This is a genomic window from Streptomyces sp. NPDC050636, assembly GCF_040654775.1.
GTDB lineage: Bacteria > Actinomycetota > Actinomycetes > Streptomycetales > Streptomycetaceae > Streptomyces.
The window spans coordinates 1-57,671 of sequence record NZ_JBFAIP010000041.1 but is presented as its reverse complement, the minus strand read 5'-3'; the positions used below and the strand labels follow the sequence as shown (position 1 = coordinate 57,671).

Here is a 57,671-nt window from a genome sequence, read left to right as displayed (position 1 = left end):
CGCCGCCTCGCAGCCCACCCTCAAGTTCCCGCCGAACCCACGGACACACCTGGCTGATGCACACGGACCGACCCGCGAGTTCCTGCTGAAGAGGCTTCAGTTTCCCTGAACCCACGGGGCTCTACGGCCCCGGGACTGGTGAGCTCGCATGTTGAGGTGTCGCGTATTCCGGACGGATGCGGGCCGCCGTCACTCAGCGTCAACCGCGGATGGGTGCTCACCAGTCCTGAGACCGTAGTAGAAGGGCGAGGGCCCGCCGATCCCCGCCCGCTCCAGGAACAGCCCCTCGTAGTGCTGTAGCAACTCCATGCCGAAGTCGACCTCCGGGGCCGTCCCGTCCTCCTTAAAACTGCCGAGAAGAAGCTCCGTCCAGCGCTGCTCGACAGCCGACCACACCACCAGGTGCGAGGGCGCGAAGAACACCCACATGGCGTCGACCTCGTCTGGCAGCGTCGGGGCAGTCAACGTGTGTGCGATCACCGAGTCGAGACATTCCACGTAGGGCCGGTCGAAAAAGTGGGACACGATGAACACCACCCGCGCCCTGTCGGGCGAGGACTTATCCCGCAACTGCTTCGCGGCCTTGGCGATCATCGACTGGGCCGCCTCGACGACATCGTTCGCTGACACGAACGTCGACCAATGAGTGCCTGGCTCTTCACCTCGCTTCAGTGCCCGCGAGGCCGTTGCGTCGTGCTCGCGGAAGTCACCGGGTATCGACTTCACCTCGAAGTCGGCGAACTCGACACCGTTGCGACCGAGCAGCGACGACAGTGCGTCGCTGTCCGCGTCCGCAACGCGGTAGACGAGATCCACGCCGCCGTGGACGTCTATGGCGACCGGCACGATGCCGAGATAGGCGGTCGTCAGCATCGCCGCGAGATGCTCGCCCGCGGCCAGCTTCAGCTTCTTCAGGTCGCCCGCCGATACGTGCGCCGACAGCGCCTCCGTCGCCCGGTCCATCAGTTCGTAGGTGATGGCGATGACGTGGGTGCCGATGGCTCTGTCGAGGCTCTTGGCGCTGTCGTCTGTCATGGGCGCGAGTGTGGCAGCACCGTGACGCGGTCGCGACGGGTTTCGGGGCCAACCGGTAGGCGCGCATGTTAAGGCGTCGCGCGTTCCTCCGGGGTGACGGAAGCCCTGTCACCGGCTGTGGTCGCCGGGGGCGTATCGGCTCCAGGTTCCGCCGGCTTCGGTAACAAGCCGTGTGGCGGTCTTTTCGTGGTAGCCGAGTGCCTTCGCGATGACGGGGGCCGGGGCCTGGAGGACGAGTTGGCGGATCGCGGAGGTCCTGCCGCGCTGTGGCGGGACACCGATCTCGCGTAGGTGGGCCTGAAGGCTGCCTGGGTTCATCGGCTGCCCCGGTTGGCGGCCGGGGAAGAGCCATCGGGAGCTTCTGGAGCTGGCGTAGGGCAGGTCCTGGCGGGAGCGGACGTAGGCCCGCATCAGGTCGGTGACGGGCTCCGGGAGCGGAGACGGTGGATGTCCCAGGCTGACGGTGATGGTGGTGCCGTCGTCGGTGACGTCGTCGATGGTGAGGCGAACGATGCGGCTGACGGGCTGAGCATAGAGGAGAACGAACGCCGCAACGACCCGGCTCCGCAGCGGCAGGGAGTCGTCGTTGAGGGTCCGCCGGAGCATGGCGAGTCGGCGGTGCTGGTACAGCGGCGCCTGATCCTGGGCGATGACCTGGGGTGGAAGGGTGAGGCGGGGCATCCGGCCGGTCCTCATGCACCAGCGCAGGAACGTCTGGGCCGGGCGCCGGGTGGCCGGCTTCTCGGTGTGCCAGGCGTCGAGGTCGGCCTGCTGGCAGTGCTCGACGGTGCGGCCTCGGTCGGCGAGCCAGGTGAGGAAGGCGCCGGCCTGGGTGGTCTCCTGCTTGGCCTGGTGGGTCTGGGAGCGTCCCAGCGGCCCCTTCTCCGCCGCGGCCCGCAGGCGGCGCATCTGGTGCCAGGTGGTGAAGTGCCGGAGAAGCCGGTGGTGCTCGGGGTCATCGATGGTGGCGAGCCGTTCGGTCAGCCAGCGCTGATAGAGCAGGATTTGACGGTCGATGCGTGGGAGGACACCGCTGTCCATGAGCAGGTCGCGAACGTGGTGGACGGTTCGCCAGGGTGCTTCCTGGTCCAGCCCCTCGTGGGTGAGCGGGATGGTGCCGGCGGCCAGGCCGCGTAGCAGTCGGACGACGTTGGGATTGCGGAGCCAGATCAGGCGACTCTTGGGCCGATCCGTCTCCAGCAGGGCGGTCTTCAGTGGGTGCAGTGGAGGGGCGACACGACCGGTGCCGTCGTCAAGGAAGCGGGCGAGGGAGTCGGTGAGGGTGCAGCGCTCGCAGAGGCGCCTACCGAGCAGGAGCCCCTCGAAGCCGCAGCGGTCGCAGAAGAAGTCCCGGGTGATGCCCGCGCAGTCTCGGCAGATCGGCGTGCCAGTGTCCAGTCCGGGCAGCAGCCGGTCGGCTCCGCAGCCGGGGCAGCAGCCGCGGACGCGCATCGCGCGTTCGTAGCAGGTCCGGCAGATCGGGCCGTCCGACCAGTCTGCTGACTTCGCCGCCCGCCGGCCGCAGCGTGCGCAGTTACGGACGTGCCACCGCTCGTACTCCTCCGGTGTCATCGCTCACGCCTCGGGTGTCAGCCGGACGCGCTTGGGCCGGCGGGCGGCGAGGTTGATCGGCGCCTCCTCGCCAGCCGCGCGGCGGGCCGGAAGGTTCTGGGCCGAGGTGGTGATCAAATCGGCGGGTGTGCAGTCGAGGATGTCGCAGAGGGTGGCCAGCACCGGCAGGGACAGCCGCTCGGGGGTGCCGGAGACCAGGCGGTGGACCTGGGAGGAGGACAGCGTGATGCCCCGCTCGGCCAGATGCGGCATGAGCTCGGCGACGGTGAACATGCCGCGGGCGGCCATCAGCTCGCGCAGGCGCCACCGGTAGCTGATCTGGCGGGGCATCACGAGGTCCTTCCCGGCCGCAGGGCGGCCTCGATGGTGGCGTCCAGGACGCGCCGCAGGGAGCGGGTGCGGAAGTCGGAGGAGACGCAGGTGTAGATCGCGGTGGTGGAGGCGTGATCGTGGCCGACCTGCTGCTGGACAAACAGCGGGTCGTGGCCGTCCTCGATCAGGTGGGTGATGTAGGACCTGCGCAGTGAGTGGAACTCCAGCGCGGAGTCCAGGCCGAGGGCGTCGCGGTGGGCGGCGAAGCGGGAATCCAGGCGCTGCAGCCCGACCCGCGGGCCGCGCTCGGACGGCCAGAGGGCAGGGCCGGTAGCGTGCCGCATCCCGGGCCGCACCTCGCTGATCCACTCCTCGACGGTGCCGGGCGTCCAGGTCCAGACGGTCAGCACGCTGCGTCGTTTGGGCGGCGAGCCCTTCTTGGCCTTGCCGTAGCGGACCAGCAATGTGCCGTACTCGCCGAACTCCCACCCCTGCGGGTTGCGGCCGAAGTCGGTGAGGTCGAGCATCCGGGTCTCGTTGCGGCGCAGGCCGTAGGCGTACGCGACCTTGAACAAGGCGGCATCCCGGAAGGCCGGCAGCCAGCCCTTGCGCCCTCGGCCGCGAACGCTCAGGACCTCCTCGTCTGCGTGGTCGAAGAACGCCTCCAGCTCGGGGCGGGTGAAGGCCCGGCGCTCCGGCTCGCCCTCGGCCTCGTCCGCGTGCACAGCCGCGTTCCAGTCGTAGACCACCTGCACCGGGTGGGTACCGAAGTGCCGCAGGCACTCGTCGCTCCAGCCGTAGGCAGGGTTGGTCAGGAAGTCGCAGAACTGGCGTACGGAGCCCTGGTAGTTGCGCAGAGTGGAGCGGACACAGCCGTGCACGGCTCGCAGATCGGCCGACCACTCGTCGATGTGCTGCGGCGTCCACTGCCACGGCATCGCATCCGCGTGCCGGGTGAACGAGCGGACCGTGCGCTCCTGGTCATCCACGTACCCCGGCGACAGGTTCCGGGCAAGCTGCTGGTTGCGCCAACCCTTCAACATCGCCTCGAAGACCTGCTCGTCCGGCCGCAGCAGCGGAAGACCGTCTACCAGGTGCAGCCCAGCAGACCCCGGCGCGAGTCCGTCCCCAGCCATCCACGATCACTCTCCGTCTATCGCATCTGACGCGAGAATTTCGCATCAGATGCGACCCGGGGGCGTCTTTGCAGTTCAATCGCTCGATGGAGTGAGGCCCACGCACCAGCCCAGCCTCGGCGGCTACCGTGGCTCCGTACGATGCAGGGCTCAACTGTGCTGGTGGGAAGGCTCATCCTCAGCCTCGCCCCGGCATCCAGGACAGGTGTCGCCTATTCGCATCCAATGCAATTGGCGTCGGTAGGATCAATGGAACCGTGGTTGGCGCTGAGATCGATCTTGTAGCGGCTATTCGGCTTCGGCGAGTGCCCGGTACAGCGAGGCGACCGACGGGGACTTGCCCGCGATCTTGCCGGTCTCGATGGTGAGCTTCTTGGCGATCTCGGGGACGGGGGCGCCCTTGAGCGCGAGGGCGAAGGTGAGCATGTCGTCGTTGATGACCTTGGGCCGTCCGCCGTGGTTGCCCTTCTTCGCGGCGCTGACCTGCCCTTCGAGGGTCTTCTCCCGGATGTAGTTGCGCTCGATCTGTCCAGCGACCGCGAGGACGGCGAAGAACATGGCGCCCATGCCGTTGGGGTCATAGATGCCGGTGAGCGGGCCGGTGAGGAGTACGAGCTAGATGCCGCCGGCCTGGAGTTCGGCGGACAGCGTCATCGGCTCGGCGGCGTTGCGCGCCAGGCGCTTGAGCTCGTGGACGGCGAGGATGACCGGGGTGTCCGGGGCGGCCTCCTTGAACTGGTGGGCGAGCTTGAGCGCGGCCTCCACCTTCTCCCGGCCCCGCTGCTGGCTGAGATGCGCAAGCAAGCCGCACCCGAAGATGGGCTACAGCCTCGGGTTGTTCGTGCAGGACGGCACCTCACCGTCTCCCTTTCCGCAGCCAAGCTGCGGCGTCACCATCGTCACCCACAACGGCGGCGTCAACGGCTACGGGTCCCTGATGTACAGCACGCCTGACGGCAGGAAGACCCTGACCGCCTCGGTGACCAGCGGGGACGCCGCATTCGACCCGGCAAAGGAGCTCCCGAAGGTGCAGCAGAGGCTCGTCAACCTGGTGTTCTGCGGCAGGCAGGCCGGGTCGGCTGACTGGGCCAAGCCAGCTCAGCCGAACAGCTGAGCACCGCGGACCCACACGCCTTGAGGGTGCACTCCCTGCGATCGCGCATCAGGTAGAGCGCGAACCGGACCAGGCCGAGCAGGCAGAACTGGTCGACGATCCCGTCGGGGATGAAGTCGGCTGAGGGTTGCCCGCTCGGCCGTCGTGTGCGTAGTCGTAGCGCTCGCAGCCGGGGCCGGGATGGCGGCTTCGAGTGTGCAGGGCAAGGTCGAGCCCCTGCCGCGGCGTCTGCGCATCAACGAACCCGTCCGTCCATCTGCTCAGCTTTGGCCATGCCGGTATGGGACAGCAGCCGCGCCGGACAGGAAGACAGTCACTCGCCCGGATCGGCAGTCAGCTTGTGTCCTGCTCGGGTGTACGTCACCGACGAAGCGACATACGTGATGCCTCCGACTGCGCTCAACCACGTGAATGTGCCTCCGAATTCACCGCGAACGAGCTCGTAGAAGGTTCCGCATACGAGAGCGAGCATCAGCACATTCCCGGTCATCGCTCCCGCCCGCATATTGATCACACCGCGGCGCTCGTCTTCCTCGTGCCCGCTGAGCTGGGCAGCAACGTCACTACGTCCCGCGGACAGGGTCACAGTCAGCCCATACCCGATGATGATCAGCGGCAATGCGATGGCCAATGCGGTCTCCCCACGCACTGCCATGACCACCCCCATCACCACGCCACCGACCACGGTCAGCCCCAAGACGGCCCACCGGGTCATCGCGCGGCCGGAGTTACGCGTCGTCGACATGGAAGATCTCCTCAACGGTGAGCCCGAAGTGCCGGGCGATTCGTATGGCCAGCGGTAGCGAAGGGTCGTAGCGCCCCTGCTCGATGGCGTTCACCGTCTGCCGGGAAACCCCCAGCACCGCACCCAGTGCTTGCTGGGAGAGATCCTGGGCGCCGCGCAGCCGGCGAACCTCATTTCGCATGGATGGAAAGTAAGCTTTACATCGCCACCTGTCAAAGGTGCGTTGCACCTTCAAGGCCATCCGTCACACGTCCGAGGGCTGGCGGAATCCCCTCCTGGCGCGACTTAGGCCGGCCGTTGGCTCGGCGCAAGGGACGGGGGCGTGTGGACCCCGTACTTACGGCGCAGCACCGACAGAGCAGCGAGGTAGCCGGACATGCCGTGAACACTGGGGCCGGGCGGCGTGGATGCCGAGCACAGATACACGTCCGGCAGAGGGGTGCGATACGGGTCGATCTGGGGCACCGGGCGCAGGATGCTCTGGGTTAGTGTCATGGCGCCGGATGCGATGTCCCCTCCCACGTAGTTCGGGTTGTAAGCCTCGTAAGCAGAGGCAGAGATCCCCCGTTGGGCGAGGATGGTGTCAGTGAAGCCGGGGGCGTAGCGCTCGATGCGGCTGCGTACGATCTCGACCGGGTCCCGCGTGTCCCCATTCGGTACGTGTGCGTACGCCCATACCGGCCGCTTGTCGGGCAAGCCTCGTGTGAAGTCGACTGTCATGGGGTCGACCACGAGCACGAAGGGCTCGGCTGTGGCAATGCCCCTTGAGGTAAGGGTTTCTTGGCGGAAGGTTTCACGTTGCGTGCCGCCGAGATGTACCGTCCCCGCCTTGCTGACCTCGGGGTCAGCCCAGGGGATCGGGTCGGAGACCAGGAAGTCCACCTTGGCGGCGGCCGGCCCGTAGCGGAAGCGCGCGAGGCGGCGGGTGTAGCGGACGGGCAGCCTGGCACCGGCGATCTGCACGAAGCCCTTCGGGCTGGTGTCGAGCAACACCGTTCCTGCGTGGTCGAGTTCCCTGAGATCGGTGATGTGTCGCCCGGTGTGAATCTTGCCGCCGTGCGCCGTGATGTCGTCCGCCATTGCCTGGGCGATACGAACACTGCCGCCTCGCGGAATCGGCCAACCCGTGCCATGCGCGAGGTGTCCCAGTAGCAGGGCGACCGCACCGGCGGCGAGGCTGGGCAATCTCCCAACGGCATGCGCGGCGACACCGGTGAGCAACGACCGCGCCCGCTCAGTACGGAACAGCCCAGGGACGAGAGGGCTTCCGTGGGCAAGAAGTCTCGGCGCCAGCACGAAAGGAGCGAGGAGGTCACGGGGAATTCCGCGCTGGCCGGAGAGGAACAGGTCTACGACACCGGAGCTGTGACGGAGCAGAGGCTCCATCGTTGCCCGCCAGCGAGCCCCGTCGTGGCCGAGATGCTCGCAGGTGGCATCCAGACCGCGAAATGCGAGGCCGGCGGGACTGCCGTCCAGAGGATGGGCGTAGCTGATCTCGGGGTGCAGGAGTTCCACTCCGCGGGCAGCGAGGTCGAACTCACGGAAGAACCGTGAAGCCGCAGCCATTGGGTGCACAGCTGCGCAGATGTCATGGACGACATCGCTGTCGAAAAGGGGTTTGCTGCGCAGTCCTCCGCCGATGTCCTCTGCGGCCTCGTATAGCTCAACGCTGAGTCCGGCGCGAGCCAATGTGGCTGCGGCGGCCAGGCCGTTGGGACCTGTGCCCACAACCGCTACGTCGGTGCGGCTCATGGATGCCTCGCATTTTCCCTCAGAGCTCGGCCAAGATGACGAGCAGGAGCAACGACAGAAGAGATAGTCCGTACCGGGCTGCCAGTAGAATAGTTCTGATATTTGGCGGCTGATCGCGGTCTGGTTTGGGACATCGGCGGATGCCAAACAAGAAGCTAGCAGAAAGGAGCGCACTACCCAGAGCCCACACTATTGGCGGTACAGAGAGCCAGTCACCTATACGCCTCAAGAGAATGAGGAGAACTACCCCAAAAGCGATGCCGGCGCCGAAACATATAGGGTAGATCTTCCTGGGAAATCTGCGCCAGGCTACGTAGAGAACTGGACCTGACGCTCCTGCACTGCACAGTACTGTCAGCGCTATTTGAGTCAGGTCGTGCTCAGGGTGTGGCCTTTCGGGAGTGAGACCCAGCAAGCGTTTCCCGATAGCGCCGACAGGCTGATTGGTGTTGGAGAGGACAACTACGCCCTGACGGCTGGACCTGTCGAAACCCATGTAGGAGGTGAATCCACCTGTATCGCCGTCGTGCCACGTGATCTCTCGACCTTGCACCCGGGTCGTGTACCAGCCCAGCCCGATCCGACCGGCCCCACCGGCGTCGAACCGTGGCACGACTGCTTCGGTACCTGGTGCCGTGCCACGGAGCTCGGCCAGCAATAGGCGCGCAAGGTCTTCGCTTGTCGACCAGACGTCGCCGGCGGGCGAATAGCCTGACGCCAGCCAGTGCTGCATGACAGCACCATTGGACCTATATCCCGTCGCACTGTTACGAGGTACGGAAATTTCGGAGCGCACCGTTCGAGTGTTTCGCATTTTCAACGGCGCAATCACGTACTGCTGCAAGAGCTCTTCATATGGCTTGCCCACGACGCGAGCGGCTGACTGCCCGGCAAGCGCCATACCAAGATTTGAGTACCGAAATCTCCCCGTTCCACCGGAAGACGCATTCTGTCCGGCAGTAAGCACGTCCTCTTCGGATATCCCTCGGTAGGGATCCCTGCCCAGGATTCGCAGCTCCACGCCACGCACAAACATATGGAGATTTGATGGCATCAGGTCGAGTCCGGCCCGGTGGCTGGCCAGATCCCGGAGAGTGGCCGAGCCCAGCGCCGGATCACTGAAGCGCCTATCGGGCAAAAGCTTCTGCAGGGATATGTCGAGTTGCAGACTGTTCCGGGAGGAAAGTTCAGCGAGAAGCATGCCCGTCATCGGCTTGCCGAGCGAACCGGCCTCAAAAACTGTGGACTTGTCGACTCTGGGTCGCTCGGGATTGTCTGATTCACCAATTCCTGCAAAACGAATCCGGTCGTGATTGATCACGGCTACGGCGAGCCCGCGATATCCGCGTGTGTCGCCCGCCGCCGCGCGAACCTGATCGGCAAGCGCGACGTCCCCTGTCGTCGCGCTGCTGAGAGTTGCCGGACACGGTAGGAAGAACATCCAGGAGGCGACCACGATCACGACTGTGATGCAGAGCAGGACGAGGCAGCGGCGTTGGTGTCGCCATATATGCGTCAGCCTCACGCGAGTCGTCCTGGATCCGTGCGCCATGCCTACCTCAGCTGGCATGAGCCGCCGGTTCGAGACTGCGGCGCTTATTGAATAGCTTCTGCGCCTTGCAGGCAAGGCGGCGGTAGTGCTCGTCTCCCATGATGAGCAATTCCAATGCAATCATGGTCGAGGAGAAGGTAAGGAGTCCGCTCATGTAAACGGCTATTCCCAGGTGCAGGAGAACGCCGCAGGTTACGGCGAAAGGCCGCAGGGAGCGCTTCAGGAGGAGGAACGAGAATGCAAGCTGGAAAAATACGGTCGCGTATGTCATCGCCACCACGAGGGTGGCGTGCTCGTAGACGAAGTGATTGACACCTGGCCATCCGAACTCGCCCACGCGGAGGATATAGTAGAGCGCGGTTCCGTTCTGCCAGCGTTCGCCCTGAACCTTGTACATTCCCGAAACAAGGTAAATCGTACACACCTGAAGAATGGCGGCCAGCAGGCCGGCATGATGGAGGAGTGATCCGATCCGATACCGCATTGATTCGACGTCAGGCTTCCATTGCTTCCGGCGGCGCAATCGGGCGTCGAGCGAGAAGCGAGAACCGGAATCGATAAATACGAAGAAGATGAGGACGATGACGGTTGCGTTGTCTCCGCCGTCCAGAAGCACGGGGTTCCTCTGTTGGAGGGACCACAGGAAGATGTAGTGCAGCACCGTCATCGCCCGGGTCTTCCACCCCAGCATGAACAGCAGGGCGATCACTGCGCCCGCATGAAACACCAGCTGGAACCACGTCTCGGACTTGCTGAGCGAGTACACGGAGAACACGTCATTGTTCGGTCCGCTGAAATTCTGCCAGGGCCATACTCCGTCCGGGCCCCAGAGAATGCTTCGGTGAAAATAGTCCCGAAGATAGTAGTACAGGCCGATGGCGCCCAGGATGATTCTGGTAAGAGCCGCTCCGATAAGCGCATTGCGTCTTCCGCTGAATCTCTCAAGCAGGGAGTACGCCGTCGCCTTCATGCTGACCAACGCAATATTGTTACCGGCGTCGATTCGGATTTCTTTTTCCGTCATCCTTCAACCTTAACCGGCTTCATCCACGCCAGATCATAGTAAGAAACCTTACCCTTGGCGTCTCGCGCATAACGTTGCGAGAATCTGGGAAATTCATTGGATACGATCCGCACTTGCACGTACTCGACGTCAGCCCCCCACAGCTTGCTGGCTTGAGCGCTGGCGAACGACTGGGCGAATCGTATGGCCTCGTCGCGGGAGTCTTTTTCGCTCTGACTGAGGGGCGGATTTTCGCTCCCCTTCTTGTCGCTCCGTGTCCCCTTCCCAGGAGTTTCGGTGCCCTGGTTCTTCTTTCTCATTTTTTCGAGTTCAGGGTCGCGCCAGGATTCGAGTAGCTGCGGCACGCCGGCGGCAACACGGAACTCTCTCGAAGGCCAGAAACGCTCGCCATAGAGTTTCTGCTGGACCGGTGACGTCACATCGGTCCACTCCGTGGTGGTTGTCGATCCGTCCGGCTGACGCATTTTCGCCCGCACAAGTACACCATTATCCCTGTCAATGGGGTCCGGCGCAAAGAGATGCCAGTCCTGGCCGAAGTACGGCAACATATAGGAAGTGATTTCCTCGCCATACTTTTCTTTGACCGGGTTGAGCGGCATTTCATAAAGAGCTGTCATGCCGAAATGAAAGGCCAAGACAAAAGGGATGGCAGCGCCTGTGGCCAGTAGCGCACGCCTCCTGGATCTGCTCCATTTCGCGAATGGCGCACCTTCGAGATTCGAATCTTCCACCGTTCCACTTGCCTTCCAGACGAGGCTGTGAGGCGGGCACGGCTTACGTGCCCGCCTCACAGGACTGATCAAGCAGTCTTTCTACTGTCAGTCAAAAATGCGAGACATGCCGGCCCCGCCGACCTCCGAGGAGGTAGGAATTCCACCCCGCCGGAACATCTTCTCCTGGGCCTTCGGGGCGTGCCCGAACACCTTCTTTCCACCTTCATAGACCGCGTTGCCCACAACGCCCGATGCCACGCCCTTGGCGAACTGGGCCCAGCCGCAACGGGGCTCGACGCGACCGTCACCGCCAACGACGTTCTCGGGCTTGGTGGACGCCTCCTGGAAAGCAACCGCGGTGGTTTCGCTCTTGGTGGCAGGTGCCGCAGCCGCGGTGCCTACCGTGACGGCCGTGGCGCCAACAGCCAACGCAACTCCCGCGACTACAAGCTTGACCCTGTTCATTTCTTTTCCCCTCTTTAACGATGCACTTATATTCGGAGGTTGAGAATTCACCCCCCGTGGTCATAAGTGACGCTCATGACCTTATAGGGCGAAGCGATCTTGAACAAGTGTTCGAAATCACAATTAACCGAAGCTGGGCGCAAAAAACTCGTTAAAAATGCCCGTCCGCAAATTTGTTGCGCATTAATCTATGGACGGGGCGTCGCTGATCCTGCGGATAAGTGGTGACTGGATCAGCGAGGATTTCGTGCACTCAACGAAAGGCTCGTCCTCGATACGCTGTAGCACCTGCTGGAAGTGCCCGATTCCTGACACTGAGACGTGCACCAGGGCGTCAGCATCCCCAGTAATGGTGGACGCAGATACCACTTCGGGGTGGTTCGAAAGTCCGCGTCGGATCATCTCGGGTGTTGTGTTGCGGTGGCAGTAGAGCTCGATGACTCCCTCGATCTGCCGGCTGGCCGAGTGTGGATTGATCCGGACGGTGAAGCCCAGGATCGCGCCTTCCTCGCACAGCTTGTCCACGCGACGCTTAACCGCTGGAGCGGAGCGGCCGACCTCGACGCCGATGTCCGCGTATGAGCGGCGAGCATCTCCTGACAAGGCTCGCACTATGGACTCGTCAATGTCGTTCGTCTTGCTCACGACTGGAGGATTACTCTCCCGCTGCAGCGAGCTTGGAGCGACGTCTGCCATACCCGAAATAGAACGCGAGACCCGCTGCCATCCAAATCCCGAAGACCTTCCACGTCACGGCGTCAAGGTCGAACATCCTCCACAAGCACAGGATGAAGCCAATGGCCGGGACGAGGGGAAACAAGGGGGCACGAAAGGCACGCGGCATGTCAGGGCGGGTCCGCCGCAGCACGATCACGGCGACGTTGACGAGGGCGAAGGCAAACAGGGTGCCGATGCTCGTAGCCTCGGCAAGCTGCCCTAGAGGGACTGCAGCGGCGAGGAGGCCGCAGAAGAGCGACACGATCACAGTATTGGCGCGCAGGGCGCCCGTGCGCGGGTGGACCCGGGCGAACACCCTGGGGACCAAGCCGTCCCTCGACATCGCGAAGAGAATTCGAGTTTGTCCGAACAACACGGTCAGGACCACGCTGGCGATGGCTACGACAGCTCCGGCTGCCAGCAGCACGGCCCAGAAACTCTGGCCGGTGACGCTTTTCATGATCTCGGCAAGTGCGGCTTCCGACCCTTTGAAGCCTTGCCAGGGCATGGCGCCCACAGCAGCCGCGGCCACGAGGCAGTACAGCAACGTGACGATCGCAAGGGAGAGCATGATGGCGCGCGGAAGGTCCCGTTGCGCGTTGCGCGCTTCCTCACCCGCCGTGGAAGCAGCGTCGAAGCCGACGAACGAGAAGAAGAGTGTCGTGCTGGCAGCGCTGACGCCGGCCATACCGAGCGGCATGAACGGCGCATAGTTGCCGGCCCGGATGCCCAGGAATGCCACCGCGCAGAAGAGCACCAGCGTCGCGATCTTCACGACGACCATGACGGTGTTCGCGCGGGCGCTTTCCTTCGCTCCGCCTAGCAGGAAGACCATCGCGAGCAGTACAACGAGCAAGGCCGTGAGGTTGAAGTAGCCGCCGTCACCCGGCGGTGAAGCCAGTGCGGCAGGGATCGTCACCCCGAGGGTTCCGTCCAGCAGCTCGTTCAAGTACTGGCCCCAGCCCACAGCTACGGCCGCGACTGACACCCCGTATTCAAGGATCAGACACCACCCGCAGATCCAGGCGACGAGTTCACCAAGAGTGACGTACGCATAGGAGTAAGAGGACCCGGACACCGGCACAGCGCCGGCCAGCTCCGCGTATGAGAGCGCCGAGAACAGGGCAGTCAGGCCCGCGATAACGAAAGAGAGGACGACCGCGGGGCCCGCCTCGGGTACGGCTTGACCCAACACGACGAAGATTCCGGTGCCCAGCGTCGCGCCGACGCTGAGCATCGTCAGTTGCCACACGCCCAACGAGCGGTGCAGCGAGCCCCCTTGGCCTTGGCCGCCTTCCGAGATCAGTTGTTCGACTTGCTTGCGCCGAAAGAGCGCAGAGCTTCTTGACGTGGTGGCCAGAGTGGTCAGCTCTGAACCTGGTTCCGACACGGAAGTGCCCCCGTTAACGCCGTGACCAGCAAAGATCAACGACGCTCAGCCTAAGAGCCGCCCGAGGTTGGCGTAATGCCTCTTCGTTGCAAACGTGTGGCTGATCGTTGCGCATCACAGAATATGACGCGGAATTGATGCAAATTTCAACATGATTCGATGTGGGCATTTAGTGCCAAGTCTGGGCGTGTGTGGGCGTGTCGGGCTCGGTGGGCGCTGGCTCACCTGCACCGAGTGGTGGCGACGGACGAAGGGCCCCGGGATGGCTCGAAATTGCTGGCACAGGCCCGGCAGGGGCGGGCGGTGGAGCGACGGGCGCTTGAGCCAGTAGGCGGTGCAGGTAGTCAGGTGGCCAGCGACTCCTTCAGGCACGCAGCCACAACTTCGGCCGGGTCGAGGTCTGGGGCTTCAGCGGAACTGGAAGAGGGGCAGTCGTGCACCGCCGGCTTAGAGTGACTCGCGCATCGCGGCACGTCTTCTGTCAGTCATGAGCCATCTACCGCGGGGCGAGCGTGGCTCAGCTCGCCGAGTACCAGTCCGCGTATCGGCACCCCTACCACCATTCGAAGGTTGAAATTCGGAGTATTGCGTTTTTGGTGGCCTAAATAATCTCTTGTGTTCCTGGCGCGGGGTGTGATGATCTTCGCCTCGTTCGGCTGGCGCCGATGCCCGTCAGGCGACGGGCAATTGCCTGGCAAGAATCTTGTTCGCAAAGGAACTCATGAAGATCAAAGAAATTGTCGCGGCTGTGGGCATCGCCGCGACGGGAGTCGCGTTCGCCATCGCCACTCAGGGCAGCGCGCAGGCTGTGCCGGCCCATCCGACCTTGGCAATGAAAGCGCCCACCGGGACCCAGGCTGACTGGAAGCCCCCCGTCGGGTATGTCCTTGAGCGTTCGTTCATGGGTGACGACGCCTCCTGCCGGAAGGAGGGCGACCGAGGAGTATCCGGAGCAAAGTGGCGTCGGTATGTGTGCCACGAGAAGATGGTGCAGGTCGCCGATGTTTGGACGCTTATGCAGTCCCTGTACGTCAAGAAGTGAGTCGTGACCGGGTCTGCAAGCGGTCACAGCCCACCAAGTTTCCCTTCTAGGTCATGTCCGGGCGATCACTTGCGGGTCGCGGTGGGCCGTTGATCTCCGGCATAGGCTGGGGTGGCAGAGTGAATGCCGGTGTGGGAAGCCAGACGGTTACAGCCGGCGGTTACGGTGCCGAGATAGACGTAACCGATCTTGTCGTAGCGTGTTGCGACGGCACGGTGGGTTTGAGCCTGTTGATCGCCCGTTCTACGGTGTTGCGATTCTGTACCGCTCCTTGCCGGAGCCTGGTGGCCGCCCGCTTTTGGATCCGCGCTTGAGTCGGGCGGCCCGGGAATCGGACTTCTCCAGAATCGTGGGGCGGATGCCCCGTCGCCGCAGGTACTCGCGGCACGGCCTGTTGCTGTATGCCTATCAGCCGCGACGCCGGCTGGCTTCTTGCGGGGGGGGGGCGGCCCGGACCGACTCTGGGGACCCGGATCTTCTGCCGTGTCCGAATGGCCGACCGTGCTGCGGGGGCGGTGTCACTCGCCCTGGCGTGCACGTCGGATGGCGGATGCAAGTTGTTCTACGCTGGGGGCACCGGTGGTGCGTCCGTCGGCGTCGCGGTAGATCCGGCACGAGACGCTGGCGGTGGTGTCCGGCGTGGTGCTGGGGGCGACCGCGCCTCCGCCTGGCAGGCACATCCCTTCGCGCAAGCAATCGGCGTACCGTCGGCAGCAGAGCCCGTGGCGCGCAGCGAAACTCCCCCTGCGGAAACGCTCCCGTTCCGGGGCCGAGTGCACCGCCGTGCGCATAGGCACCCGAAAGCCCCCTGATTCCCCAGCTCAGAGCGCGGGTTCGATTCCCGTCACCCGCTCCATAGTTGAGGCCCAGGTCGGAGACCTGGGCCTTGTTCGTTGTCTAGACGTATCGGACCTCTCCGCACCCTCCGCGTGCCCAACTCGCAGGAATGCCCTGCTCGGAGGACCTTTCCCGCGCCGCCTGCACCGCGTGGGCGCGAAGCACTCTCGAACCGCGAGACGCATTTCATGTGACCTGGGCCACGAGTGGGGCACCTGGGTGTGAATTTGCGCCGCCAGAGAGGCAGTTGCTGCTCTGCCCACGCCTGTGCAAACCTCAGCAGCCTGGCGTCAGCCCAGCATCGCAAGCCTTTGAAACCAGGCAGGACGAAAATGCTCGCCGGGGCGTCGGGGTCACCCGGATGCCCATGCAGGCTGCGACCCGCTCGCGCCGCGCCGATCCTGATGGCATGACGTCCAGCCGGCCGCAGGTCATCGTGCACGCACCCGACAGCCGGGGGTTGCGCGAGGTCAGCGTCGCAGGGAAGACCGTGGGTCGGGCGTGGTCACCGCGGGACCTCCGCCGGGTGCTGCGGCAGGCAGGAATGCCCGCGGACATCGACCTCGGCCATCCGGGGGAGGTCCGATGGCGGGCCGACCCGGAACTGTGGCCGGACCGCCCCTGGTGGAGGCGCGCCCAAGCCTGCTTCATGATGCTCGGGCTCTTGGCGTCCGCCGCAGTGCTGTTCCGGGTGGGGCTCTCGGACGCACTCAGGGCACTGACCTTCGGCGGGCGGGTCATGGGGGTGGTGTTCCTGACCGGCGCGCTGCTGGAGACGGTCGCGGCAGCAGCAGTCTTCGACCACTGGGGCAAGCGGGCCACCCGGTACTCGGGGCAGTGCGTACTGCTGGGCGTCGTCATCGTGACCGTCACAAGCCTGATGTTCCTGATCCTGCAGTGGGAAGGCGGCTATCACGCCGGGTTGTTCTGGCTCTGGATCGCCCTGGTGGCGTGGTCCGCCTGGGCACTGTGGGAAGTGAGCCGTCAGAAAGTCTGGCGGGGGATCCCGCACCCCAAGAGTTTCGCGACCGGAGTCGCCCTGTCGGCTCTCATCGGTTCCGCGAGCGTGGCGTACTCCGCCATGTACACCCCGTACGTCGCCCCGCCCAAAGTCCCCTTCATGACCTCCTTCGGGAAGCCGACCCTGAACGCCGCCCGCACCCGTCTGTACGTGCCGGCCCACTTCACGTTCCGCAACGAGGGAACCAGCAGCATCTTCGTCATCGGAACGCAGTGGTCGGCCACGATCTGGCCGAGCACCTTCCGCGAGAAGGGCACCGGACCATCACGGTGGCGGGACGAACTGGGCGACGGCTGGGACACCTACCGCCACGAGGACTTCAACCACCCCGTCCGCATGCTCGCGGCAGGACAGATCACCTCTGCAGGTAGCCACCTCGACCCCGGGGACGACTTCTCCAAGCAGGCCGTCATCGAAGTGCCGCTGAATTCCGGCCAAGGCCGCGTCCAGCTCTCTGCGGACATCTCATTCATACGGGCGGACCGCTGCAAACTCTCCAACAGTTACCCGCAGTCGATCGAGTACTCGTGGGACGTGGACTCCGCCGGGAGGAAGCACCTCTGGGACGCGCCACGGTGGCTCGCGAACCCGGGCGATGACCTCTTTCGCTACCGGTCGAGGATCTACCGCAGCAGCGCGATCATGAACATGATCCAGGCTCCCGAATGGGCGGCCATGTGGTGGGTGATCCCGAAATGGCATGAGGGCAAACTCTTCGCACCCGGAGACACCGTCCCCTATATGCAGGTCCACATCGCCCGCGACCCGAACAGCCGGGAAGTGCTCAACGAGGACGAGCAGGAGCCCTACGGGATGAAGACCAGGTCGACGGCGGTGGACCAACCGGTTGCCCTGCTTCGCCAGGCCGCCGAGATGCCCGGACAACACACCTAGACGCCGCCGGCACCGTCTCACTGGTCCACCGACGGACGGCGCGTGCGGCAGTCGCTCGTCCGAGGGCATGCCACATGCGAGGCCGGAATTCTAGAGCGCCGCCGTGCTGGATGTCTTGATGGAGACCTGAGTGGGCGGCTGGGCACCCGTAACGGAACGGTGCTCAGCCGCGGCCTCCTTGTCAGCGGCTGCGACGCGCCCCGCTCCCAATGCTTCGCGCACGAAGCGCACAGCGTAGAGGCCGACATAGGCGGCCGCAGCACACAGGCAGACTCCACTTGGCCGACCGGGTCCCATCCGCGCAGATGACCACGACGAGGAGCGTGGCGAGCTGCCCGACGGCGTTCACCACGGTCCAGCAAGAGAACGCCCAACACCTCGACAAAGGCCCATGCTCCACGAGTACGTCAGTCGCCAGCGGTGAGCTGAACCAGCGGCCAGACGACAACGATGCTCTCGACGACCTTCGGCAGTGATTCTGCGGCTGGATTTGCCCCAGTCCCCTCACCAGTGGCAACGAGCCGGCGGATCAGTAGCCCTGTTGCGGGGCTTCTCCATATACCTGGGAGCTCTTACCGAAGCCGACGGTGCTGCGCTTCCTATCCCGTCAGCGTCGGCTGAGCCATCCACAATGAAGTCCACTGTCAGACCTCGCTGGTAAACAAGGGAATAGGGTCATACGTTTGATTCAAGGGGTGGCTCATGTACAACGCTCAGGTCCTAGTCGACACTGACATGCACATTCCGCAGGCACTATTCCCCCCTCAGCCTCGTCCCCTTATCCTCACGATCACACGACGGGGAGGGGCGCCAGTGGCGGCAGAGGCGACGAGCTGGCAGAAGGAGCAAGTCAGCCGTGCTTATGTGCATGCGCTCGCCACGCAGGGCGGCTACACGATCTGCGACTGGAATGTCGACAAGGACGGCGTCGACGTCACCCTTCGCTCACGCGGTCTGATGGTGGATATCCAGCTCAAGTGCACGCAGAGCCCGCGTGCCGTCCGCGGCGGTTACAGCTTCGCGCTCGACGTCGAGACGTACAACAAATTACGCGACCCAGAACGCTCTGCCCCCGGCCACCTCGCGTTGCTGATCGTCCCGCCGGACATCGGCCGCTGGGTGACCCACCAGCCGGAATCGATCGTCCTGGCCTGCCACGGCTACTGGGCCTCGCTTCAGGGTATGGCCGAGGCGAAGAGCAATGTCACCACGGCGATCCATTTGCCCGAACACCAGCCGCTCACGGTGAAGGCCATGGGCACCATGTTCGACGCGGCGCGCCGCATGACCAACGCCGCTGGCTGGGGGGTGAACTGACGTGATGCACAGCAAGCTCGACTTCGCTCCCGAGGAGATCCGCAGCTACCTCAAGGTCACCGGCTGGTCCCCTGTGTCCGGCGGGGCCCTCGCCGAACTGTGGAGCCTGCCCGGGCCAGCCGAAGAAGTCGTTCTGGTCCCGATGAAACCCGGTGCCCCAGACTTCGACAAGCGGACCCGCATCCTCGTGGAGGATCTGGCCCGGATCGAATCTCGGACGGTGCACGCCGTGCACTCCGCCATCGCGACCGTCTACCACGATGTCACCGACCTCAGGGCCTCCCACCCGTCCCTGAGCGACGGCTCCATTCCGCTAGAGGCTGGGTACGAGCTGTTCCTCTCCGCCAGGCGCCTGCGCGTGGCTTCGGCAGCGGCGGCGATCCGTCGTCAGGGTCACTTCCGTAACTTCCCCACCCGGGCCCGCGACCAGGCCCGCGAGGTTCGACTGGGCCAGACTCGCCGCGGCTCGTACATCGTTCCCATCATCAGCCAGGCCCGCTCTCCAGAAGACGTATACGCACCCCAGCAGGAGCACATCGACATCCAAGTCGAGGAGACGCTCTTCGACCGGCGTGTCACCGCCACTATGTCCCGTGCCCTCGGTGTGCTGGAGGAGATGGTCGGCGCCGAAAGGGAACCCACGCCCAGCGAGATCGCCGACTCGGTCGGCGAGGGCGTCTCATACGAGCTGTGCCAGGCGCTCAGCAAAGTGGTCAAGTCCGACTCCGTCGCTGCTCTGGACATCACCTTCAATTGGTCTCAAGTGGCCGCCCCACCACCCGGTTCCTCGCCTCACGTCGAGTTCAACGAGGCCGCAATCAACATTGTGAACCGCGTCTCAGACCACCTGAAAACCCAGCTCTACACCCACGAGCACATCATCTACGGCGTCATCACCGACCTCAGCCGACGCCCCGAGGACGAGACCGGCCGGGTAGGCATTGAAACGCTGATCAAACGGCGCCGCAGGACGGTCTGGATCGACCTCCCTGACAGGAACTACCACCAAGCGGTCCGCTGCCACGACCTAGGCGTCCCGGTGCGCGTCCGGGGCGTACTCAGCAGCCCACCTGGCGGGCACGCCACCATGGAAGTCAGTGACTTCGGCCCAGACCCGTCGCTGGGCACGAACGAGTGAACACCTGGGCAGCAAGCCACTTCGAGATGAACTGGCGTACGCCAACGCACGAGGACTCGCCGTCAAGCTCTGCGCGCGTCGCGTATAGAACCGGGCGCCTCGCATCCGCAAATCAGAGGCTGGAGCCCTCCACACCTCGCAGCTTCCTCGCCATCGAGGACCGCTCGAATCGGCGCACAGAGAGCTGCCTGCACGCGTGCCCTTTCCGTGCCCAACACAGCGGTCAGTCACGGTCACTAACGGTGTTGCGCGAGTTCGATTCCCGTCACCCCATCCAGGCAGAAGCCCCAGGTCGGAGATCTGGGGCTTGTTCATTGTCCAGAACATTTTCGGGGTGCGTGCCATCCGCGCGCCACAGCCAGCACGTGACAAGCACTCCCCCTCTGCCTCCTGGGAGCCGATTGGGAGCCGACCCGCTCCCCGAGCCCTCCCGGCACCACGCAAAACCCACCGATCCCAACACCCTGACCTGCGGAATCGTCAAACAGGCAGGTGTTGCTCCTGACCGAACCTCGTTCGGGACGAAGAGGTCGTGGGTTCAAATCCCGCCACCCCGACTGAAGGAACAACAGGTCAGGGGCCTGATCCACTTAGTGGGTCGGGCCCCTGACTCGTTCCCGGTGATCGTTTGGGAGAAATCCGGGAGAAGATCTTGGTCGGCTTCTCCCAGGCGGATGGCCTCCGTTGAGCCGCGACCCACACTGCGGGTCTCGCCGACCCCTATGCGTCCGCGAATCTGATCCGAGGGCAGGCGGCCGACCCAACCCGATCCTCGGTTGGGCCATGCAGCTTCCTGGCCTCATCAACGGGGGCAATCTGGGGCGGGGCGATCTCGCTGACAACGAATGGGCTCGGCTGGAGCCGCAATTGCCAAGGAACGCTGGTCGGGGCGGGCGTTGGAAGGATCACCGGCACCGATCAACAGAGTCGTATCGACTGGTCCCTGGCGAGTGTGGGCGGCGGGTTGAGCACGAAGATCCACTTGGCTGGTGAAGGCGGGCTGCGGCCTCTGTCCCTGCTGGTTGCGCCGGGACAGTGGGGGGCGCGCCACAGATGATTCCGGTCCTGGACCGAGCGTGTGTACCCCGCTCCGGTGGCGGACACCCACGCACACGGCCGGACGACGTGAGCGGCGGCAAAGCGTACAGCTCCCGCCGCAACCGTCGTTACCTTCGCCGTCGGCAGATCACCATCCCGGAACCGGAGAACCAGCGGGCCAACCGTCAACGGCGAGGAAGCCGAGGCAGCCGGCCTGCGGGGTTCGAGCACGAACGGCCCGTGGTCGAGGCGATCCGGCAGCGGTTCATCAAGGCGCCAAGCAGATCGTGACAGGGAACGCGGGCCTCACGACGCTGCGTCGCCGGTCGTTCCCACCGCGCACCGGAAGCGTGCGGTGACCGTCCGCGGACGGCAACGGGCGGGCGGTGTGACGGCAGCAGGGAAGCGGCCGCACAGCGGAACGGCGCCACCTGTTCTGTGCATCGTCGACCTGGCAATTGGGGGGGGACCCTTTGCGTCGGCTGCTGAGCGGTATAGGGGTACAGGGGTTTAGGGGTATGGAGGTGTAGAGGTACTACGCCGTTGCTGGTGTGGCGGCCGGCGGGCGGGTTGGCCGCAGGAAGAGCGAGAGAACCGGTACCAGGTACAGCGCCCAGAAGACTGCCTGGAGCACGCTCGGGTTCGGCTGGAAGTTGAAGATGCCCTTGAGGAGGGTGCCGTACCAGCTGTCCGGCGGGATCGTCGCGCTGATGTCGAACAGGCGGTTGTCCAGGCCGGGCAGGATGCTCGCTTCCTGCAGGTCGTGGACGCCGTACGCGAGGACGCCGGCCGCGATCACAACCAGCAGGGCGCCGGTCCAGGTGAAGAACTTCGCGAGGTTGATCCGCAGGGCGCCGCGGTAGAACAGCCAGCCGAGCACGGCGGCCGTGAGCAGGCCGAGGACGGCGCCGGCCAGCGGGCGGGCTCCGTCGTCCGTGGCCTGCGCGGCGGACCAGACGAAGAGAGCGGTCTCCAAGCCCTCGCGGCCCACGGCGAGGAAGGCGGTGGCCACCAGGGCGCCGGTGCCGATGGCCAGGGCCTCGTCCAGCTTTCCGTGCAGCTCGGCCTTCAGGTGGCGGGCGGTGCGTCGCATCCAGAAGACCATGGTGGTCACCAGGCCCACGGCGAGGATGGACAGGCCGCCGCCGAGCGCCTCCTGGGCCTCGAACGTCAGCTGGGTGGAGCCGAATTGCAGCACCGCGCCCATGGTCAGGCTGAGGGCGACCGCGATGCCCACGCCGAGCCAGATCGGCGGCAGCTTGCTCCGGTTGCCGGTCTTGACCAGGTAGGCGACGAGGATGCAGACGACGAGGGTCGCTTCGAGGCCCTCGCGCAGGCCGATCAAGTAGTTGGCGAACACGCGGTCTCCTTAAGACGTGGTCGTCAGGTGGCGTCGAGCCAGGAGGGCAGAACCTGCTGTTGTCGGCAGGTCAGGGCTGGCTGTTGAGGAAGCCGATCAGGCTGGCGCCCCACCAGCCGAGCTGGCTGACGGAGGCGGCCACACCGGACTGAATGCGCAGGGGACGAGGCACCCCGGCTTCTCCGCACTGATCGAGGCGCTGCCCGAGCCAATGGGCGTAGAGGCCGTTGAGGGTGATGGCCAGCACGAGTCCGAGCTTGAGCTGGGTCAGCGGCGATGCCAGGTCCGGTCGGAGGAACAGGCCGGTGACGACCAGCCCGGCCAGTCCGAGCCAGATCGGGACCTGCAGTGCGCAGGCGGTGCGCAGGACATCGGCCAGCCGTCGTCGTCCGAGCATCCACAGCACGGCGAACCAGTCGACGGCGAGCACGGAGCCCAAACCGACGACGAGCGCCACGAGATGCAGGAAGCGGGCGGCCATCTGCAGCGGCGGGTCGGCGTGGAGGTGACCGGCCACCCAGCAGGCCGCCGCCAGGGCGGCGCAGCTCAGGATTCCCAGGGCGGCGAGCGCCCAGACCGGTGTGGGTGGGTTTTCGCGGGCTCCACCGCCGTCGGCAGGCGCGGCCCACCCCGGCACCCCGGGGCTCAGGGGAGCCGGAGCGGCCGTCGGCCTGTCGGTGGTCGGTGCCACCGGTCAGTTCCCCGACTTGAGTTCCACGTTGCGGAAGGTAGCGGTGGTCTTCTCGCTGAGCGCGGGCTTCTCACCGCTGCCGCCGTGCCGCAGGAACGTCGGCCGCTGCAGCGTGGCGCGCAGGGTGTACTTGCCGTTCTTGGGGATGGAGAAGTTGTTGGCGTAGTGGAAGAACTCGGCGTAGTAGAAGTTCAGGTCCTGGGCCTGGACGACCTTGCCCTTGTCGTCGATGACCTCAAGGCGGATCGGCACATCCGGGACGATGCGGCCGGTCTTGGCCTCCATCGGAATGATCTCGATGTGGTGGGTCTCGTCCTTGGCCGGTGCACGGTTGACCAGCTCCGGGTCCATCATGTGCCCGGCGTGCTTGCCGCCCTTGCCGCCCTTGGCCTCGAACCACGGCTCGGCCGCCTCGACGATGTAACCGACGCGGTACTCGCCGGCCTTGGTCTCGCCGCCGTTGGCCGCGATCTCCGCCTCAAGCACGGTGTGCTGGTGCGCCACACCGGCCGGTGCGGTCTCCTTCGCCTGGCCCTTGGCGGGACCGTTCTCCGCCTTGCCAGAATCGGCGCCGCCGCAGGCGGTCAGGGCGAGGGCGAGCGGGACGGCCAGAGAGAGCGAACGCAGCGGGAATCTGGATCTAGGCATGGCTGGAAACCTTCGGTAGGAAGTAAGGCGAGGCGAACCTAAGCTCCTGATGTGCGCTCGTCAACCCATCCCGTGATGCGGACACCCATCACATAACGGACACTGGAGACGGTTCTGCCCTGGCCTCAAGGAAGTTGAAATGCCATCAGCAGAGGTTGAGGTTCACCCAGGGGCAGCGGGAGGGTCACTATCTGGACAGCAAGGCCGTCCTCCCCCCTACACTGCGCCCGCCTCCGTTACCCCGTCGTATCGCACAAGGAGCCCGCCGTGCCCCACCGCCTGACCCGTCCTGCCACCATGGCCATACTTGCCGTCGGCCCCCTCGCGCTTCTGACCGCCTGCGCCGAGAAGAGCGGCGACGGCGGCGGCGCGAAGTCGGGAGCCATCACGGTCCAGGCCACAGATGACACCTGCAAGCTCTCCCGGACATCCGCTCCAGCCGGGTCCATCTCGTTCAAGGTCGCCAACGAGGGCAGCAGGATCACCGAGTTCTATCTCTACGGCCCGGACGACAAGGTGGTCAGCGAGGTCGAGGGCATCGGCCCCGGCACGTCCCGCACGATGACCGTGAAGGTCAGCAAGGCCGGCTCGTACACCACCGCCTGCAAGCCGGGAATGGTCGGCAACGGTATCCGGGGCGACTTCACCGTGACGGCAGAGAAGCGCCGCGGCTGAGGCTCCGCCCGCCCGCCGCCACCACACCGCGGCGGCCGTTCCCGCGACACCGCGGAATGCGTGGGGCACGGAGGACATCCGTGCTCAGGAGTCCCACCCCATCATGGCGGGCGCCTGAGGGCTGCCTGACGGGCGCCTGACGAACAGCGAAGGGCCCGTGCGACATCGAGTCGCACGGGCCCCATCGCCGGCTATCCACTCATCGGTCAACTACCTGCTCAGAACAGCCCCTTGTAGCCCTGCCAGCCGGTCGTGATCTGCGCGCGGCCGCTGAACGACCCCTTGCCGTCACCGCTGTTGCGGTAGACGTTGCCGCTGGTGTCGCGGGAGACAAGGTCCGTCTTGCCGTCGCCCGTGATGTCGCCGACACCCACGATGGCGTTGTAGGAGGAGCCCCAGTTGGTGAAGACCACGACCCGGCTCTTGAACTGCCCGTCCGCCGTGCCGTCATAGCGGTACAGCGTCCCGTCCGTGTGGCGGGCCAGCAGGTCGCCGTGGCCGTCACCGTTCAGGTCACCGGCCCCGACGAGATGGGTGTACGCCGTCCACGCCGTGCGGATCTTCGTACGCGCCTTGAAGCCGCCCGTGCCATCGTCCGCGTAGAGGTAGACGTCCCCGGTGGATGACTGCCGGGCAATCAGGTCGGTGCGCCCGTCGCCGGTGAGGTCACCGGGCGCGGTCAGCAGGTTGTACTGGTCCCAGCCCGTGCCGAGGACGGTGTGCGCGCTCGACGGGGTGTAGCCGCCGCCCGCGCATTTGCCTGTGTAGCGGCGGAGTTCGCCGCCGGGCATCCGGACCAGCAGGTCGTTGCAGCGGTCCTCGCCCATGTCGCCGAACGGGACCGCGACCGTGCCGGCCGGCCAGCCGCTGCCCGACGCCTTGGTGTCGAAGGCCCCCGTACCGTTGCCGTAGTGCGTGGTCAGGTAGCCGGACGAGCTGAGCGTCAACAGGTCGCCGGAGCCACCGTTGAGGTCATGGAAACCACGCATGCCGCCGGTCAGGCTGAACGTGCCGGTCAGCGACAGGGCGGCGCCGGAGCCGTCTTCGGGGGCGGCGCTCAGCTGCCAGGTGTAGGTGCCGTCGGCAGCCCAACCGCCGGAGTCCGTACGGCCGTCCCAAGTGGTCTTGAGAGCCGCGCCGCTGCGTGTGGGGTCGAGCGTACGGACGACCTTGCCCGTACGGTCCTTGAGGGTGACCTTGGCGCCGGTGGCGGGCTTGGAGAGCTGCCAGGCCGCCTGCCACGTCGGCGCGGTGGCGGACTTCAGGTTCACCGACGTCCCGACCCGCGACTCGATCTTCGTCAGCGGGGAGGTCGGCACCCCGGGATCGAAGATCTGGAGGTCCTTCCTGTTGTCCGCGAGGAAGGCGATGCCGGTGCCGAAACGGTCCGCGTCGAGGTACTTGCCCGACGCCCACTCCGGCGTCTGGGCGATGGTCTTGGTCGCGTCCCCGATGGGCGTCACCAGCAGCCGCTGGTTGTCGGTGTCGTGGGTGAGGACGTAGCCGTCACCGAGCGTGCCACTGTAGGGCCCGCGCCACTGCTCCTCGGACACGCGGTCGTACACACCGTGGCCGCCCGAGATGTTCAGCTTGCAGTCCCAGGACACCCAGCGGCCGACGGCCTGTACGTCCACCGGGACGCAGTCGTCGCCGGTCTGCACCGTTTCGGTCGCACCGCTCTTGAGGTCGAGGGACGTGAGCGTGCCCGCCGTCTCGCCCGCCCGCCAGAGTTTTGTGCCCCACACGGCGAGTCCGCCGCGGCCCTTGTAGGCGCGGATCACCTTGGCGCCGCCCGTGGCCTCAAGGTCGACCACGTACTGGACGTCGCTGTCCTGGCGCTGGCGGTCGCCGAAGACCACGTAGCGGCCGGAGGCGGCGGTCACCCAGGTGCGGACGTCCGCCGGCAGCTGCTCGCCGGTCGCCGGGTCCGCCGGCTGCACCGCCGTCTTCTTGCCGCCGGGAGCCACCACCTCCAGTGCGTAACGGCCGTCCTCGCCCTTGGCGGTCAGCGCGTACCGACCGTCACCGGTACCCGTGACGTATGCGGCGTAGAACTCCTTCTGGGCGTCCCCGGTGGCCTGCGGATCGGGCTGTGCCAGCAGCGAGCGGTCCCCCGCCTTCGGCGTCGCGCCGAGCGTGATGTCCCGCTGGTAGAGGGAAGCGAGGTAGTTGCTGTCCCGCTCCGTGGTCACCAGCTGTCCCGCGGTCAGCGAAACCTCGTCCACCGCCGCGCGCTTGACCGCCACATCCCGCAGCTTGGTCAGCGCGAGGCTGCCGTCGTCGGCGGCCATCACCTTGCGCACGGCCCAGTCCTGCGCCGAGTCGCCACCGGTGACGATGACGCCGCCGCCGGGGACTTGGGCCATCTCCGCGTGCGCATGCGGCAGCAGCGTCCTGGCCTCGCCGCCGGCGAGCGGGACGGCCTTGAGCGGCTCGCCCCGGCGCTGGAGCAGATCGCCGTCCTTCTCCGGCGCGTCCCAGGTCGTCAGCAGCGAATCGCCCACGAGCCCGATCCGCGCGGTGCCTTCGCCGCCGGCCGGCAGCGTCACCTTGGTCTCCGGGCCGTCCAGGGCGTCCCGGCCCAGTACGCGCACGGTGGTGTTCCCGCCCTCGGGCGAGTACCAGGCGAGGCGCGTGCCGGAGAACACCACACGGGCGCCGGCTCCTCCGGTCGCGCCCGGCAGGACCGGCCGTACGCTCGCCGACTCCAGGTCCAGCAGGCCGACGCCATGGGTGCCGTCGGGCGCCGCGTACCAGATCGCCACCGAGCGGGTGTCGCCGCCGAGCACGGTGTCGTACCGCTCCACCCAGCCGTTCAGGCCGGTGACCGGGGTGTCGGACAGGCCGTCGGCCGTCTTCCGCAGGATGTGCAGGCCGTTGATCGCGCCGCCCTCATCCCGGGTGGCGGTGAGCACGGCGTCGCCGAAGCTGCCCTTGAAGAGCTGTCCGGCGGGCAGGGTCAGGGTCGTGGACGTGCCCGCCTTCATGTCCTTCAGCGTCACGCGGTCCGTGAAGGACGCGCTGACGATGTCGGAGGCGGTGGCGGTGACGGTGTCCGAAGCGGGGCCGGCGAATGTGCCGCTCCCGCCGTACGTCGTCCACTGGTAGTCGCCCATCGCGGCGGCCGTGGCCGACTCACGCCGCTCCAGGACCCCCGTGGTACCGGCCCCGTAGACCGGGTTGCCGGTCGGCGCGTAACGGTCGGGCGCCGGGATCACCAGCGGGGCCGACTCGGCCTGAGCCTGGGAGAGAAGAATCGATGCGCCTCCGGCCGCGAGACCGAGCGCAACGGTCGCGGCGATTCCGCCGCGTATGAGGGTACGTCTATGACCTGGTTTGTGGCGTGCAGCCACGTCATACCTCCAGCTGAGGGGAGAACGAGGGCGGCCATGCATCGCGGAATGGGGGTCGTCGCGGCGCCAGCCTCTCGAAAGCTGAGGGAAGGTAACACGGCTTGATCAGCCACGTCGATGCAAGTCGACACAGGCAACCGCTCGTTCGGCACGCGTTGCCCAATAACGCCGACGCATGATCCAAGGGCTCATCGTGGGCTCAACGTTGGGGCCATGAGACCGCCGGAGACGTAATCGACCGAAGCGTCCTCGCTCTCTTGCGACACCCCGACCAACTGGCCGCACTCCGCAGCGATCCACCGCTCCTGCCCAAAACCGCGCACCCGCAGTGACCTGCATCACTTTTCGCGATAACGCTGTGATGTTTCACCAACGGGCGGCGCTGGATGCTTTGGGCCGCATGTGTGGCGGCTGCGCTCAAAGCTATGACAAGGGGTGATGAGAGTGGCTATGCGTGCAGCACGTCATCGGCGTTCGGTGAAGGCCCGCGTTATCGCCGGGGGGTCCGCCGCCGTGGCGGTGGGGATCGCAGTAGCCGTGGCGGTAACGATGCCTGCCCAGGCCGCGTGGTCTTCGGCGTGGAAGGTGTCCGCCAGTGGCTGGACAGCCGACGATTCACCCCGGGTCTCGGTCGACCGGCAAGGTGATGCCCTCCAGGTCTGGAGAGCCTGCGACCCCGCGACGCCGAGTTGCTACTACCAGATTCAGTCCAGGACCAAGCGTGCCGACGGGACGACGGGTTCGATCCGCAACCTGTCACCCCTGGGGGCCTCGGTGTCCTGGCCGGAGGTCGACTCCGACGACACCGGCGACGCCGCGGTGGCCTGGGAGCAGGACGGCCACGTCGTGGGCCGGCGGGTCTCGGCCTCCGGCAGCCTCGTCGGCTCCACACAAAAGCTTTCCACCTCGGCGCCTGCGACCAACCCGGTGGTGGCTGTGTCGCCGGGCGGAACGGCGCTGGTCGCCTGGTCGGAGAGCCGCGGCGGAAGCTGGTACGCCGTGGCGCGCCGACTCAAGCTGGACGGCACGGTCGGCTCGGCGATCACCCTTGGTTCGGGCTCGGCGGAAAAGCCGGGCATCGGCGTCGACCGCAACGGCCACTTCGTCGTCGCATGGGTGCAGGGTTCCACCGTCGCGGCCAAGCGCATCACGCCGGATTCCGTCTCCTCGACGAAGGTGCTCACCTCGTCGATCGCGTCGTACGCCGGATTCGGCATGGTGCGGGTCGGTGTCGACCGCGACGGTGACGCGGTCATCAGCTACCGCTCCGGTGGCGGTACCCGCCCTCAGCTGTGGGCTTCGCGCTGGAGCCGGACCGGCACGCTGGGAAGCCCTCTTCGCATCTCGTCGTCCACGGACAACGTGGGCGTCCACCACTCCCTCGCAACCGATCTCGACGGCGACTCGATGCTGGTGTGGACCCGGTGGAACAGCAGCAGCCGGCTTGAGATGCTCGGGCGGCAGCTGTCCGCAGGCGGCACCCGCGGAACCACCACCGTCCTCGGGCTCAACGACCGGCCCGACATCGCCCTCGATGACGATGGCGACGGCATGCTCGTCTACCAGACGCCGAGTTCTCCGTACTCGGCGCAGCAGGTCGGCGCTCGCCTGATCAGCCGCTCCGGTTCCTTCGGAAGCTCGAAGACGCTGACGTCGGACGGTCGGGTGCCCCAGGTGGATGCCCGTCCGAGTTACCGCTTCACCGCGCTGTGGCAGCAGGTTTCCTACCCGTACTCGATCAACGCCGTCGCCGGCCCGTGAGATGAGGATGCGTCGCCCTCGTACGGCCGACTGCGTGATCGTTTGAGATCACCAGAACCGCACGGTTGTGCTCAGGCAGCGTCCGAACCCCTTCGACTGCCACATTCCCATAGGGGCGTTTTACTGCCCCGGACTACGCAGCAGCCAGGTACTCCAGGTGCCGTTACTCGCGGAGTTCCGGAGGAACAACCCATCCGGCCGTTAGCGCTCAGGCTCCGCGACGGGTACGGGTGAACCATGGCTGGCACCTTCACCACCCGCACGATCAACATCACAACCGGCTCCACCGAGACCCTGCACGACCTCACGAACACATGCTCCGCGTTCCTGCGCGAGGCCGCTCACGGGCAAAACGGACTGCTGAACATCTTCACCCCCCACGCGACGTCCGGCCTGGCCGTCATCGAGACCGGCGCGGGCAGCGACGATGACCTGTTGGCGGCCCTCCGCGACATTCTTCCCGCGGACGACCGCTGGCAAGGCCGCCACGGCAGTCCTGGCCACCGCAGCGCCCACATGCTCCCGGCTCTGGTCCCACCCCACGCAACGTTGCCCGTAGTCGACGGTGAGCTGGAGCTGGGGGCCTCGCAGTCCGTCGTACTGGTGAACACCGACCGGGACAACCCAGAACGCCAAGTCCGGCTGTCATTCCTCAGCTGACCACACGGCCCTGCAACTGGTCTTCGCCCCCTTGACGAGGCAATTCTCCGGCCGGCCACCCCAAGCTGTCCTGTGCCCAGATCGAACGCCTCGAAGAGCGTGACCATGGCCTCGCTCGGCGGGAGCCGCAGGGCCAGTTCCTCGGCCAGGCAGCTCAGCGACGGAAGGCCCCTGGGTGAAGCGCGTGGTCATACCTTGCAGCTCTCCACAGTCCATTCGGGCGCTGAGCCCTTGCCGATCGAGGGTCGGATTACCCAAAAAGCACCTTATGCCGGGTATGCAGCTCAGGCATAACATGGTGAACGGGTCGGCCCCGGTGTGTAGACATCGGGGTCTCGCGCACTGCCGGCGCGACGGCAGGGAACGAGCGGATCCTGGCGCGCATGTCGGCCGAGCAAGTGCACCGAAGCCCGGCACCAGGCTGCCCTGTGACCCACTCATCGGAGACCGCCGACTCGGCAGATGAAGGCGAATTCAGGCTGGTCAGGCGAAAGGGCAAGGCTATGGCGGAGGGTGATCGGCAGCCTGGCAAAGACACGGTGGACCGGTCGGAGGGGTTCGGCGAGCGGCTGCTGGGGGTGCTCCTGGACCGGGCACACGAGATGCCGCCGCAGCTGATCGCCCCGCTGATCGCGGAAGAGGTGGCCAGGGTCGGTGGCCGGGATGTCTCGATCCTCCTGCAGGACTATGCGCAGCTGCTACTGATGCCGCTGCCGGGTAGGCGTCTGGCCGTCGGCGAGCCCGAGCTGATCGGTGACTCCCACGCCGGCAAGGCCTTCCTGAACGCGACCCCCATCGAGGTACCACAGGCTGACGGCGTCCGGATGTATCTACCGTTGCTGGACGGCAGTGACCAGGTGGGAGTGCTGGCCCTCACCCTGGAGACCGTCGATGACGACGAGCGGCGCCTGCTGCGCAGGCTCGCCGGCCTGATCGCCGACATTCTGGTCACCAAGCACAGCTACACCGACCAGTTCTTCCTCACCCGGCGCCGCGCACCCATGAGCGTGGCTGCGGAGATCCAGTGGTCTCTGCTACCGCCGCTGGCAATGTCCGTACCGCAGGTCGCGGTGGCCGGAATCCTGGAGCCCGCCTACAACGTCGCCGGCGACAGCTTCGACTACGCACTCAACGACGAAATCCTGCACGTGGCCGTGGTTGATGCGATGGGCCATGGCTTGAACGCTGCCACCATGGCCACCGTCGCCATCGGCGCCTACCGGCACTCCAGACGTGCCGGCATCGACCTGTCCGAGATCTACGCGTTCATGGACCAGGCCATCGCCGAGCAGTTCGGGCCCGAACACTTCGTCACCGCGCAGATGATGCGCCTGAACATCGCAACGGGCCACCTGCAGTGGGTCAACGCGGGCCACCCCGCACCGCTGCTGATCCGCAACCACCAGGTCCTCCGCCAACTGGAGGGCCCGACCACCCTGCCGGTCGGCCTCGGAGGAGAAAAGCCCCAGGTCAGCGAGCAGAGACTGCAACGCGGCGACCGGGTGCTGTGCTTCACCGACGGCCTGATCGAGGAGCACCAAGCCGGCGAAGAGCAGTTCGGCGAGCAACAACTCATCCACTGGGTCAACCACATCGAGCACGCAGAGGAGGGAGTGCGGGCAGTGGTGCGATCGCTCTCCCACAGACTGAAGGAGGAACGGGGCGGAAGCACCAGTGACGACGCGACCCTCTTCCTGATCGAGTGGCGCGGGGGCGCCGCCGACCACCTCGCCGTACTGGACTGAGCCGGTACTCGCATCATCGTTGACGGAGCCGACAGCGCGCCGGCCGCTGCCTTGCCACACAAAGCCGGCTTACGAGCCCTGCCTGCCTGGAACGCGGCCCGTCCGCTCGTACCGGACGGCCCCCGCCTACGGCGTACCCTCAGTTCCTTTCGGCGCCGGTCAGTTGGGCAACCGGCGGAGCGGCGAACTCGGGCTCCGGAGGCTTGGGGGCGCTGGGTACCGGACGGCTCCGGCGAGCCGTCAGCAGGCGCATTGCGGGCATCTCCCACCAGCGGTAGATGGCCCAGGCGAGCAGCAACGTCAGCACCGCGAAGGCCGCGGCGAGCGCGGACGCCGTCCAGCCGTCCCAGGACCTGTCGTGGCCGAGCATGTCGTGGCCGATCCGCAGCACCGTCTGATGCACCAGGTAGAAGGCGAAGGACACCTCGCCGAGCCAGACCATGGTCCGGCTTCTCAGGGGCGTGTGCCGGCCCTCCAGATCCGACATCACGACGGCCGGGATGAACAGCGCCAGCGGGATGACGGTGATCGCTGCCAGGCCGAACAGGACGGGAGACCAGATGGCCGCGACGTAGCCGGCCACGAGCAGGCCCGTGGCCCAGCCCAGGGGAATCCGTACCCAGTGGCCGCTGCTGACCAGCTTGGCCAGCGCTATACCCAGCAGGAACTCCAGGCAGCGGGACACCGGAAACGCGTAGACCAGCCAGTACTGGCTTTCGGAGACTCCGCTGGCGACATCGGGATGTGACACGTCGAGCGGCATGTTCGGGTGATCCGGCAGGAGTGTGGCGATCACAGGCATCAGCAACACACCCGCGATCGTCACGGCGACCACCGCCCGCTGGCCGACGTGGGACAGCCGCCCGACGAGCCGTGCCAGGAACGGGAACATGAGATAGAAGAAGAGCTCGCAACACAGCGACCAGCTCGGCCGGTTCACGCTGAAGAAGAAGTCGAGTCGCGGAACCCATGTCTGCACGAGTGCGAAGTTGGCGGCGGCGGAACCCGCATAGAGCTCCTCCCCGAACAGAAGCAGGAGCGGCACCGTCAGGAGCCAGAGCAGCAGATGGTTCGGGTAGATCTTCGCAAAGCGCCGACGCCAGAACTCACGGGCGGATCTGCCTGGTTTCGACGACCAGGTGAGCACAAAGCCACTGAGGACGAAGAAGAACGAGACGCCGACGCCACCGGCCGGGTTGAAGATCTTCGACAGAACCTGACCGGTGCTGTCGTCGTACAGCCTCTCAGCGCTCAGATGAAAGACGAAAACAAGTACGGCGGCCACGAATCGCAGTCCGGTCAGTGACGGAAGCCGCGCGTCTGTGGCCTTCTGTGGTTTCCCCATTTATGACTCCTGATTAGTGGGCTTGTGGACTGTTCACGGTGCTGCCTGCCCGACACGGGCACCGCCGCAGGCAGGCAGCACCGACAGCCGTCAACGGGCTACGCCCGCACCATCCTTGAGGCCGATCACCGGTACGGATTCGGTCGCCTTCCGTACACGCAGCGCACGGTGAATCCACCAGACCGAAAAGACGGAGAATGCGGACAGCACCACCGCCGAAAGCGGCACCGAAATCGGTCCGGCCCATTCGATGAACTGTCCGACGAGCGGCGGGAATGCAACCCCACCCACCATCGCCGGCGCCATGACGTACGCGGTCGCGTGACGAGTCCCCACCGGACTCGTGTTGAGCCATGCCAGCATGGTCGGCAGGATGGGGCCGATGAAGAATCCAGCCGCGGCATAGGCGATGGGTGCCACCGCCCCGAGCGGAGCGACGAGCAAGCAGATACCGCTGCCCACGCAGCCGGCCATGACCACCTTCGTGGTGGACCAGCGCATCGTGGCGGGAACGGCGAACACCCGCCCGATCGTCATCAGCAGCCAGTAGCCGGAGGTGGCTGTGGCAGCGAATGCCGGGGTGTACCCAAGGTTCTCCAGATGGGTCGGTTCCCAGCCTCCGACGCTCGCCTGGACGGCGAGGTGCAGCACGCCGAGGACCATGAAGCCCAGGAGCGCGGCGGAAATGAACCGCCCGCTTGAGCGCCCCGTCTCCTCTTCGGCCATCGAGGGGTGGGTGGGCCGTTGCCGGACGCCACCGGTGAACGGCAGCACCGCGAGGCAGAGAACGCTCAGCGTGATGAACAGGGCCCGGTAACTGTCGGCGCTCAGCAGGCCGACCAGCATCGGGGCCAGCACGGAGCCGACCCCGTAGTTGGCGTGCAACACGTTGAGCATGGTGACGCCGCGGTCGCCGAACCCGATCGCGAACATCAGGCTGAGCCCGTAGTCGACACCGCCGAAGCCGATGCCGGTGAGGAACGCCCCGATCAGCGCCACTGGCCACCACAGTGACGTACCGAACGTCATCGTCCCCAGCGCCGCGATGAGAAACGCGATACGCAGCAGCGTGCGGTTGCCCACCTTTTCGTGGATGCGCTGGAAGACGAGTACGCCACCAAGAGCACCGAGGAAGTGTGCGCTCAGCGACAGCGCCGCGGTGGCCGTGGAAACACCGAAGCGTTCCTGGATCGCAGGCATGGCAGGTCCGTACAGAGCCTGCGTCATGCCGATGAAGAGAATTCCGGCGCAGGATGCGACCACGGCGGGGCTACTGAACAGCCGGTGCGCCATCGAGCCCTGAGCTGCTGCGGTCATGGTGCACCCGTCTCACTTGCGCGACGCGGCCCGGCTGAACTCGATGTCCAACCCGGAAAGCGACGTGAACAGGGCTTCATCGTCGAGGAGTTCCGTGGAGCCCTGCCCGACCCGCGAGAAGCCGAAGCGCTCGGACAGTTCGTCACCGGAACGCACCGGATTCTCCGTCGCGAAGGTCATCCGGGAGTTGCCGATGTCGAGGCGCTCGGCGAGCCCGCGGCGATCGGCCACCACATGCTCGAACAATTCGATGTTGGTGTGCTCACCGATGCGCACCATGGCCATCTTCATCCGGACCGAGACAGCCTCTTCGAACTGCCGGAGCATAAAGCTCTCGTCCGCCTCCGTGACGGACCCGAGGATGCGCTTTCCGCCGAGAGAGCCCTCCAGCAGCTCGACGGCGCTTTCCAGATCGCGAACGCTGTAGCCGACGTGGTCGAGACCCATCATCGTCGGGACGGGCGACCTGTGCTGCGAAAGCTGGTCATGGAACAGCAGCTGTGCCTCGGCGGACGGCGTCTCGGGCCACTCCTGAAGCTCGCAGAACGCCCCCCAGGGCAGGCGGAAGTAGACCCACTTGTGATGACGCAGCGGGCCGTCGGGGATCTCCGTTATCTCACCCAGCACCCTGATTCCCGAGCAGTGCTTGATGAACTGCGTGGCCTTCTCGATGTCGCCGACACGGAAGCAGAAGTGCGCTGTACCGATATCGGTGACCGACGCGGTGAACGGGGACCCCGAGGTCTTCTCGTACTCGAACAGCCGCAGGCGAGTGTGCGGATCGAGGCTCAGCACGGCTTGCCTTGCCGCCGCTCCGTGATCATTCACGGTGCCGCGGTCCAGCTCCTCCGCGCCGAACACACTGTGAAACAGGGAGACCGCGGGGGCCAGGTCCGGGACCACCATGGAAAAGCTGTCCAGATTGTTCTTCACTACTATCCCTTCGCTCAGGATGTGCCGCTCAGGCAGCGGCTACGGCAGGGCCGCGGACGTGACGGCGGCGTTGAACTTCTCGGCGGCACGCGCGATGTCCTCGTCCGTGCTCCGGACGGCCACACCGAACCCGGATCCCAGATGTGCGTCCGAGACGCCTACGGAGATGGCGACGGACCGGGACAGCAGGTCGTCGGTGCGCGGCAGATCACCGCGCGCGTAGCGGATCGACGAGTTGCCGCTCAGCTGCGGCATGTTGCCGTAGTAGTGGCGGCCGGAGTCGATGAGCGGCTTGGTCTGCAGCGCCTCGGCCACGCGACGGGCCCGGTCCTCGCTGTCGAACGTGTAGACCAGCACATTGGCGCAGTCGCCATCGGCGTCGTTGAGCTTGCGCTGCCGCATTCCCTCGTGCGAGCCGATGAGTTCACTCAGCCTGTCCCTGATCCGGCGGGTCAGCGTGAGCACATGGTCGACTCGCTCCAACTGGGCGCAGGCGACGGCCGCGCTGAGTTCCGGCATGCGGAGATTGAGGCCGAACGAGGCTTCGCCCTTGCCCACGCCGTTGTTGTCGCGGAGGGGAGGCCAGCCCTGGTCCTGGTAGGCGAACCCACGGGCGTAGGACGTGTAGTCGTGGAAGACCGCCACACCGCCTTCGCCGCTGGTAATGACCTTGAAGGGATTGAAGGAATACGCGCCGGCATCGCCGATCGTGCCAAGGCGGGCGCCCTGGAAACTCCCGCCGCATGCCTGCGCGGCGTCTTCGATCAGCCATATGCCGTGGCGCTCGGCAATGTCGCGCAGCTTCCGCATGTCGCATGGCGCGCCCAGCATGTGAACGGCCATGATGGCGCGGGTCTTCGGCGTGATCCTGCGTTCGACATCGTCCGGATCGAGCGTCAGCGTCTCGTCCACTTCCGCCAGAACCGGAGTGGCACCGAAATGGCCGATGGAACCAATGGACGCGACATAGGTGTATCCGGGAACGATTACTTCGTCTCCGGCGCCGATACCCAGGCCCGCGAGGGCTGCGGCCAGGGCCGAAGTGCCGCTGTTGACCGCGACACAGGGGCCGCTGCGGAAAAGGCTCTCCATGTCACGTTCAAGGCGACGGACGAAAGAGTGCTTCTCCGGATCGTCGGAAAGGTAACGAGTGAGGCTCCAATTCTTGAGCACCTGCTCAATATTGTGCCGCTCTTCGTCTCCAAGAAACTCAAAACCAGGGCCCGGCAAGGCGACTTCCTCCTGTGTGTGGGCAGTCGAGATTGGGGGGATTCAGTGCTGCGCGGCGATTTCGGGGAGATCCTCGCCGGCGGAATTCGCAAGTGCCTTGAGCAGGGCGGTGGCCTGGCTCAGCTCGTCCTTGGTCACCTCTTGCGTGAAGGTGCAGACGCCGATCTGCCGCATGATCGGCAGGTTGAGGTTGCCGTCGCGGTGCAGCCGTGCCTCCTGCATCGCCTGCTCCAGCATGCCGAGGTCGTAGAAGAGCGGGTGGTCGAGGGGAAGGCCGACGTTGTGCATGGTGCGGGCGATCCGCTGGACGTCGGTGCCGCTCAGCCAGCCCCGGAGGTGCGAGAGCAGTGCGGTGAACAGGCAGTCGATCGCCACTGCCTCGCCGTGCAGCAGCTCGGGGACAACCGCCATCTCGATCGGCGGGCTGAACGTGTGGCCGTAGTCGACGATCCGGCGCAGGTCCTTCTCCCAGAGGTTGACGCGCAGTTCGGACTGCATGCCGTCGATCGCGCGCGTGATCACTTCCGCTGCCGGTGCCTCCTGGAACCCGGACGACACCAGGGCCGGACCGTGCTCCTCCAGCAGGGAGAACAACCGGCTGTCCTTGATGAGAGCCATCTTGAGGATTTCGCCGCACCCATTGACGATGTGCCGTTCGGGCAGCGAGACGAGCAGGCCGGTGTCGACGATGGTCTGCGTCGCCGGGTGGAAGGTGCCGAGGCGGTTCCGGTTGCCCAGGTGGTTGACCGCGGTCTTGGCGGACACACTGCCGTCGATCATCCCGAGGAGCGTGGTCGGAACCCGTACCCACGGAATTCCGCGCCGGTAGATGCTCGCGGAGAATCCGACGACGTCGATCAACACGTTCCCGCCGATGGCGATGGGCGGGTTGCTCTGACGGCGCGCTCCCGAACTCTCCAGGGCATCGACGACGGCAAGGCAGGTGTCCAGGTTCTTGTTGACCTCGCCGGAGTCCACTTCGAGCACGTCGACGTCTACGCCATGGGCGGCGAAGTACGACCTGACCGGCTCCGAGTAGACATCGGAGAGTGCCGCGTCGAGCACCACGAGTTGCTTGCCGGCCGGGCGGTCGCGGTCGACGTTCTTCAACAGGAGCGGATTCTCCGGATTGAAGATGTCGTTGGTGATGTCGACCTGGTACTTCACCTCAAGATCGGCTTCGATGTCCAGAGTGGTCTGGCCTTGGTGAGACATGAACTGGCCCTCCTATGCGACGAACGGGAAGGGGATTCGGGAATCGCGCCACTCAGGTCCGGCCGACAGAAATCTTGCTTCCATCCGGCCACGACAAAGGGTTCAAACCCTCCTGGCGGGCGGCGACTGGGAAAAGCGACAGGCGAAAGCCTGCGTACGTACTGCCGCGCCGGCACACATGGGCAACGTCATCATCCGACGGGATGAGACTGTTTCGGCACTACCCCCGTGGAACATGCAAGCAACGCTATATCCGCCCAGGACTTTAGGGAAATGACTACTCCGCACCGCCTATTCGCTGCGCGCATTAATGCACGCCAGGAATTCATCCAGGTGCTGCATGAATGTCTCGGGTGACGAATCCATGGGCGGAATGCGCGGCCCGAGGCACCCCCGTGAAAAGAGGACAGGGTGCGCGGGGCCCGCTTCTGCGGTTGCCCAGCGCACCCTGTCCGGGGCCCTGTCTGTTGCGGACGGCCTACCGTGCGGGCCTGCCACCCGCGGCGGCGACGAGCACCATGGCCAGCACCCCGACGCCGGTCAGCACCAGCCAGGCCACGTCGAAGCCCGCCCGGCCGGCGAGAAAACCGAAGGTCATGGGGCCGATGGCACCACCGAGCGAGACCCCCATCTGTGTGAACGCGGTTGCTTTGGCCGCCTGTTCGGGGAAGGACGCCCCGGCAACGTAGTGCAGCAGCCCGGCCCAGCCCCAGCCGCCGCCGAAGGCCAGCAGGGCGCCCACCGCCGCCGCCCATGGGCCGCCGAGTCCGAGCAGCAGCGTGCCGACCGCGCCGACCGCGAACAGCTGCCACAGCAGCGTGCGCGGCTCGCGGGCGCGCCGGTCCACGACCACGCCCGCCGCCAGCCTGACGGCGATGTTGACCGCCGAGCCCGCGGCCGCGAGCAGGCTGGCCCACGACAGGGTCAGACCGTCGTGCGCCAGGGACGCGATGAGGAATCCGCCGAGTGAGTTGCCCACCGTCGCACCGCAGAGGCCGGCCAGCGCCAGCGCCACGAGCTGGGTGTTCCAGGGCAGCGGAGCGCTGGCTTTCACGGTGCGTCGAACGGTCGGCCGGGTACGCGCGGTACACAGTGCGACGACCGCGTACAGCAGACAGCCCACCGCCATCACGCCGAAGACGGCCCGCCAGCCGTAGGGCACGGCCAGCGCCGGAACCGCCACGCTGCCCAGCAGCGTGGCGGTGGGCACCGCGGCCTGCTTGAGGCCGAACGCGAACCCTTGGACACGCGCCGCGCAGTCCTTGATGAGCAGGAAGTTGGTGTGCGGCTGGCTGTAGCCGTAGACGAATCCGCCGATCACGCTGCCCGCTACGAGCCCCGGGCCGCCACCGCACGCGCCGAGCGTCAGGGCGACCGCGGTGGCCAGGCTCGCCAGCGCGATGGCGGTCTCCGGTGACACCGGGGCGTCCGTCCTGCGGCTCGTGAACGCGCCGAGCAAGGAGGCCGACCAGTAGGCGGCGATGAGCAGACCGGTGGCGCCCGCGCCGCCGGCCAAGTCCCGCTCCAGCAGTGTGCTGGTGGCGCCGACCAGGAAGAGCGGCATGGAGGTGAGCACGGTCACCAAGGCCACGCTCATGGCCGTGCCCATCCCGGTGCGCGCCGGCGTCGCGGTCGCGTCCGCCGCCGGTTCCCCGATCACGTCCGCCGCCGAAGCCACGGACGCGTCCGCCGATGTCTCCTTCGTACGCACGGTTTCTCCGGCGCTCACGCCGCGGTCACCACCGCGTATGCCGCCCGCCGGCTCGCGTGCCGCAGCGCCGCTTCGAGCGCGGAGCGGGCCGCGGAGTCGGCGTGGCTCAAGGTCACCGAGTTCACTCCGGGCCGCGCACCCGCCGCGGTCACCCAGTGCACCCCCTCGGTGGGGATGCCGAGGACGAAGCGCTGCGGATGCGGCTGCCCCTGAGCGTTGATCAGCCGGTGGTGTGCCGGGTCGACCGAGAGGCCCCCGGTGGTGTAGGCGGAGCCGTCGGGGTTGGCGATGCGGTAGGGATCGGCGGCGCCGGTGCTCAGGAGGTGGCGCACCAACGGGTCGGCGGTGCACCGTACGTCCGAGGCGGGCAGCCGCGCCTCGATGAGGGTGTCCACCGTGACCCGGGAGCCCGGCACCTCCGGGGAGTGAGCGGTACAGCCGGAGCGGGCCGCGTCCGCCTCGACGACCATCCGGGGCCCCACCACCCGCAGCAGGCCGGCGTCCATGAGCGCCACCATCTCCTCGATGCGACGGCGCGGCGGGCCGATGGACGCCAGGGCATTGAGCGGGGTGTACCAGCCGTCGACGTCGTCCCGGTAGGAGTCTCCGGTCACCCCTCCGTGATCGACGATCTGCCGGACCTCGTTGCGCAGGTCCCGCAGCACATCGAGCGCGGCCTTCTTCGGCCCGGACACATTGCCGAGCCGTGCCTCGGCGATGTCCGCCACCAGGTGCTGACGCAGCCACGTCCGGAAGTGGTCCGCGTCGTCGAATGCGACGTCCCGGTACGGGGCGGCGATGTCGTCCCAGTCCCAGCGCGCGCCACCGCCCAGGCCGAAGTCGTCCAGGACGCGCCGCTCGTCGGCCCCGCCGTGCTCCGCCACCAGGAACCGCTCCTGGAACGCCGCGACGTCCTCGGCCCGCCCGTGCCGACTGAGGAGCGTGACGTAGTAGACGTACTCGACCTCCTTGGCGACCAGCGGCCACACCTCGTCCCGGAAGTTCACCCCCGGCCCGTGCTCCGACCGCTTGCGGAACCGCTCGATCACGTCGGGGGTGAGGAGCAGCGGCAGGTACCGCTCGTCCGGCCCCTTCTCGTTGTCGCCGCGTGCCAGGTACGGGATGCCCCGCCGGGACCCGGCGTACATCATCGGTTCCCGGCCGGACGGCAGGTACGTCATGCGGCCGCCGTGCGTACGGAACTCTCCGCCGCGTTCGGTCGTGAACAGCGCCAGATAGTCGAAGAAGTTGAGACCGAGGCCGCGGAAGAGCACACGTCGCCTAGGGCCGATGCGGGAGAGGTCGGCTTCGGCCGGGCTGGTGGGCGGCATGTGGTGGACGCTCTCGGCGATGCCGTGCGCGTCCGGGGCGGCGGCCGCCTCGACGTGTCCCTGGGTGAGGACGACCGCGTCAAGCGTGAGTACCGTGCCGTCGTCGAGAGTGAGCTGCTGGGCACCGTCGACCTCGTGCAGTGCCGTGGCGGTGCCGCGGTGCTCGCGCACGGTCACATGGGCGGGGGCACGCTCCACCACGTGGCGATATACCCACGCGAGGTAGTGCCCGTACAAGCCGCGTGAGGCATAGGAGTCCGGGCCGAGGGCCGCGGCCTCGCGCAGGACGTCCGGCGGGTGGCTGTCCGCGGTCTCACCGTCCGCCACCGCGCGGGCCCACTCAAGCAGGCTCGGTCCGGGGAAAACCGGCCCTTCGCACTCGACGCTTTCGTCTGTGAAGAGTGTCACTTGGGAGGCGACCGTGTTCATCAGGAGGGAATGCGGCTGGTCCGTTCGCCACACCTTTCCCGGGCCCGGCGGATAGGGGTCCACAACATGGATGACGAGGCGCTCGACCGACCCGGAAGGTATAGAACTTGCAAATATACGGTCAAGGATTGATGTACCTCTCGGCCCCATGCCGACTATCCCGATACGTGCACGCTTGGCGCGCATACTCCCCCCTATCGTCCAGATGCTAGGTTTCTTGACGGGTGGCGGTAGCCCTCTGCCGCGCTGGTCGTTGGGCTCCACACTCGACCCGGCATGTGCATATACGCTTCAAGGCGGGGGGGCGGCGTATAAGGCACAGCAAGGAGCATCGCATTTGTCGCCCGCAATGAGGCGGGTTGGAATACGCCACTCCGCTTCGGCAGCGTCGCCGAAAGATATTCACCCTTCCTTTGGGTGAATTGGCTACCACCGTACAGCGCGCAGGGGGGATTCAATAATGCGCTCCGAGGTGCATTCATACACCCAGGACATCGGCGTCGAGATGTCGCAGTTCAGGTGTTTTCTGGCGGTTGTCGAAGAGGGTAGTTTCACTGACGCGGCGCAGCGTCTCCAACTCACCCAATCCACTGTCTCCCGTAGCGTGCAACGTCTGGAGGCCGCGCTCAACGCACGGCTCCTGGAACGCTCGACGCGCCGTCTGAGCCTCACCCCGGAAGGCACACGCTTCCACGCGGATTTGCTGGAAATGTTCGGCCACCTGAACCGGGCAATCACCACACTCCGCTCGGTGTCGGTTCTACGGGTCGGCTTCTGCTGGCTTCTGCCCGAGGAATTCTCCCGCTTCACCGCAGCATTCGCGAAGGACGCCGGAGTGGAGTTCGAGTTCGTACGCCGTGACACCACCACGGCCGGACTGACGAGCGGGCACGCAGACGTCGCCATTCTTCGCGGTGTCTCTCCTGGACTGCCCATCACCACTATCCCGTTGTGGGAGGAGCAGCGGGTGGCGGCCGTCGCGCGAAGTTCGGCGCTGGCGTCGCGCGACTTCGTGGAGTGGGGTGAACTCGCGGACTGGCCACTGGTCCAGAACACGGTGAGCGGAACGACCACCCCGGAACTCTGGCCCGCCGATCATCGCCCCGAGGTCGCCGCCTCATGCAGCAACTACGACGAGTGGCTGGAGGCTGTGGCCGCGGACCAAGGCATCGGCAGCGTGCCCGAGATCGCCGCCCAGCGCGCGAGCCACCCCTCCGTCGTGTTCCTGCCGCTGCGGAACGCCCCAAGGGTCCAGGTGTCACTGGCCCTGCCGGAACAGGGGGCGCACCCGCTGGCCGAACATCTCGCCGCCTCCGCCAGGAGAGAGTTCCACTGACCGTACGGCTCCGGGAGGCCGCCGCGGGAACGAGCGGGTTGGCACGGCGGTCCCGGTCCCGGATGCCGTCCGGGACCGGGACCGCCCGCCGCTGGCGCGCGGCTTGGCAGGCCGGCCGGGGGATCGCCGGCCTACCGGCGCGACGCCAGCGTCAGAGGGCGAGCGACGTGAGATCGACCGCCGCGGCCATGGCACGGGCCCCGTCGTCGTTGAGGTGCATGCCGTCCCCGCTGTCGAGGTCGGGGTGGATGTAGTCCGGCCTGTCGGGGTCTGCCACCTCGCGCGCGACGTCGAAGACCGCGTCGAAGACACCGCTCGTACGGATCCACTCGTTCACGCGTCGCCGGTTGGCGAGGCTCTCAGGGGTGCTGTGCCCCGGGTAGATCGCGCCGCCGAGCGGACCGACGGTGGCGGCGAGGATCGCCAGGCCCGCATCGTGCGCACGGCGGGCCAGCTCGGTGAACCCGGCGATCAGGTCCTCGGCCGTGGCGGGCGGCAACCCGGCCATGCCGGGCAGGCCCAGGTCGTTGATGCCGAAGTTCACCAGCACGTGGGTCACGCCCGGCACCGCCAACACGTCCCGCTCGAAGCGCGCCAGGGCGTGCTCGCCGATCTCGTCGGTCAGCAGCCGGTTTCCGGCGATCCCCTGGTTGACGACCCAGCCGCGGGTCAGCCGCTGGTTGAGCATGTCGACGGAGCGGCGGTTGGCACCGAGCGTCGTACCGAGACCCTCGAACCATGAGTCTCCGAACGCGACGGCGACCGCGGTGTCCTCGGGCGCGAGCACGTCGATCCCGGTCACGTAGAAGCGTGCCTCGACCTGCTCGGCCCCGGGCAGCCCTGCCGCACCGACCTGGTTTCCGTCCGCCACGTAGGTCGTCTCGACGGGCTGATGCGAGAAGGTCGCCAGACCGGTCTCGGCCGGCAGGTGGAGGCTGAGCACCAGGTCGGTGCCGGCCTCAACGCTCATGTCGACCGGGTCGCTGACCACCTCACCACCGGCGGGGATCGTCACCTGCTCGGCGCCGTCGAACCGCAGCCCGGAATCGGTCTCGGTGATGATCTCGTCGGCGGTCTTGCGCTCGGCGACCCGCGCGGCCGATACGGTCAGCGGGGCGCGACCGTACCGGTTGGTCAGGCGCACCCGTATCCGCTCCCCGCCGCCCGCCAGGCGCAGCACCTGACGCACCGTCTGGTCGCTGAAGCCGCGCGGCTGGCTGATCTGGATCTCCTCGTACGGGCTGATCACCGCGCTACGGAATCCTGCCACCCAACGCTTGGTCATGACGCACCTTTCTTGCTCATCCTGCTCATCTTGCTTGTTGCTGAGATCGGGGCCTCTGCCGGCACATGGGCGCCGGAAAGGCCGTCGGTGAGAGGGGGAAGATCGTGCCCCGGGCGCCCGCGCCGCGACCGCACGGCGAGGGCGATGCTGATGGCCAGGGTGAGTACGGAGAGCACGGACAGCATGACCGGCAGGGCGCCGACGCCGTAGCTCTGGATGCCCGCACCCAGTACGGGCGGGAAGGCGACCGCGCCGAGCATCGCCGCGGCGATGACATAGGCCATGGCGTTGCCGGCGGCCGAGGTCGTCTGGTTGAGCCAGGTCAGGCCGTTGGGGAAGATGGGCCCGATGCACAGCCCCGCAGCGACGTACGCCCACGGTGTGAGGGCGGTGACCGGCACCAACAGAACGCTGACCGTCATCAGGGCACAGGCGGTGGTGACGATGGTGGCGGCCGACCAGCGCCGGGCGAGCGGGGCGACCAGGAAACGGCCGATGGTCATGGCCAGCCAGTACAGCGACGTGGCGGCGGTCGCGGCGGTCGTGCCGTGGCCGAGCTCCTGCAGGTGCGTGGGCTCCCAGTTGCCGATGCCGCTCTGCACCGCGAAGTGCAGCATGTAGACGGCGACGAAACCGCCGAGCACGACGGCGAGACGGCGCTCGGGGGCGCGCCCGGAGTTCGCGGCGGGTTCGCCGGCGATCTGGGCCGGGGTGGGGCGTGGGTGTACGCCGCGGATGCAGACCAGCGGAATCAGGGTCAGCAACCCGACGACGACGAACGCGGCACCGTAGTGATCGGGGCCTACGACGGCGATCACGGCGGGTGCGAGGACGGTGCCAAGGCCGAAGCAGCCGTGTGCGACGTTGAGCAGTACCGGTCCGCGTGCGCCGAGCCCGATGAGGAACAGGCGGCTGATGGCGAAGTCGACGCCGCCCAGGCCGAGCCCGGTGATGACCGCCGCGGTCAGCATCATCGGCCACGAACCCGACAGGCCGAAGGTGAGGGTGCCGAGCAGCATCGTCAGATACGACCAGACGAGCACCGCTCGGTTGCCGATACGGGGGTGGATGGCGTGGAAGCCGAGAACGCCGAGGACCGCGCCGAGCGACTGGGACGCCAAGGCCAGCCCGGCCGTCGATTCCGATAAGCCGAAGCGCTCACGGAGCGCGGGGACCACCGGCCCGTGCAGGGCCAGCAGCGCGCCAATGATCACCATCCCCAGGCAGGACGCGGCCACGGCACCGCGCGTGAACAGCACGGTCTGCCGGCTCGGGAGTGTGTCGTGGGTGGCCTGATCCGTCACTGCGCGCCCTCCTGCCCGGTCCGGCGCGTGCCCCGCTGCCGCATCGCGGTCAGGAAGTTGGTGAGGTGGTCGGCTGCCGCGTCCCTCGCGGCCTGCCCGTCACGGTCACCGATGGCCTCCAGGATGCGGGCGTGACCTGGGTCGCCATAGTGCTCCTCGGGACGGTGCAGCCCGCCGAGCCGGACCGACTCCCGGACGGAGCCGAGCATGCTGCCGTACAGACGGGACAGCACGGGGTTGTCCGCCGCCTCGACCACGGCCAGATGGAAATCCACCGCTGCCCGGCTGAACTCGCTGCCCCTGCGTTCCCGGTGGGCGGCCATCTGACGCTCGTGCACAGCCGCGATACGGTCCAGGTCGGCCTGGCTACGGCGTTCGGCCGCGAGGCCGGCCGCCTCCACCTCCAGGCCGCGGCGGGTCTCCAGCACATACGGCAGGTCGGCGTCGGCCAGATAACGGGTCAGCACGGCATCGACCTCGTGGGCGCCACGCACGAACGTCCCCCTGCCCTGCGCGGTCTCCAGCAAGCCCACGTACACCAGCGCCTGCACCGCCTGCCGCAGAGTGCTGCGGCTGACCTCCAGGTGCTCCACGAGCTCGTCCTCGATGGGGATCTTGCTGCCCACCGGCCAGGCGCCGGTGACGATCTGCGTCTTCAAGCGCTCGATGGTCGCTTCGACCAGCGCTGAACGTGGCACGGCCCGCATCACTCACCTCCGGAGAAAGAACATATCATCATCCCTTAGTGAGGGTAACCTAACATCGACTGCATTGACTTCGATGGTTGTTGGTCTGTCCGGCTGCGTGGCGGTGCCGCGGAACTGCGGCGATGTGAGCGGCATGTGATCGCTGACCGTGTCGGACAGCCGGGTACCGGCCTGCACGCCCTCCGCACGCCGCGTCGTTCGGCGCCGGTCCCTCCCCTCGTGGGGACCGGTGCCGAACGGTGGGGGCGGCGCAGTCCGGACGGGACCGGCTCCACGGATCTCTCAAGCTCATGCGACGAGACCGTCGCCACCGTCTCGCAACTCCGGCGGAAGCCGGCCGAGAACATGCGGCGTCAAGAGTTGACTCTCCGAGCGCTGAGCTGGTGGCCTGTCCGACCGACGCGCGGTTGATGCTCGACTGCGACGTGATCCTGCCAGCTGCGGCTCCAGCCGGGGAGGTTCCGGCTTCGTCCGGACTCCTTAACCGCAGGTCAGCCATATAAGGTGGGTTTTCCGGTCCGGATGTCCAGGCGCGGGGGAAGTTAGGGGTAGACCTTGAGTTCCGACTCAGGGACACGCACAGCCTTCGCCGAACGTCTCGCGCTGCTGTACAAGGAGGCCGGCAACCCTCCCCTCAAGCGCGTGGCCGAGGCCGTCGTCCGGCTTCAGCGGGTCGACGAGCGAGGGCGGCCCGTGCGGGTCTCCGCTCAGCGGATCAGCGACTGGCGACGGGCCAGGAACGTGCCTGCCCAGTTTGCCGCGCTCGCAGCGGTGCTGCAGATCCTGATCCCCGAAGCACGGCGCTTGCGGCCCGCGCCGGTGTCCACGGGCCTGTACGACATGGCCCAGTGGCAGCGCCTGTGGGAGCGCGCGGTGGCCGACCCTGCGGGCGAGCGCCCCACATCCGGGGAAGAGGGGGAACGCCCCTCGGTCGACGCCACGACCGTCCCCGGTGGTGTGTGCCCGTACCGGGGGCTTGCTTCGTACCGCCGGCAAGACGCCCGGTGGTTCTTCGGCCGAGAGCGGAGCACGGATGCCCTTGTTGCTCAGCTCCGCTCCGTGGAGAAGACCGGTGGCTTGTTCATGCTCGTGGGCGCCTCGGGGGCGGGGAAATCCTCCCTGCTGAACGCCGGGCTGGTGCCCGCACTGCAGAACGGCGCACCGGGCGACGAGGACAGCCAGGCGAGGGAGGTGCTGCAGCTCGTGCCGGGAAGCGATCCTCTCGCGGAGCTGACCCGCCGGATCCCGGAGCTCGCACACGTCGTCGACGCCACGGAGGAACCGACGGCGAAAGAGCCCGGATCTCCGCAGTTCGCGCACGCGGTGCGGGAGGCCGTCACGGCATGGGCGGGGCGCGTGGCATCCTCCGCCGCCCGTCCGGTCGTCATCGTGGATCAGTTCGAGGAGGCGTTCACCCTCTGCGCCGACGAGGCGAGCAGGCGCACCTTCGTCCAACTCCTCCACGCTGCGTGCTCGCCCTCCGGCCCGGGTGACCAAGCCCCCGTGCTCGTGGTCCTCGGCATACGCGCCGACTTCTACGATCTGTGCCTCGGGTATCCCGAACTGGCCGACGCGCTGCAGCACCGGCACATGGTGCTCGGGCCGCTGACCACCGCGGAGCTGCGCGAAGCGGTGAGCGGCCCGGCCAAGGCCGTGGGTCTGGAACTCGAACCGGGGCTGGCGGAGCTGATCGTCCGGGAGGTGAGCACTGACGGCCCCCGCGGGGCGCACGACGCGGGGGTGCTGCCGCTCCTGTCCCACGCCCTGCTCGCCACCTGGCAGCGACGCAAGACGGGAAGGCTGACGCTGGCCGGCTACCGCGCTGCGGGCGGAATCCAGGGAGCGGTGGCGGCGACCGCCGAGCAGGCCTGGTCCGGCCTCGACCCGACAGCACGCACGGCCGCGAGACTGCTCCTCCTCAGGCTGGTGCGACTGGGCGAAGACACCCAGGCCACCCGTCGGCGGGGGACGCGGCGCCAACTGGCGGAGGAGTCAACGGACCCCAACAAGACGGAGGAGTCGCTCGAAGCACTGGTCCGCGCCCGATTGGTGACTCTCGACGCGGAGACCGTGGAGATCACGCATGAAGCGCTGCTTCACGCCTGGCCACGTCTGCGCGACTGGATCGACGAGAACAGAAGCGACCACCTGCTGCGCCAGCGACTGGAGGAGGACGGCAGGGCCTGGGAGGACTCGCACCGCGATACCTCACTGCTCTACCGGGGCTCCCGTCTGGAGCAGGCCCGCAGCTGGGCGGATTCCGCCGGTGACACCGTTCTGACCCGGGGCGCGGTGGAATTCCTGGCCGCTTCGGTCAGGCTGCGCAGGCGCACCGTCTGGATCAGCCGTGGTGCGGTGTCGGCGCTGGTCGTCCTGGCGATCCTGGCCGTCGGTTCGGCGGTGGTCGGGTGGCAGCAGCGGGACGATGCCGTGTTCGAGCAGGTGGTCGCCGAAGCCGATCGCGTCCAGTACACGGATCCGTCGCTGTCCGCCCAACTCGACCTGGTGGCACACCGTTTGCGGCCGCACGACGAGGGCACCAACAACCGGTTGATCTCGATCGTGAACGCCCCGCTGGCCACGCCGCTTCTCGGCCACACGGGCGCCGTCTACCTCACCTCGTTCAGTCCGAGCGGGCGGATCCTGGCCACCGCCAGCTACGACCGGACCGTCCGGCTGTGGGACGTGGCAGACCCGACTCACCCCACACAGCTGAGCAAGCCCCTCACCGGCCACACAAGTTGGGTGAGCAGCGCGGTCTTCAGCCCGGACGGCCGCACCCTCGCCAGCGCCGGGGACGACGGCACGATTCGGCTGTGGGACGTGCGGGACGCCCGCCACCCGCGGCCGCTCGGTGCGCCCTTGGCCGGCCATGGCGGCACGATCTCCCTGCTCGCCTTCAGCCCCGACGGACGCACGCTCGCCTCGGCCAATGCAGATCACACCGTTCGTCTGTGGGACGTGGACGACCCGGGCCGGCCGAAGTCGCTCGGTAGTCTGACCGGCCACACCGCCGCCGTGCGCTCGTTGGCGTTCAGTCCCGACGGACGGACGCTGGCGGCCGGTGGCGATGACGACACGACCAGGCTCTGGGGCATGGCCGATCCTCGTCATCCGACGCCGATCGACACCGTGCTGACCGGCCACACGGGCACGGTGCACTCCGTGGCCTTCAGCCCCGATGGCCGCACTCTCGCCAGCGGCAGCGCGGACGACACCATCCGGCTGTGGAACGTGGCCGCCCCACGTCACGCGAAGCCGCTCGGCGCGCCGCTCACCGGCCATACCGGTCCGGTGTGGTCGGTCGCCTTCAGCGCCGACGGAACCCGGCTCGCCGCCGGCAGTGCGGACAGCACGGCGAGCCTGTGGAACGTCAGCAATCCGGCATCCCCGTCGCAGGTCGGCGAACCCCTCGCGGGCAGCAGCGGCGAGATGTACGCCGTGGGCTTCAGCCCCGATGGGCGAACCCTCGCCACCGGGGCCGGCGACAACAAGGTCCGTCTGTGGTCGATTCCGACGTCGGACATGATCGGCCGAATCGGAGCGTTCCGCCCGGATGGGCGGGTGCTCGCCACAGCCTCGCGCGACGAAAGGGTTCGGCTGTGGAACGTGAAGACTCCCGACCGACCCGTATTGCTGGGCAAACCGTTCATGCCCGGCGAGGGTGACGTGCGTTCGCTGGCGTACTCCCCCGATGGCCGCACACTCGCGGTGCTGACGGGAAGCCGCGCCGTGCAACTGTGGAACGTCACCGAGCCGTCTCGGCCCGTCCCCTACGGGCCACCCGTGGCGCTGCGCACACGATTCGCGGGCCCCGGCGCGCTGGCGTTCAGCCCGGACGGGCACACGCTGGCAACCGCCCGTGACGACCGCACCATCCAGTTGTGGAACGTCAGCGACCCGACCCACCTTCGTCCGCTTGGTGCGCCGCTCACCGGCCACACGGGCTACGTCAACGCCCTCGTCTTCAGCCCGGACGGCCGCACTCTGGCCAGCGGCAGCGCGGACGGCACCATCCGGCTCTGGAACGCGGCCGACCCGCGTCGTGCCGCCCGGCTCGGCGCGCCCCTCAAGGGGCACCTGGGCCCCGTCAACACGCTCGCCTACAAGCCGGACGGCCACACATTGGCCACCGGCAGCGACGACAGTACGGTCCGGCTCTGGAACGTCACCGACCCTCGCAAGGCAACCCGCCTCGCCACCCTCACAGGCCACACCCGAGCGATCGTGTCGCTGACGTTCAGCCGGGACGGCCGCACCCTGGCGAGCACCGGCAACGACGACATGGTCAGGGCCTGGAACGTCACCCTCCCGTCCAGGGCCACTCCGATCGGTCAGTCGATGAGCCCCAACGCCAAGACAGGCAGTTTCCTGTCGTTCAGTCCCAACAGCCGGATGCTCGGGGTGTCGAGCGGCGCCGACACCCTCCGACTGTGGAACCTGGACGCAGGCGAAGCCGTTCGTCGTATCTGCTCGACGACTCGGGGCGTACTCACACCAAAAATCTGGCAGGAGTATCTGCCCCGTCTGTCGTACGAGCCTCCCTGCGGCCGGTAGCGGACCCGGGCCGAATTACCGCCAACAGCTGTATTCCCGAGGCACGTTACGTGACAGCCGTCACAACTCTGCACGACAAAGGAGCAGTCGACTCCCACCGCCCCAACAGCCTTGTTAGGCTGGGCCATAGCCCGATCGCTGGTGCATCCCCCGTCGCCAGCGATCGGGCGTTTCCGTGTCCTGCGGAGAGCGACAACGGCGTGGGCATGGTCTCCGCCCCAGGTCCGTCATCAGGCCCTCAGATCGCCCGTTCTTGCCATGACCATGACATTCACCCCATTGGCATTCACCTTTCTCCACTCATCAAGACCTCATTAGGAGTCGTAAGCTGAAACTGCCTGGCCTGCGAACGGGCCGGGGGCACCAGACGATGGAGCGGTGAGCGCCTATGGCAGCGGCGTACGAGCGGATCGCGGACAAGCTCCGCCAGTCCATCCGCACAGGTCAGCTGAAGCCCGGCCACCGCTTGCCCTCGGAGACACAGCTCGCCGAGGAGTTCAAGAAGAGCGTCCCCACGGTCCAGAACGCACTCCGGGTTCTGCGCGACGAAGGGCTCATCGAGAAGCGGCACGGTATCGGCACCTTCGTCCGCCGGTCCCGAACGATGGCGCGGCGCACAAATCTCCGACACCAGTGGGAGAAGGGCCGAGCGCGCCAGCCGGAGGAACAGCGGGCGCGGACAGGCGCCACCGAGCACGACACCGGACTTGAAAGCAACGACCTCGTGTTTCACGCGTCATACCGCGAGATCAAGGCGGAGAAGAGCATCGCGCAGGCCTTGGGCATCGACGAAGGCACAGCCCTCCTCGAACGCACCTACAGGACGCGGTGCGCGGCCGAGAGCGCCCCGTTCAGCTTGGTGACCTCCTACCTCGTCCGCGACATGGTCGCGGGGAACCCCGACCTCCTGGACGACACCAACGAGCCCTGGCCGGGCGGCTCTCAGGCCCAGCTCCACACCGTCGGCATCGAACTGGACCGCGTCGAAGAACACGTCACGGCCCGCCCGCCGACCCCGGAAGAGGCGGCGGAGCTGGAGCTGCCGCCCGGCACCTCGGTGCTCCTGCTTCGGAAGATCTCGTACGACATCAATGGCCGCGCCGTGGACGTCACCGACGTCACGCTGCCCGGCGACCGCACAGAACTGCACTTCACCACTCCCCTGGAAAGGTGGTGAGTGCCGTGCGCCGGCGCATCATCATCGTCACTGCCGTACACGCGCCATCGGCCACGTTCCTGCCGGACGCGTACAAGTCGCTCTGTGAGCAGGAACTACCCGACGGGTGGGAGTGGCGCTGGCTCATCCAGGAGGACGGGACGAGCGACGAGGTCGCCCCCTACGTCCCCGATGACGCACGGGTGACCTTCCGTCAGGGACGGGCCGGCGGCCCCGGCGTCGCCCGGACCATCGCCCTCGCGCAGGCGGACGGCGAGTACGTCAAGGTCCTGGACGCCGACGACCAGTTGCTGCCCGGCACGCTGGCCCGCGACCTCGCCGCCCTCGAAGGCGACCGGGCTATCGGTTGGTCGACCTCACGCGTCCTGGATCTGCTGCCCGACGGCTCAACTGCCGGCTTTCCCGGCGACCCTGAGGCGGGGCCGATCGAGCGCGGCGCCGTACTCGAATTCTGGAAGGCGAACGGCTTCCGCGCCCAGGTCCACCCTGCGACGCTCTTCGTCCGCCGTGACCTGCTCCTCGCTCTCGGCGGATGGATGGCCCTTCCGGCTTCGGAGGACACCGGGCTGCTGCTCGCCCTGAACGCCACGAGCCGCGGTTGGTTCTCGCCCGAGGTGGGCCTGCTCTACCGCAAGTGGCCTGGTCAGGCGACCAGCCAGGCATCGCACACCGACACCGCGGAGCGCGCTGCCCGCATGGCGGTCGCCGAGGCCAGGGCGCGCGAGCTCGCGCGGCTGCGGTGGCGCTATCCCTCTACCGATTGACGGCGCCACCGATGGACCGGCGCCACCGATCGGCCGGCGCCTCGTAGACGTTCTGAGGGCCGGAGCAGCACCACGTCAGGGAAGCGTTTCCGCGTCGACTCGGGAAAAGATCAGGTCGCTCTCGTCGACGACCGGCCCCCGCCATCGCACCGGCACCACCGTGGAGCGCCGCAGCGCGGCCGGGTAGCTCCCCGGGGCGTAGTCGTTGGCCAGGCGGTAGGTGTGAAAGCCGTGCTCCCGCATCGTCTCCAGCAGCTCCGTGACCGAGTCCCCCAACCGTTCCATCCGGTCGGGACTCACTTCGACGGTGATCTCCACATCCGGCCGGAGCTTGTCGAGCATCGGAGCCATTCCTCGTACCACGCCGCCCTCCGCGCCCTCTACATCGATCTTGATCACCCGGGCAGAGGTGATCTCCTCCGGGTCCAGCAGATCGGGCAGCGGGTACGCCTCGACATCGAACGTGGACTCGGCCAGACCCTCGTAAGGAACGATGCTCGCAGCTCCCAAGTTGGTCGAGCTGGCGAGGATGAACGTCAAGGTCTTCTGGTCATCGGAGACACCGGCGTTGACCGCACGGACGTTGATGCACCCGTTCATCTCGACGTGCTGCAGAACCCTGCGGTGGCAGGCCGGAGCGGCCTCGATGGCGACGACCCGGCCCTTTCCCCCGACCAACTGCGAGGCGAGCAGGCTGAAGTAACCGATGTTGGCTCCGACGTCGACGAACGTGTCCCCCGGTTGCAGTCGGCGCTGCAGCCAGCGCGTCATGTGGGGCTCCCAGAGGCCGAACGTGTAGAGGAAGCGCTGGATGAGGTCCTGCGTGTCGACAGCGAACCGGGCGCCGAATCTCGCCTCGGTGACCCGTCGGCGAGGGTGCTCTCGCAGGTGGGGATTCAGGTACCGCTCGGCCAGCAGTGCCTTGCCGAACGAGCCCGGGGCGTCACGCACATAACGGCGGGTGAGGGTGACCAGCGCCTCTGGACAAGGATGCGCATCTGATCGCCTGTCCGCGGGGTACAGCGAAACCGTGACGTCTCGGCCGCACCCGTCGGGCATGACCTCCGCGTTCCGGGGCCGCCGTCCGAGCAATGGGTTCGCCCGCCGCTCTGGTCTGTTGAAGCTCAAGATGCCACCCTGCGCGACACCGTTGCTCGGCGCCGGCCGAAGCATTGGCCGATGCATGGTCCGAAGCCCGACAACGGAACCCCTTTCACGCACCACTGTCGCTCTGACAGACAAGGAGTCGGCGATGAGCGAGTCCAACGGAGATGAGCAGCCGGGCACCTCTCAGGCCCTCATCCAGGAAGCGCCAGCGACGAGCACCGAGGAGGCTCTCAGGGAAAGTCACGCTGCACGCGCCCGAAGCGCCTATGACCGCTCCACGGCCGCCTGCCGCTATGCCGGCGTCGGGGAGGACCAGGCCAGGTTGGTACCGATCGGGCCGGCCTCAAGGGCCGCCAACGCCGTCCGCCTGTCGTCTGAGGGCATCGCCGCGTTCGCCGAGAGCGCCCCGGACCCTGCGGCAGACGCCCGCCGCGCAAGGAACGCGGCTGCTGCCGCCGTTCTCGCCGCCCAGGTAGCCCAGTCCCACGGTGCCGGCGAACTCTCCGATGCCGCGTACCACTCGGCCCTCAAGGCATCTCTGGCTGCTGGAGTGGCCGCGGGGAGGGAGGGAATGGGCAGGAGCGAGGCGCTGAACGCCGAGGCGGATGCAGCTGAGGCTGCCGCTGTCGCCGGTGCCAAGACCGCCGGCTGGATGTAGCGGCTCACCGCGACCTGTCCGGCACCGGCGGACCATGCGGTGACGGTGCCGGACGGGAATCGGTGTGCGCCGTGCAGCCGATCAATCCCGGTCGAAGGGCAGATCCAGCATGCGGATGGCATTGCCGCGAAGGATCTTGTAGGTCACGTCCTCGGGAAGGTGCGCCACATGCTCGGCCGCCACCTGCTTCGTGTGCGGCCAGGTCGAGTCGACGTGCGGGTAGTCGGTCTCGAAGGTGGCGTTGTTGACGCCGACGGTCTCGATCGAGTCGATGCCGTGCTTGTCGCGGAAGAAGCAGCAGAAGATCTGCCGGTAGTAGTACGTCGAGGGCGGCTCCGGCACCAGATCCTTCACCCCGCCCCACGCCCGGTGCTCCTCCCACACGTCGTCGGCGCGCTCCAGGGCGTACGGGATCCAGCCCATCTGCCCTTCGCTGTACGCGAGCTTCAGCTGCGGGAACTTCACCAGGACGCCGCTGAACAGGAAGTCCATCATCGAGGCCATCGCGTTGTTGAAGCTCAGCGAGGCCTGGACGGCGGGCGGCGCATCCGGCGACGCCGCCGGCATCTGGGACGACGAGCCGATGTGCATGTTGACGACGGTGCCGGTCTCCTCGCACGCCGCGAAGAACGGGTCCCAGTAGCCGGAGTGGATCGACGGCAGCCCCAGGTACGTGGGGATCTCGCTGAACGTCACCGCGCGCACGCCGCGGGCGGCGTTCCGCTTGATCTCGGCCACGGCCAGGTCGACATCCCACAACGGGATGAGGCACAGCGGGATCAGCCGACCGCCGCTGTCCCCGCACCACTCCTCCACCATCCAGTCGTTGTACGCCCGGACGCACGCGAGCCCGACCTCCTTGTCCTCGGCCTCCGCGAAGGTCTGCCCGCAGAAGCGCGGGAACGTCGGGAAGCAGAGCGACGCCTCCACATGGTTGAGGTCCATGTCCTCCAGCCGGGCCTTGGGGTCCCAGCAGCCGCGCCGCATCTGCTCCCGCGTGATGCCGTCCAGCGTCATCTCGTCGCGGGAGAAACCGACGGCCGCGATGATGCGCTTGTACGGGAAGATCAGGCCCTCGTACTCCCACCAGTCGGTGATCTGGCCGTCCGGGTCGGTGGTGAATCGATACTTGCCGCCGATGTACTGCAGCTCGCCGATGCCGGCCGTGAAGGGCTTCGGGCCCTTGTCGCGATGCTTCTTCGGAAGCCAGGTCTCGAAGAGATGCGCGGGCTCGATCACGTGATCATCCACGCTGATGACCTTGGGAAGTTCCTTCGTGCCGCGCTCGTTGCTGATCACGCTGTACCCCCACGCCTGCCGGTTCATCGGGATTGAATCTGACGTCGAATCTGACGCTCCATCAGTTTCAGGCTATGGAACCCACCCCGCGACGGCAAGGAGGAGTTGAGAACTCCGGCTCTTGCGGGATCGACGGATCTCCGCTGAACTGACGCAGCGCCAGTTCAGTCCGGTTGAGGGGGCAAGATGCAAACGATCTGGCTCAGTGGGGCCGAGTGGTTCGCCGTTCTCCGCATCGGCCTCGGCCTGTGGTGGCTGGAGAGCTGGCGCCACAAGGACAAGAAGAGCTGGTTCGCCGGCGGCGGCATCACCTGGGCGGCGGGCATCGCGGCCGAGCATCGCTGGCCCACCGTCCGGACGGGCTTCGACCGGATCGTGAAGCCGCATCCCCGGCTGATGGCGCACCTCGTCGCCTGGGCGGAGCTGGCTCTCGGCCTCGGCCTGATCGCGGGCTTCCTCACCCCCGTGGCCCTGGTCGCCGGGACGGTGCTCAACCTGATCTACCTCGTGCTGATGATCCACGACTGGGCGGAGCAGGGACAGAACTTGATGATGGCGCTGATCTCAGTCACAGCGCTGCTCGCCTTCAGCTGGCAAAGCTGGTCGCTCGACAGCGCTTGGGGACTCTTTCTCCAGTGAGGCGATCTGCGGGGCCCTGAGCGGGACGGGGACGTCGCGCGGTATCGGCGAGGCGAGGAGGTGCAGCGCTACGCCGACTCCCACGTCTCCTGCTTCAACGCCATACGGGCGGCCGGCGCCCGGCCGGGGATGCTTGCCCAGTACGGGTGCGTGGTGATCTGCACGGACAGCCGCTGCAGCGTGCGCCGCAGGATCGTGGTCTGGGCAGGCTGGTCGGTCGCGGCGAGCCGCCGGTACACGGCGTACCAGTCGCGCTGTGCCTGCAGGAGGTCTTCGGGGAAGGCGTAGGGCGTCACCCTCGAATTGCATCACATGTTCGAATTATGGCGCAGCGCATACACGGTGGTGCCGGACAGCTGTGACTGAGTGCGGCCCCAGCGCCTGGCCCGGCCGGGGGCCGGCACCGCCAGTGCCGCCCTCGACCGTCCCCTGTCATCGACGTATCGCTCCCGGGGGCGCGTCTCGCTCTAGCGGGGTCCGGTTCCGGTCCGGCTCAGTGGTGCCGGTGAGGTCGACTGGTCGTCGAGGCGGAAGTGCCGATCGCCGCGGGGTGTCCGGCCAACGGCGCTGATGACGGCCGCTGCGCAGGCGTAGCCGAAGAGGCAGCCGAGGGTGTTGGACAGCAGATCGTTGATGTCCGAGGTGCGTCCGGAACGGACGAGGTACTGCGTCATCTCGATGGCGAAGGAGCCGAGGAAGCCGAGAAGCCCCGCCGTGAACCAGCGGCAGCCGAGCGTGGCGAAAAGGATTCCGCCGGGAAGGAACAGGGCCATGTTCAAAAGGAAATCGACGATGTCGGCCGAGTTGCCGATGTCCAGCAGGGCGAAATTGACGGCCTGGCCGCCGCCCGAGCGCGTGCCGAAGGTGAGACAGACGACGCCGGCGGCCCAGAGCCAGACCAGGCCCAGAAGCACCCGCTCCGAAGTGCGGCGGGCCCGGGTGGCCGCGAAGGTGATGAGGCCGCCCGCGACGCCGAAAGTCAGGGCAACAGCAGGGAAAGATATGTGGAAAGGCGTATCGAAGGGCATATAGCACCGTAGCCGAGTGGCGCCTGCCCGCCCGGTCTCGGACCCACGTGTGCGGTCAGGTGGGTCAGGTTGGCGCTCGATGCCCACGCCGCGTGCCGGTTGCACGAGTCCAGGGATACCGGGCCGGCGACAGTACCCCGATCGCACGCCCCGCACCCGGGTGCTCCGTGTGGCGCGGCGCCGTGGTCGTGCCTCGCAGGGAATCATGGGGGTTGTTTCCAAAGTGGCAGCCGCATTCTCCCAAGTTCTCTTTCATGGCTGCCTTTTCTTGAATTTCATCGGCTTTCATGGCTCGGCTCCAGTGTCAGGTCAGCAGGAAAGGAGTTGTGATGACCGTTATCGTTACCGATACCGTTACCGATGCCGATACCGTTACCGATATCGTTCCCGGTTCCGATATCGTTCCCGGTTCCGTCCGTGTCGGCGCCCCCTCGGTGCGGTTGCCGATGGGCACCGATCACCGGCAGCCGAGGCCCGCCCAGCCCGCTCACCGGCTCGCGGGGTTGGCGGGCCGGTGCCAGTTCCCCGCCCCGTTCCGGTTGGTGCCTCCCACGGGTGTTGGCCCCCTCAGATAGGAAGATAACACCTCAGG

General features: G+C 66.9%; 49 protein-coding genes and 2 pseudogenes (1 of these 51 running past the window's edge). 17 read left to right on the top strand and 34 right to left on the bottom strand.

From position 1 onward, the window contains the following. Positions 1 to 57 carry the final stretch of a hypothetical protein gene (locus AB0I10_RS25610; protein ID WP_363154953.1) on the top strand. It extends 453 nt beyond the left edge of the window, so the window shows 57 of its 510 coding nt (coding positions 454-510); the start codon falls outside the window, past its left edge; it ends in the stop codon at positions 55 to 57. Positions 58 to 189: 132 nt separating this feature from the next. Here AB0I10_RS25610 and AB0I10_RS25605 read toward each other — a convergent pair whose 3' ends face one another. The 6 genes from AB0I10_RS25605 to AB0I10_RS25580 all read right to left on the bottom strand — a co-directional run bounded on the left by AB0I10_RS25605 (position 190) and on the right by AB0I10_RS25580 (position 4,859). Next, on the bottom strand, positions 190 to 1,035 hold the full coding sequence (locus tag AB0I10_RS25605; RefSeq protein WP_363154952.1) for a hypothetical protein: 846 nt from the start codon (positions 1,033 to 1,035) through the stop codon (positions 190 to 192). Positions 1,036 to 1,143: 108 nt separating this feature from the next. Beyond that, positions 1,144 to 2,607: a hypothetical protein gene (locus AB0I10_RS25600; RefSeq protein ID WP_363154951.1), complete on the bottom strand. Its 1,464-nt coding sequence runs from the start codon at positions 2,605 to 2,607 to the stop codon at positions 1,144 to 1,146. Between the two features lie 3 nt (positions 2,608 to 2,610). Beyond that, on the bottom strand, positions 2,611 to 2,937 hold the full coding sequence (locus AB0I10_RS25595) for a helix-turn-helix transcriptional regulator (RefSeq protein ID WP_363154950.1): 327 nt from the start codon (positions 2,935 to 2,937) through the stop codon (positions 2,611 to 2,613). Next, positions 2,937 to 4,055 carry a site-specific integrase gene (locus tag AB0I10_RS25590; protein WP_363154949.1) on the bottom strand — a complete coding sequence of 373 codons (1,119 nt, stop codon included), beginning with the start codon at positions 4,053 to 4,055 and terminating at the stop codon, positions 2,937 to 2,939. Before AB0I10_RS25590 ends, AB0I10_RS25595 begins: the two co-directional genes overlap by 1 nt. Positions 4,056 to 4,343: 288 nt before the next feature. Then, positions 4,344 to 4,622 (bottom strand): hypothetical protein, encoded by a 279-nt coding sequence (locus tag AB0I10_RS25585; RefSeq protein WP_363154948.1) that lies wholly within the window; start codon positions 4,620 to 4,622, stop codon positions 4,344 to 4,346. A gap of 48 nt (positions 4,623 to 4,670) precedes the next feature. Continuing rightward, complete coding sequence (locus tag AB0I10_RS25580) at positions 4,671 to 4,859, bottom strand: hypothetical protein (protein ID WP_363154947.1); 189 nt, start codon at positions 4,857 to 4,859, stop codon at positions 4,671 to 4,673. Positions 4,860 to 4,872: 13 nt separating this feature from the next. Between AB0I10_RS25580 and AB0I10_RS25575 the strand changes: the two genes are divergently transcribed. Next, positions 4,873 to 5,169: a hypothetical protein gene (locus AB0I10_RS25575; RefSeq protein ID WP_363154946.1), complete on the top strand. Its 297-nt coding sequence runs from the start codon at positions 4,873 to 4,875 to the stop codon at positions 5,167 to 5,169. Between the two features lie 313 nt (positions 5,170 to 5,482). On the opposite strand, the gene AB0I10_RS25570 is transcribed toward AB0I10_RS25575, so the two are convergent. From AB0I10_RS25570 to AB0I10_RS25530, 9 genes are all read right to left on the bottom strand, one after another. Further along, positions 5,483 to 5,914, bottom strand: a complete 432-nt coding sequence (locus AB0I10_RS25570) for a hypothetical protein (protein ID WP_363154945.1) — start codon at positions 5,912 to 5,914, stop codon at positions 5,483 to 5,485. Further along, positions 5,898 to 6,095: a helix-turn-helix transcriptional regulator gene (locus AB0I10_RS25565; protein ID WP_363154944.1), complete on the bottom strand. Its 198-nt coding sequence runs from the start codon at positions 6,093 to 6,095 to the stop codon at positions 5,898 to 5,900. The genes AB0I10_RS25570 and AB0I10_RS25565 overlap by 17 nt, the downstream gene beginning before the upstream one ends. A gap of 104 nt (positions 6,096 to 6,199) precedes the next feature. Beyond that, entirely contained in the window at positions 6,200 to 7,666 is a 1,467-nt protein-coding gene (locus AB0I10_RS25560) for an NAD(P)/FAD-dependent oxidoreductase (RefSeq protein ID WP_363154943.1), read from the bottom strand. 19 nt (positions 7,667 to 7,685) lie between these two features. Further along, the gene (locus AB0I10_RS25555; protein WP_363154942.1) at positions 7,686 to 9,128 is read right to left on the bottom strand and encodes a serine hydrolase domain-containing protein; all 1,443 of its coding nucleotides are present in this window, start codon (positions 9,126 to 9,128) and stop codon (positions 7,686 to 7,688) included. Positions 9,129 to 9,225: 97 nt separating this feature from the next. Beyond that, positions 9,226 to 10,242: an HTTM domain-containing protein gene (locus AB0I10_RS25550; protein ID WP_363154941.1), complete on the bottom strand. Its 1,017-nt coding sequence runs from the start codon at positions 10,240 to 10,242 to the stop codon at positions 9,226 to 9,228. Next, positions 10,239 to 10,859, bottom strand: coding sequence for a DUF5819 family protein (locus AB0I10_RS25545; RefSeq protein WP_363154940.1), 621 nt, complete (start codon positions 10,857 to 10,859; stop codon positions 10,239 to 10,241). Before AB0I10_RS25545 ends, AB0I10_RS25550 begins: the two co-directional genes overlap by 4 nt. A gap of 201 nt (positions 10,860 to 11,060) precedes the next feature. After that, complete coding sequence (locus AB0I10_RS25540; protein ID WP_363154939.1) at positions 11,061 to 11,420, bottom strand: hypothetical protein; 360 nt, start codon at positions 11,418 to 11,420, stop codon at positions 11,061 to 11,063. A 183-nt stretch (positions 11,421 to 11,603) separates the two neighbouring features. Then, positions 11,604 to 12,065, bottom strand: a complete 462-nt coding sequence (locus AB0I10_RS25535) for an AsnC family transcriptional regulator (RefSeq protein WP_363154938.1) — start codon at positions 12,063 to 12,065, stop codon at positions 11,604 to 11,606. A gap of 10 nt (positions 12,066 to 12,075) precedes the next feature. Beyond that, positions 12,076 to 13,506, bottom strand: coding sequence for an amino acid permease (locus tag AB0I10_RS25530; protein WP_363154957.1), 1,431 nt, complete (start codon positions 13,504 to 13,506; stop codon positions 12,076 to 12,078). Between the two features lie 742 nt (positions 13,507 to 14,248). Here AB0I10_RS25530 and AB0I10_RS25525 point away from each other — a divergent pair. Further along, positions 14,249 to 14,569 carry a hypothetical protein gene (locus AB0I10_RS25525; RefSeq protein WP_363154937.1) on the top strand — a complete coding sequence of 107 codons (321 nt, stop codon included), beginning with the start codon at positions 14,249 to 14,251 and terminating at the stop codon, positions 14,567 to 14,569. A gap of 155 nt (positions 14,570 to 14,724) precedes the next feature. Here AB0I10_RS25525 and AB0I10_RS25520 read toward each other — a convergent pair. Continuing rightward, a pseudogene (locus AB0I10_RS25520) lies at positions 14,725 to 15,047 on the bottom strand (IS5/IS1182 family transposase); the annotation flags it as partial. Positions 15,048 to 15,815: 768 nt separating this feature from the next. Here AB0I10_RS25520 and AB0I10_RS25515 point away from each other — a divergent pair. The 4 genes and pseudogenes from AB0I10_RS25515 to AB0I10_RS25500 form a co-directional block, all read left to right on the top strand. Beyond that, positions 15,816 to 17,321, top strand: a complete 1,506-nt coding sequence (locus tag AB0I10_RS25515) for a hypothetical protein (protein ID WP_363154936.1) — start codon at positions 15,816 to 15,818, stop codon at positions 17,319 to 17,321. An 813-nt stretch (positions 17,322 to 18,134) separates the two neighbouring features. Beyond that, a complete protein-coding gene (locus AB0I10_RS25510) occupies positions 18,135 to 18,638 on the top strand; it encodes a DUF4365 domain-containing protein (RefSeq protein ID WP_363154935.1) in 504 nt (167 codons plus the stop codon). Positions 18,639 to 18,642: 4 nt separating this feature from the next. Continuing rightward, complete coding sequence (locus AB0I10_RS25505; RefSeq protein ID WP_363154934.1) at positions 18,643 to 19,776, top strand: hypothetical protein; 1,134 nt, start codon at positions 18,643 to 18,645, stop codon at positions 19,774 to 19,776. Between the two features lie 816 nt (positions 19,777 to 20,592). Next, positions 20,593 to 21,042, top strand: a pseudogene (locus AB0I10_RS25500) (IS5/IS1182 family transposase); the annotation flags it as partial. Positions 21,043 to 21,349: 307 nt separating this feature from the next. Here AB0I10_RS25500 and efeU read toward each other — a convergent pair. From efeU to AB0I10_RS25485, 3 genes are all read right to left on the bottom strand, one after another. Further along, a complete protein-coding gene (gene efeU, locus AB0I10_RS25495) occupies positions 21,350 to 22,174 on the bottom strand; it encodes an iron uptake transporter permease EfeU (RefSeq protein WP_363154933.1) in 825 nt (274 codons plus the stop codon). A 70-nt stretch (positions 22,175 to 22,244) separates the two neighbouring features. Continuing rightward, the gene (locus AB0I10_RS25490; RefSeq protein ID WP_363154932.1) at positions 22,245 to 22,865 is read right to left on the bottom strand and encodes a hypothetical protein; all 621 of its coding nucleotides are present in this window, start codon (positions 22,863 to 22,865) and stop codon (positions 22,245 to 22,247) included. A 3-nt stretch (positions 22,866 to 22,868) separates the two neighbouring features. Beyond that, positions 22,869 to 23,513, bottom strand: a complete 645-nt coding sequence (locus AB0I10_RS25485; protein WP_363154931.1) for an iron transporter — start codon at positions 23,511 to 23,513, stop codon at positions 22,869 to 22,871. Between the two features lie 267 nt (positions 23,514 to 23,780). Here AB0I10_RS25485 and AB0I10_RS25480 point away from each other — a divergent pair, with 267 nt between their 5' ends. After that, on the top strand, positions 23,781 to 24,188 hold the full coding sequence (locus AB0I10_RS25480) for a cupredoxin domain-containing protein (RefSeq protein ID WP_363154930.1): 408 nt from the start codon (positions 23,781 to 23,783) through the stop codon (positions 24,186 to 24,188). A gap of 218 nt (positions 24,189 to 24,406) precedes the next feature. Here AB0I10_RS25480 and AB0I10_RS25475 read toward each other — a convergent pair whose 3' ends face one another. Next, entirely contained in the window at positions 24,407 to 27,541 is a 3,135-nt protein-coding gene (locus AB0I10_RS25475) for an FG-GAP-like repeat-containing protein (protein ID WP_363154929.1), read from the bottom strand. Positions 27,542 to 28,315: 774 nt separating this feature from the next. Here AB0I10_RS25475 and AB0I10_RS25470 point away from each other — a divergent pair. The 3 genes from AB0I10_RS25470 to AB0I10_RS25460 all read left to right on the top strand — a co-directional run bounded on the left by AB0I10_RS25470 (position 28,316) and on the right by AB0I10_RS25460 (position 31,707). Then, a complete protein-coding gene (locus tag AB0I10_RS25470) occupies positions 28,316 to 29,302 on the top strand; it encodes a hypothetical protein (protein ID WP_363154928.1) in 987 nt (328 codons plus the stop codon). Positions 29,303 to 29,539: 237 nt separating this feature from the next. Further along, positions 29,540 to 29,962 carry a YjbQ family protein gene (locus AB0I10_RS25465; RefSeq protein WP_363154927.1) on the top strand — a complete coding sequence of 141 codons (423 nt, stop codon included), beginning with the start codon at positions 29,540 to 29,542 and terminating at the stop codon, positions 29,960 to 29,962. A 503-nt stretch (positions 29,963 to 30,465) separates the two neighbouring features. Next, positions 30,466 to 31,707 (top strand): PP2C family protein-serine/threonine phosphatase, encoded by a 1,242-nt coding sequence (locus AB0I10_RS25460; RefSeq protein ID WP_363154926.1) that lies wholly within the window; start codon positions 30,466 to 30,468, stop codon positions 31,705 to 31,707. 139 nt (positions 31,708 to 31,846) lie between these two features. Here the strand turns inward: AB0I10_RS25460 and AB0I10_RS25455 are convergent, their stop codons facing one another. From AB0I10_RS25455 to AB0I10_RS25425, 7 genes are all read right to left on the bottom strand, one after another. Further along, positions 31,847 to 33,052, bottom strand: a complete 1,206-nt coding sequence (locus AB0I10_RS25455) for an acyltransferase (protein WP_363154925.1) — start codon at positions 33,050 to 33,052, stop codon at positions 31,847 to 31,849. 90 nt (positions 33,053 to 33,142) lie between these two features. Further along, entirely contained in the window at positions 33,143 to 34,369 is a 1,227-nt protein-coding gene (locus AB0I10_RS25450; protein ID WP_363154924.1) for an MFS transporter, read from the bottom strand. Positions 34,370 to 34,381: 12 nt separating this feature from the next. Beyond that, entirely contained in the window at positions 34,382 to 35,302 is a 921-nt protein-coding gene (locus AB0I10_RS25445; protein ID WP_363154923.1) for a VOC family protein, read from the bottom strand. A 39-nt stretch (positions 35,303 to 35,341) separates the two neighbouring features. Beyond that, positions 35,342 to 36,532, bottom strand: a complete 1,191-nt coding sequence (locus tag AB0I10_RS25440) for a DegT/DnrJ/EryC1/StrS family aminotransferase (RefSeq protein ID WP_363154922.1) — start codon at positions 36,530 to 36,532, stop codon at positions 35,342 to 35,344. 42 nt (positions 36,533 to 36,574) lie between these two features. Next, positions 36,575 to 37,747, bottom strand: a complete 1,173-nt coding sequence (locus tag AB0I10_RS25435; protein WP_363154921.1) for a sedoheptulose 7-phosphate cyclase — start codon at positions 37,745 to 37,747, stop codon at positions 36,575 to 36,577. Between the two features lie 478 nt (positions 37,748 to 38,225). Next, positions 38,226 to 39,476 (bottom strand): MFS transporter, encoded by a 1,251-nt coding sequence (locus AB0I10_RS25430; protein ID WP_363154920.1) that lies wholly within the window; start codon positions 39,474 to 39,476, stop codon positions 38,226 to 38,228. Continuing rightward, the gene (locus tag AB0I10_RS25425) at positions 39,473 to 41,368 is read right to left on the bottom strand and encodes an FAD/NAD(P)-binding protein (RefSeq protein ID WP_363154956.1); all 1,896 of its coding nucleotides are present in this window, start codon (positions 41,366 to 41,368) and stop codon (positions 39,473 to 39,475) included. Before AB0I10_RS25425 ends, AB0I10_RS25430 begins: the two co-directional genes overlap by 4 nt. Positions 41,369 to 41,678: 310 nt before the next feature. On the opposite strand from AB0I10_RS25425, the gene AB0I10_RS25420 reads away from it, so the two are divergent. Continuing rightward, positions 41,679 to 42,554, top strand: coding sequence for a LysR family transcriptional regulator (locus AB0I10_RS25420; protein WP_363154919.1), 876 nt, complete (start codon positions 41,679 to 41,681; stop codon positions 42,552 to 42,554). A gap of 151 nt (positions 42,555 to 42,705) precedes the next feature. On the opposite strand, the gene AB0I10_RS25415 is transcribed toward AB0I10_RS25420, so the two are convergent. From AB0I10_RS25415 to AB0I10_RS25405, 3 genes are read right to left on the bottom strand one after another with little or no spacing between them, the layout of a single operon-like run. After that, complete coding sequence (locus AB0I10_RS25415) at positions 42,706 to 43,839, bottom strand: GDSL-type esterase/lipase family protein (protein ID WP_363154918.1); 1,134 nt, start codon at positions 43,837 to 43,839, stop codon at positions 42,706 to 42,708. Next, entirely contained in the window at positions 43,836 to 45,143 is a 1,308-nt protein-coding gene (locus AB0I10_RS25410; protein WP_363154917.1) for an MFS transporter, read from the bottom strand. Before AB0I10_RS25410 ends, AB0I10_RS25415 begins: the two co-directional genes overlap by 4 nt. Continuing rightward, complete coding sequence (locus AB0I10_RS25405) at positions 45,140 to 45,841, bottom strand: FadR/GntR family transcriptional regulator (RefSeq protein ID WP_363154916.1); 702 nt, start codon at positions 45,839 to 45,841, stop codon at positions 45,140 to 45,142. Before AB0I10_RS25405 ends, AB0I10_RS25410 begins: the two co-directional genes overlap by 4 nt. A 564-nt stretch (positions 45,842 to 46,405) precedes the next feature. Here AB0I10_RS25405 and AB0I10_RS25400 point away from each other — a divergent pair. From AB0I10_RS25400 to AB0I10_RS25390, 3 genes are all read left to right on the top strand, one after another. After that, complete coding sequence (locus AB0I10_RS25400; protein WP_363154915.1) at positions 46,406 to 50,407, top strand: AAA family ATPase; 4,002 nt, start codon at positions 46,406 to 46,408, stop codon at positions 50,405 to 50,407. Between the two features lie 388 nt (positions 50,408 to 50,795). Further along, on the top strand, positions 50,796 to 51,584 hold the full coding sequence (locus AB0I10_RS25395) for a GntR family transcriptional regulator (RefSeq protein ID WP_363154914.1): 789 nt from the start codon (positions 50,796 to 50,798) through the stop codon (positions 51,582 to 51,584). Positions 51,585 to 51,589: 5 nt separating this feature from the next. Then, complete coding sequence (locus AB0I10_RS25390) at positions 51,590 to 52,348, top strand: glycosyltransferase (protein WP_363154913.1); 759 nt, start codon at positions 51,590 to 51,592, stop codon at positions 52,346 to 52,348. Positions 52,349 to 52,423: 75 nt separating this feature from the next. Here AB0I10_RS25390 and AB0I10_RS25385 read toward each other — a convergent pair whose 3' ends face one another. Continuing rightward, complete coding sequence (locus AB0I10_RS25385; protein WP_363154912.1) at positions 52,424 to 53,299, bottom strand: FkbM family methyltransferase; 876 nt, start codon at positions 53,297 to 53,299, stop codon at positions 52,424 to 52,426. Between the two features lie 301 nt (positions 53,300 to 53,600). On the opposite strand from AB0I10_RS25385, the gene AB0I10_RS25380 reads away from it, so the two are divergent. Beyond that, positions 53,601 to 54,113 (top strand): hypothetical protein, encoded by a 513-nt coding sequence (locus AB0I10_RS25380; protein WP_363154911.1) that lies wholly within the window; start codon positions 53,601 to 53,603, stop codon positions 54,111 to 54,113. An 81-nt stretch (positions 54,114 to 54,194) separates the two neighbouring features. Here the strand turns inward: AB0I10_RS25380 and AB0I10_RS25375 are convergent, their stop codons facing one another. Then, positions 54,195 to 55,439 carry an amidohydrolase family protein gene (locus tag AB0I10_RS25375; protein WP_363154910.1) on the bottom strand — a complete coding sequence of 415 codons (1,245 nt, stop codon included), beginning with the start codon at positions 55,437 to 55,439 and terminating at the stop codon, positions 54,195 to 54,197. A gap of 159 nt (positions 55,440 to 55,598) precedes the next feature. Here AB0I10_RS25375 and AB0I10_RS25370 point away from each other — a divergent pair, with 159 nt between their 5' ends. Continuing rightward, positions 55,599 to 56,051, top strand: coding sequence for a DoxX family protein (locus tag AB0I10_RS25370; protein ID WP_363154909.1), 453 nt, complete (start codon positions 55,599 to 55,601; stop codon positions 56,049 to 56,051). 68 nt (positions 56,052 to 56,119) lie between these two features. Here the strand turns inward: AB0I10_RS25370 and AB0I10_RS25365 are convergent, their stop codons facing one another. Together AB0I10_RS25365 and AB0I10_RS25360 are read right to left on the bottom strand one after the other, a co-directional pair. Beyond that, positions 56,120 to 56,347 carry a hypothetical protein gene (locus AB0I10_RS25365; RefSeq protein ID WP_363154908.1) on the bottom strand — a complete coding sequence of 76 codons (228 nt, stop codon included), beginning with the start codon at positions 56,345 to 56,347 and terminating at the stop codon, positions 56,120 to 56,122. Positions 56,348 to 56,518: 171 nt separating this feature from the next. After that, entirely contained in the window at positions 56,519 to 57,079 is a 561-nt protein-coding gene (locus AB0I10_RS25360) for a VanZ family protein (protein ID WP_363154907.1), read from the bottom strand. Positions 57,080 to 57,671 lie beyond the last annotated feature (592 nt).

Bases quoted from the DNA above. Each gene is read 5' to 3' on its own strand.
- AB0I10_RS25605 (WP_363154952.1), bottom strand. From the start codon at position 1,035: ATGACAGACGACAGCGCCAAGAGCCTCGACAGAGCCATCGGCACCCAC.
- AB0I10_RS25600 (WP_363154951.1), bottom strand. From the start codon at position 2,607: ATGACACCGGAGGAGTACGAGCGGTGGCACGTCCGTAACTGCGCACGC.
- AB0I10_RS25595 (WP_363154950.1), bottom strand. From the start codon at position 2,937: ATGCCCCGCCAGATCAGCTACCGGTGGCGCCTGCGCGAGCTGATGGCC.
- AB0I10_RS25590 (WP_363154949.1), bottom strand. From the start codon at position 4,055: ATGGCTGGGGACGGACTCGCGCCGGGGTCTGCTGGGCTGCACCTGGTA.
- AB0I10_RS25585 (WP_363154948.1), bottom strand. From the start codon at position 4,622: ATGGGCGCCATGTTCTTCGCCGTCCTCGCGGTCGCTGGACAGATCGAG.
- AB0I10_RS25575 (WP_363154946.1), top strand. From the start codon at position 4,873: ATGGGCTACAGCCTCGGGTTGTTCGTGCAGGACGGCACCTCACCGTCT.
- AB0I10_RS25570 (WP_363154945.1), bottom strand. From the start codon at position 5,914: ATGTCGACGACGCGTAACTCCGGCCGCGCGATGACCCGGTGGGCCGTC.
- AB0I10_RS25565 (WP_363154944.1), bottom strand. From the start codon at position 6,095: ATGCGAAATGAGGTTCGCCGGCTGCGCGGCGCCCAGGATCTCTCCCAG.
- AB0I10_RS25560 (WP_363154943.1), bottom strand. From the start codon at position 7,666: ATGAGCCGCACCGACGTAGCGGTTGTGGGCACAGGTCCCAACGGCCTG.
- AB0I10_RS25550 (WP_363154941.1), bottom strand. From the start codon at position 10,242: ATGACGGAAAAAGAAATCCGAATCGACGCCGGTAACAATATTGCGTTG.
- AB0I10_RS25545 (WP_363154940.1), bottom strand. From the start codon at position 10,859: ATGACAGCTCTTTATGAAATGCCGCTCAACCCGGTCAAAGAAAAGTAT.
- AB0I10_RS25540 (WP_363154939.1), bottom strand. From the start codon at position 11,420: ATGAACAGGGTCAAGCTTGTAGTCGCGGGAGTTGCGTTGGCTGTTGGC.
- AB0I10_RS25525 (WP_363154937.1), top strand. From the start codon at position 14,249: ATGAAGATCAAAGAAATTGTCGCGGCTGTGGGCATCGCCGCGACGGGA.
- AB0I10_RS25515 (WP_363154936.1), top strand. From the start codon at position 15,816: ATGACGTCCAGCCGGCCGCAGGTCATCGTGCACGCACCCGACAGCCGG.
- AB0I10_RS25505 (WP_363154934.1), top strand. From the start codon at position 18,643: ATGCACAGCAAGCTCGACTTCGCTCCCGAGGAGATCCGCAGCTACCTC.
- AB0I10_RS25485 (WP_363154931.1), bottom strand. From the start codon at position 23,513: ATGCCTAGATCCAGATTCCCGCTGCGTTCGCTCTCTCTGGCCGTCCCG.
- AB0I10_RS25465 (WP_363154927.1), top strand. From the start codon at position 29,540: ATGGCTGGCACCTTCACCACCCGCACGATCAACATCACAACCGGCTCC.
- AB0I10_RS25460 (WP_363154926.1), top strand. From the start codon at position 30,466: ATGGCGGAGGGTGATCGGCAGCCTGGCAAAGACACGGTGGACCGGTCG.
- AB0I10_RS25455 (WP_363154925.1), bottom strand. From the start codon at position 33,052: ATGGGGAAACCACAGAAGGCCACAGACGCGCGGCTTCCGTCACTGACC.
- AB0I10_RS25450 (WP_363154924.1), bottom strand. From the start codon at position 34,369: ATGACCGCAGCAGCTCAGGGCTCGATGGCGCACCGGCTGTTCAGTAGC.
- AB0I10_RS25435 (WP_363154921.1), bottom strand. From the start codon at position 37,747: ATGTCTCACCAAGGCCAGACCACTCTGGACATCGAAGCCGATCTTGAG.
- AB0I10_RS25425 (WP_363154956.1), bottom strand. From the start codon at position 41,368: ATGGGGCCGAGAGGTACATCAATCCTTGACCGTATATTTGCAAGTTCT.
- AB0I10_RS25420 (WP_363154919.1), top strand. From the start codon at position 41,679: ATGCGCTCCGAGGTGCATTCATACACCCAGGACATCGGCGTCGAGATG.
- AB0I10_RS25415 (WP_363154918.1), bottom strand. From the start codon at position 43,839: ATGACCAAGCGTTGGGTGGCAGGATTCCGTAGCGCGGTGATCAGCCCG.
- AB0I10_RS25395 (WP_363154914.1), top strand. From the start codon at position 50,796: ATGGCAGCGGCGTACGAGCGGATCGCGGACAAGCTCCGCCAGTCCATC.
- AB0I10_RS25380 (WP_363154911.1), top strand. From the start codon at position 53,601: ATGAGCGAGTCCAACGGAGATGAGCAGCCGGGCACCTCTCAGGCCCTC.
- AB0I10_RS25375 (WP_363154910.1), bottom strand. From the start codon at position 55,439: ATGAACCGGCAGGCGTGGGGGTACAGCGTGATCAGCAACGAGCGCGGC.
- AB0I10_RS25370 (WP_363154909.1), top strand. From the start codon at position 55,599: ATGCAAACGATCTGGCTCAGTGGGGCCGAGTGGTTCGCCGTTCTCCGC.
- AB0I10_RS25360 (WP_363154907.1), bottom strand. From the start codon at position 57,079: ATGCCCTTCGATACGCCTTTCCACATATCTTTCCCTGCTGTTGCCCTG.